Origin of the sequence: Pseudomonas sp. ABFPK (genome assembly GCF_001586765.1) — a bacterium.
GTDB lineage: Bacteria > Pseudomonadota > Gammaproteobacteria > Pseudomonadales > Pseudomonadaceae > Aquipseudomonas > Aquipseudomonas asiatica.
In genome coordinates, this window is the sequence record NZ_LQXW01000018.1 from 1 (window position 1) to 55,551 (window position 55,551).

Consider the following 55,551-nt stretch of genomic DNA (forward strand, 5'->3'; position numbering starts at 1 on the left):
TGTCCCTGTGCATTTATTGTGACATCAAATCGAAGCGGCAGCTCCGTAAATCGGCACGGAGCACATTTGTACTCCTAAGCTGCAACACCTCCCCCTCTATTCACTGCCGCGATATGGCGGCCAAGGACGAAGTCATGCCTGCAGAAAAGCAACCGGCTTGGCCGGACCATTTCCGATACGCCGACGATATCAGCCCTGACGGGGTGACGATCGTGTGTCATCGCTTCGTAGTGCTGCGCGAGTCTGAGCATTGCTACTGGATTGTCCACGAGCGAGAAGAACACTGGGCCCGGCGCTCTCTCGAAAGAGGCGAGAAGACCAGTCGAATCAAGCGCGTACTCAAGGCATCACATGGTCGGCGCTACGCATACCCCGACAAGGCGAAGGCCCTGCACTCCTACAAGATTCGCAAGCGGCGCCAGATGGGGCATGCAGAGCTTGCCATGGAACGTGCAAAGGCCGCGCTAGAGGATCTGAAAAGCGTCGAAGCCATCGAGGACAAGCACCTTTGCTCTGGTGGGGACTTCATCAAAGAGCTCAACTGGGAGGACTATTGATGACCCGCCTCGCCCTCTGCCTCCTGCTGCTGGCCACCGGCGCCAGCGCAGCACCACAGCCCCAAGAGAACGTCATCGACGTACAGCACGACAGCCAGCGCGGCGTCACCTGCTATCTGCTGAATGGAGTCGGCATCAGCTGTATCCCCGACAGCCAGCTGCAGGCCGGCAACCAGCGCCAGCTCTCCCCGCACGAAACCCAACCCGAACCTACACCCGCTCTGGCGCCTGGGCGCTGGATTGATGAGAGGTATCAGCTGTGACCGAACTTGAAGAACTGCTGCTGGCTGCCAAAGCCGCCGGGCTTGAAGTTGAACCCTGCACCTGCAGCGATCCGAAATGGCCGCTGCGCATCAAGGGCCAGTCGGGCACGCGGGCGCACTGGAATCCCAACATCAACGACGGAGACGCATTCAAGCTGGCCATTGACCTGGGAATTCAGATCCATATTGAAGGGTCTGGCGAGTCTGAGGCCGTCTGGGCTGATGACACCATGGTCTGGGTGGACAGCGAATATGCCCGAGGCGATCGCCGGAAGGCGGCACGCACTGCCATCGTCAGCGTTGCTGCCCAGCGCGGGGAGAAGATGCCATGACCGACCTGATCGAAGTGAGGGTATCCAACCTGGTCGGCGCCCCGCTGGACTGGGCTGTGGCCATGGCCGAAGGATTCAAGTCTGATCCCGAGCGCCTGACAAATGTTTGGCTCAACGAAGAAGACCCTACCAGCATCAGCATCCGCGGCGTCGAGATGGGCTACGGATTCAGGCCCTCATCAAACTGGGAGCACGGTGGGCCGCTGATCGAAAAGCATCAGGCAGGCTTGAGCCATGACCGGTATTTGTCAGGCGGTCCATGCGGCTGCAGCGCAGGCCCGCTCAACTCGACATGGCTTTCCGGACCTACGCCCCTTATCGCATTCTGCCGCGCCTTGGTTCACGCAAAGCTCGGCCCAGTCGTGCGGGTGCCGAAGGAGCTGATCCCATGCCCAGCCTGATCAAGGTGCAAACCTGCGACCTAGCCGGCAAGGCGCTGCTCTGGGCCGTCGAGATGGTAGACGGACCGATCCCGGCGGCGGCCGGCCAGCTGCAACTGCCACTGGGCAGCCAGGACATCGACGACGCAACCGGCGAGCACCTGATCCAGAAGCACGGCATCTGGATCGATCGCGGCTACAGCTGGCCCTGGCTGGCTTGCGTATCAGGGAATCCCCTAGATCGACAGCCCGGCGACAACCGAGCACAAGCTGCAGCCCGCGCTGTGGTGCACCACGCCCGTGGCGATACCATCCAGGTGCCGAAGGAGCTCATCTCATGACCGTGTTCATTATGGAGTACCGGGTGGTCGGCTTTACGCCGGCCATGGCCATGCACCCTAACCCGAGGACAGGCAGGCGCACGTTCTTCGTCAATTCGGACGACCTCGGCACCGACGACATCAATGCGGTTCTCGAGGCTGCGCGATCGCCAGAAAACACGCCGAAGGGCTACCAGCTGTTCTGCGTGAAGGACCGAGACGCCGGCACGGAGGTGCGCCCATGATCCTGCCCTTGATGTTCGTGGCCTTCCACCTCTACAGGTGGCCGCGATGACCTGCATCCGCATCGAGCACGGCTTTGTCTGCCTGTCGCCGTTCTTCCGCCTGCCGCTGGCGGACGGCACCCGGGTGTTCATGGCCTGGCACAACTATCTCGGCCCCACCTTCTTCCGCGACCGCAATGAGCAACGCGAGATCGAGGACTGGTACGAAAACCCGCTGATCTGCGACGCGCTCGACTGGTTCTGCAAGCGCGGCCGCCGCGCCTAACCCATCCCCCCTACTACTCAAGCCCGCCGACATGCGCGGGCGAGGATTCATCATGCCCAAAGCACTGCTCCGCGACGTCGCCATGGACTGCATTTCCGACATGGCCCAACACCTTCCAGAAGGCTGCGAACTCTTTGTCATCGCCTGCCGCCCCGGAAAGGACGATTTTGATCTGGTTCTACCTTCGCCCGAGGCGAACCTGAACAACGCCCTCGATGCGCTCCGCCGCCATGGTCTGAGCATCGACGGCAGCAACATCTACAAGCAGGCCGTGTGCGACCTGGCTGTCGGCGCAATGGCCATGGGCAAGCAGAACAACAACCCACCACCAAAAGGTCATTGGGGTCAGCAGTTCTGGGATATCGGCCGAGCCGAGGGCCAGCAGCGGGATGAACTGGTGGCGGCTCTCGAGCACCTGGTTGCCGTGTCCACGCCTGATGCCAATGGCCAAATCGGCGCCCAGGAAGAACACCTGGCATCCCTCAAGCATGCCCGCGAAATGATCCGGCTGAACCGTGGCTGACCACCAACCAACCGCCACCGGCGGCGTGGAGACCATCCATGAACCTGATCGACTGCTACGTCACGAAGATCCTCGGGGAGCCGTACCGCAAGTTCGGCGCCTGGTGGGTCGACGCCGAATACGAGGCCTATGGCCGCATCAGCAAAACCCAGCTCATGTTCCGCACCGAGGAAGCCGCCCGGGCGGCGAAGGTCGGATACCACTTCACGGCCTGACCCTTCTATATAAAGGAGACACCCATGCGACCCGCAGAAAACATCGACCGCTTCCTGCGCCTCGACGAGGTGCTGCACGTGACCGGCATTGGCCGTAACACCGTCTATCGCAGAATCCGTGAAGGCACCTTCCCAAAACAGGTTAAGATAGGCCCCAATTCGGTTGCCTGGCGCCAGTCGGACATAACCCAGTGGATGACCTCTTTCGGCCCCAGCGACGACCAATCAGTACATTGAGCAGTACATTGAAACACCAATTTCCGCTCAAGCCCTTATCCCACCAGCTATACAGGTTCACCAGTGGAAATCTTCAAGGAATTCACATTCGAATCGGCCCACCGCCTGCCGCACGTCCCTGCCGGGCACAAATGCGGTCGCCTGCATGGCCACTCATTCAAGGTCGGCCTGCACCTGACCGGCCCGCTCGACCCGCACACCGGCTGGATCCGCGACTTCGCCGAGATCAAGGCGATCTTCAAGCCGATCTACGAGCAACTGGACCACAACTACCTGAACGACATCCCGGGCCTGGAAAACCCCACCAGTGAAGTGATCGCCAAGTGGATCTGGGACCAGGTCAAGCCGCTGCTGCCGGAACTGTCGAAGGTGCGCATCCACGAAACCTGCACCAGCGGTTGCGAATATACCGGCGACTGATTTGGTAAACGCACCAGCCCATTCGCGGGCGTGCCCGCGAAGAGGCCGGCAGCTTCACCAATAAAGCTTCAGCCCTGCCCCGCCTCCAAGGCATCGCGCAGGAAACCGGGGGCGATGTAGCGCTGGTAATGCGCCTCGGACAGCAGGAAGAACTCGCGGTCGATGGCGTCGCGCAACTGCGGCAGCTCCCAGTCGCGAAATTCCGGCAACAGCACCATGCCGTAGGCTTCCAGGTCGCGGATCATCCGCGCCCCGCGGGCAATCAGCTGGTACGCCCAGCAATATTCCGACTGCTGCTCGACAAAGCGGATGGAACGCTGCTCCAGTTGCTGGCGCAGCAAGCCTTTGTCGAACACCTCCAGCTTGGCCATCATCACCTGCACCAGCAGTTGCTCCAGGCGCAGCCACACGGCGCGCTTTTGCGCATCGTCGTAGCCGTTCCAGTTGATCACTTCGTGGTGAAACCGCTTGCAGCCACGGCAAACCGTGTCTCCGTAAACCGTGGAGCACAGGCCGACGCAAGGGGTCTTGATGGACTTGTTGGACATGAAAAACAACAGCTTGGCGATGGAACACGAACCCATGTTAGCCCTTTGTCTAACCAGGGTCACTCGTTAAAGTCATCTTCGCCGCCTTACCTTCGGGCTTTTTTTGCCGTAGAATCATCCCGCCTTTTCAAAGGCAACAATGTCCGTTGGAAGCTGTTTTCAAAGCGTCACGAGCACAGTTCATCCGGTAGAACGGCGTTGGCCCGGGCCATGCATCCCTCGCATGCCCGTGCCAGCCCTCATCAGCTCCCCGTTCTGCAGGCGTAAAACTTTGAAAGCAGCTTCTGTAAGGATTCTTTGCGACTCTGGCTGGGCGGCCCACAAAGCCGTGGCAGCGCATGGGTGCATTGAATGCTGGATGAGCGTCCCGGACCCCCTTTAGGGACCACTGATGAGGGAAATAACTGTGCTTGAAGCCTACCGCAAACACATCGAAGAGCGTGCCGCCCTGGGTATCGTGCCCCAGCCGCTGAACGCCGAACAAACTGCAGGCCTGGTCGAGCTGCTGAAAAACCCGCCGGCCGGCGAAGAAGCCTTCCTCGTAGACCTGATCACCCACCGCGTACCGCCAGGGGTCGACGAAGCTGCCTATGTCAAGGCCGCTTTCCTCTCCGCCGTCGCCAAAGGCGAAGCCAAGTCGCCTCTGATCGACCGCAAGCACGCCACCGAACTGCTGGGCACCATGCAGGGCGGCTACAACATCGAAACGCTGGTCGCACTGCTGGATGACGCCGAACTGGGCGCCGTCGCGGCCGAACAGCTCAAGCACACCCTGCTGATGTTCGATGCCTTCCACGACGTGGCCGAAAAAGCCAAGGCCGGCAACGTTCACGCCAAGGCCGTGCTGGAATCCTGGGCTGCCGGCGAGTGGTTCACCTCGCGTCCGGCCATCGCCGACAAGTACACCCTGACCGTGTTCAAGGTGCCTGGCGAAACCAACACCGACGACCTGTCCCCTGCCCCGGACGCCTGGTCGCGCCCTGACATCCCGCTGCACGCACTGGCCATGCTGAAGATGGCCCGCGACGGCATCGAGCCGCAGCAGCCTGGTTCGGTCGGCCCGCTGGCCCAGATCGAAGCGGTCAAGGCCAAGGGTTACCCGGTTGCCTACGTCGGTGACGTGGTCGGTACCGGTTCGTCGCGCAAATCCGCCACCAACTCGGTGCTGTGGTTCTTCGGCGACGATATTCCGTACGTACCGAACAAGCGCGCCGGTGGTTTCTGCTTCGGTACCAAGATCGCCCCGATCTTCTACAACACCATGGAAGACGCCGGCGCCCTGCCGATCGAATTCGACTGCACCAACCTGGCCATGGGCGACGTCATCGACGTTTACCCGTTCAAGGGCGAAGTGCGCCGTAACGGCAGCGACGAACTGGTCACCACCTTCGAGCTGAAAACCGAAGTGCTGCTGGATGAAGTCCGCGCTGGCGGCCGTATCCCGCTGATCGTCGGCCGTGGCCTGACCGAGAAGGCCCGTGCCGAACTGGGCCTGGGCGCCTCCGACCTGTTCAAGAAGCCGGAGCAGCCTGCCGATTCGGGCAAGGGCTTCACCCTGGCACAGAAAATGGTCGGCCGTGCCTGCGGCCTGCCAGAAGGCCAGGGCGTGCGCCCAGGTGCCTACTGCGAGCCGAAGATGACCACCGTCGGTTCCCAGGACACCACTGGCCCGATGACCCGCGACGAGCTGAAAGACCTGGCGTGCCTGGGCTTCTCCGCTGACCTGGTGATGCAGTCGTTCTGCCACACCGCGGCCTATCCGAAGCCGATCGACGTCACCACCCACCACACCCTGCCAGACTTCATCCGCACCCGTGGCGGCGTGTCGCTGCGCCCGGGCGACGGCATCATCCACAGCTGGCTGAACCGCATGCTGATGCCTGACACCGTGGGTACCGGTGGCGACTCGCACACCCGCTTCCCGATCGGCATCTCGTTCCCGGCCGGTTCCGGCCTGGTGGCCTTCGCCGCCGCCACCGGCGTCATGCCGCTGGACATGCCGGAATCCGTGCTGGTGCGCTTCAAGGGCAAACTGCAGCCAGGCATCACCCTGCGTGACCTGGTCCACGCCATCCCTTACTACGCCATCCAGAAGGGCCTGCTGACCGTCGAGAAGAAGGGCAAGAAGAACATCTTCTCCGGCCGCATCCTCGAGATCGAAGGCCTGAACGAGCTGACCGTCGAGCAAGCCTTCGAGCTGTCCGACGCCTCGGCCGAGCGTTCCGCTGCCGGTTGCACCATCAAGCTGCCAGAGAAGGCCATCGCCGAGTACCTGCAGTCCAACATCACCCTGCTGCGCTGGATGATCGGCGAAGGCTACGGCGATGCCCGCACCCTGGAGCGCCGCGCCCAGGCCATGGAAGCGTGGCTGGCCAAGCCTGAGCTGCTGTCGGCCGACGCCGATGCCGAATACGCCGAGATCATCGAAATCGACCTGGCCGAAGTGAAAGAGCCTGTGCTCTGTGCACCGAACGACCCGGACGATGCCCGCCTGCTGTCTTCGGTACAGGGCGAGAAGATCGACGAAGTGTTCATCGGTTCGTGCATGACCAACATCGGCCACTTCCGCGCTGCCGGCAAGCTGCTGGACAAGGTCAAGGGCGGTATCCCGACCCGTCTGTGGCTGGCTCCGCCAACCAAGATGGACGCTCACCAGCTGACCGAAGAAGGCTACTACGGCATCTACGGCAAGGCTGGCGCGCGCATGGAAATGCCAGGCTGCTCGCTGTGCATGGGTAACCAGGCACGTGTGCAGACCGGTTCGACCGTGGTCTCCACCTCGACCCGTAACTTCCCGAACCGTCTGGGCGACGCCACCAACGTGTACCTGGCATCGGCCGAGCTGGCCGCTGTCGCTTCGATCATCGGCAAGCTGCCGACCGTCGAAGAGTACATGCAGTACGCGAAGGACATCGACAGCATGGCTGCCGACGTTTACCGCTACCTGAGCTTCGACCAGATCGCCGAGTTCCGCGAAGCGGCAGCCAACGCCAAGATCCCGGTGGTTCAGGCGTAAGCTGAGTTGTAAGATGTAAAAGAAAGCCCCGGCAGAAATGTCGGGGCTTTCTTGTTTTGCCCGCACCAGTCGAGATCCCTGTAGGAGCAGCCTTGCGCTGCGAAGAGGCCAGCAAGGCGACAGACTCTCCTGAGCTTTAATGGCCTCTTCGCAGCGCAAGGCTGCTCCTACAGGGGTTGCACAGGCCTTGAGCGCTGTGCAGGCCGACTCAGATCACGAACAGGTCGACAAACCTGTGCACCGCCATCTGCTCCAGCTTCTGCTGGTCCTTGCACACATCCACGATCTCCCCACACCGCTGCCGCGCAAAGCGCGTCGCCAGGTTGTCCCTGAACTTGGCCTCCAGCAACGGTATGCCCTCCCCTCGCCGCCGGCGATGCCCGATCGGGTACTCCACCACCACCTGCTCGGTACTGCTGCCATCCTTGAAGAACACTTGCAGCGCATTGGCGATCGAGCGCTTGTCCGGCTCCAGGTACTCACGGCTGAAGCGCGGGTCTTCAACCACCTCCATCTTCTCGCGCAGGCGGTCGATGCTTGGGTGGTTGGCATGGAAGGCATCTTCATAATGCTCGGCCACCAGATGACCGAAAATCAGCGGCACTGCCACCATGTACTGCAGGCAGTGGTCGCGGTCAGCGGCATTGGCCAGCGGACCGCTCTTGGAAATGATGCGGATCGCCGACTCCTGGGTGGTGATGACGATACGGTCGATTTCGTGCAGGCGGTTACGCACCAGTGGGTGGAGGGCTACCGCCGCCTCGCAGGCAGTCTGAGCGTGGAACTCGGCAGGGAAACTGACCTTGAACAGCACGTTTTCCATCACATAGCTACCCAGGGCCTGCGGCACGCGCAGCTCTTGCTGCCCGGCAGGCTTGAGCGCCAGGTCCTTGTTGGTGTGGCTGAACAGCACATCGTAGAAGCCCCACTGCGGCGCGGTGAGCACGCCAGGCACGCCCATCTCGCCACGCAGGGCGATATCGGCCAGGCGCACGCCACGGCTGGAAGCGTCACCAGCGGCCCACGATTTGCGCGAGCCAGCGTTGGGTGCATGGCGGTAGGTACGCAGCGCCTGGCCGTCGACGAAGGCATGGGAAAGAGCGCTCAGCATCTGCTCACGGTTGGCCCCCATCAGCCTGGCACACACCGCGGTTGAGGCCACCTTGACCAGTATCACGTGGTCGAGGCCAACGCGGTTGAAGGCGTTTTCCAGCGCCATCACGCCCTGAATCTCGTGAGCCATGACCATGGCTTCGAGCACATCACGCATCAGCAGCGGTGCCTCACCTGCGGCCACGTGCTTCTGCGACAGGTGATCGGCAACGGCCAGGATTCCGCCAAGGTTATCCGAGGGATGGGCCCATTCGGCGGCCAGCCAGGTATCGTTGTAGTCCAGCCAGCGCACCGTGCAGCCGATGTCCCAGGCAGCCTTGACCGGATCGAGGCGGTAGGCGGTGCCGGGCACGCGGGCGCCATTGGGCACCACGGTGCCTTCCACCTGGGGGCCTAGCAACTTGGTGCATTCGGGGAAGCGCAGGGCCAGCAGGCCGCAGCCGAGGGTATCCATCAGGCAGTTGCGCGCGGTATCCAGGGCTTCGGCGGATTCGACCCGATACGTGAGGGCGTAATCGGCGAGGGTTTGCAGCACCCGGTCGTAGTCCGGGCGGGCGTTGAGGTCTACGTTGGCGCTCATATCCAGCTCCCTTCAGAATTGCCGGGGCTGCGTTGCAGCCCTTCGCGGGCTTGCCCGCTCCCACAAGTACACCACAGCCTTCGAAACCTGTGATTACCTGTGGGAGCGGGCAAGCCCGCGAAGGGGCGCAAAGCGGCCCCAACTCACTAAAGCCGAGCGCCAGTGGTGCGTTAGAAGCTATCGCCAGGCACGCGAACCCAGCCCTCCATCAGCACGCGAGCACTGCGGCTCATGATTGCCTTGGTCACTGTCCATTCACCATTCACCTGGCGCGCCTCGGCCCCCACCCGCAGGGTGCCCGAGGGGTGGCCGAAACGCACGGCGCTGCGCTCGCCCCCGCCTGCGGCGAGGTTGACCAGCGTGCCCGGAATGGCCGCCGCGGTACCGATGGCCACCGCGGCCGTCCCCATCATTGCATGGTGCAGCTTGCCCATCGACAAGGCCCGTACCAGCAGGTCGATATCACCTGACTGCACCGCTTTGCCACTGGACGCAGTGTAGGTGCTCGGCGGCGCGACGAAAGCCACTTTCGGCGTGTGCTGACGCCCGGCAGCCTGGTCGACGTTGTCGATCAGGCCCATTCGCACGGCACCATGGGCGCGAATCGTCTCGAAGCGCAGCAGCGCCTGTGGGTCGCCGTTGATGGCGTCCTGCAGTTCGGTGCCGGTGTAGCCGATATCCGCCGCATTGACGAAGATGGTCGGGATGCCGGCATTGATCAGGGTCGCCTTGAACGTACCGACACCCGGCACCTCGAGGTCATCGACCAGGTTGCCGGTGGGGAACATCGCCCCGCCGTCGCCATCTTCGTCGGCCGCCGGATCGAGGAATTCCAGCTGCACCTCGGCGGCCGGGAAGGTCACCCCGTCCAGCTCGAAGTCGCCGGTTTCCTGTACTTCACCTTCGGTGATCGGCACATGGGCGATGATGGTCTTGCCGATGTTGGCCTGCCAGATGCGCACGGTGGCGATGCCATTGCGCGGAATGCGTGCCGGGTCGACCAGGCCGCTGCTGATGGCGAACGAACCGACCGCGGCGGAGAGGTTGCCGCAGTTACCGCTCCAGTCGACGAAGGCCTTGTCGATGCTGACCTGGCCGAACAGATAGTCGACGTCGTGCTCAGGCTTGATGCTCTGCGACAGAATCACGGTCTTGCTGGTGCTCGAAGTGGCACCGCCCATGCCGTCGATCTGCTTGCCGTAAGGGTCGGGGCTGCCGATCACCCGCAGCAGCAGTGCGTCGCGGGCCGGGCCGGGGATCTGCGCCTGCTCGGGCAGGTCTTGCAGGCGGAAGAACACGCCTTTGCTGGTGCCGCCACGGATGTAGGTGGCGGGGATTTTTACTTGCGGTACATGAGCCATGTTCAATTCCTGTCTTGCGCACCCCCTGTGGGAGCGGGTTCACCCGCGAAAGCGTCCGATCAGAAAACAATGTTGTATCTGCTGACGCATTCGCGGGTAAACCCGCTCCCACAGAGGACCGCGCTGCTCTTGATTAGGCGGTCGCTTCGAGGAAGTCCTGGGCGAAGCGTTGCAGCACCCCGCCGGCCTCGTAGATCGACACTTCCTCGGCGGTGTCCAGGCGGCAGGTCACCGGTACCTCCAGGCGCTCGCCGTTGGCGCGGGTAACCACCAGGGTCAGCGTCGCCCGCGGCGTACGCGCGCCCAGCACGTCATAGGTCTCGCTGCCATCCAGGCCGAGGGTCTTGCGGTCGGTGCCCGGCTTGAACTCCAGCGGCAGTACGCCCATGCCCACCAGGTTGGTACGGTGAATACGCTCGAAGCCTTCGGCGACGATCGCCTCGACACCGGCCAGGCGCACACCCTTGGCCGCCCAGTCACGGGACGAACCCTGGCCGTAGTCGGCACCGGCGACGATGATCAGCGGCTGCTTGCGCTCCATGTAGGTCTCGATCGCCTCCCACATGCGGGTGACCTTGCCTTCCGGCTCGATACGCGCCAGCGAGCCCTGCTTCACGCTGCCGTCTTCCTTGCGCACCATTTCGTTGAACAGCTTGGGGTTGGCAAAGGTAGCGCGTTGGGCGGTCAGGTGGTCGCCACGGTGGGTAGCGTAGGAGTTGAAGTCCTCCTCCGGCAGGCCCATCTTCGCCAGGTACTCGCCGGCAGCGCTGTCGAGCATGATGGCGTTGGACGGCGACAGGTGGTCGGTGGTGATGTTGTCCGGCAGCACTGCCAGCGGGCGCATGCCGCGCAGGGTCCGTTCACCGGCCAAGGCACCCTCCCAGTATGGTGGGCGGCGGATGTAGGTGCTCATCGGGCGCCAGTCATACAACGGCGCCACCTTCGGCCCACGGTCTTCCTCGATGGCGAACATCGGGATGTACACCTTGCGGAACTGCTCCGGCTTGACCGCGGCACGTACCACGGCGTCGATTTCTTCGTCGCTGGGCCAGATATCCTTGAGGCGGATTTCCTTGCCATCGACCACGCCCAGCACATCCTTCTCGATGTCGAAGCGGATGGTACCGGCGATGGCGTAGGCCACCACCAGTGGCGGCGAAGCGAGGAACGCCTGCTTGGCGTACGGGTGGATGCGCCCGTCGAAGTTGCGGTTGCCCGACAGCACGGCGGTGGCGTACAGGTCACGGTCGATGATTTCTTGCTGGATCACCGGGTCCAGGGCACCGGACATGCCGTTGCAGGTGGTACAGGCGAAGGCGACGATGCCAAAGCCGAGCTGTTCCAGCTCCTTCTCCAGCCCGGCCTCTTCCAGGTACAGCTGCACGGCCTTGGAGCCAGGCGCCAGAGACGACTTGACCCACGGCTTGCGGGCCAGGCCCAGCTTGTTGGCATTGCGCGCCAGCAGGCCTGCGGCAATCACGTTGCGCGGGTTGCTGGTGTTGGTGCAGCTGGTGATGGCAGCAATGATCACCGCGCCATCTGGCATCTGCCCTGGCACTTCTTCCCAGCTGCCGGCGATGCCTTTGGCCGCCAGGTCGCTGGTGGCGACGCGGGCATGCGGGTTGGACGGGCCGGCCATGTTGCGCACCACGCTCGACAGGTCGAAGCTCAGGGTGCGCTCGTAGACTGCGCCGCCCAGGCTGTCGGCCCACAGGCCGGTGGCCTTGGCATAGGTTTCCACCAGTTTGACCTGTTGCTCTTCGCGGCCGGTCAGGCGCAGGTAGTCGATGGTCTGCTGGTCGATGGCGAACATCGCCGCAGTGGCGCCATATTCCGGGGCCATGTTGGAAATGGTGGCGCGGTCGCCCAGGGTCAGGGCACGTGCACCCTCGCCGTGGAACTCCAGGTAGGCGCCGACGACTTTCTGCTTGCGCAGGAATTCGGTCAGGGCCAGCACCAGGTCGGTGGCGGTGATGTTCGGCGCCAGCTTGCCGGTCAGCTCGACGCCGACGATTTCCGGCAGGCGCATCCACGAGGCACGGCCGAGCATCACGTTCTCGGCTTCCAGGCCACCCACGCCGATGGCGATCACGCCCAGGGCGTCGACATGCGGGGTGTGGCTGTCGGTGCCGACGCAGGTATCCGGGTAGGCCACGCCACGGTCGTTGTGGATCACCGGCGACATCTTCTCCAGGTTGATCTGGTGCATGATGCCGTTGCCCGGCTGGATCACGTCGACGTTCTTGAACGCCTTCTTGGTCCAGTTGATGAAGTGGAAGCGGTCTTCGTTGCGGCGGTCTTCGATGGCGCGGTTCTTTTCGAAGGCCTGCGGGTCGAAACCACCGCACTCGACGGCCAGCGAGTGGTCGACGATCAGTTGCACCGGCACCACAGGGTTGACCTGGGCCGGGTCGCCGCCTTTGTCGGCAATGGCGTCACGCAGGCCGGCGAGGTCGACCAGTGCAGTCTGGCCGAGAATGTCGTGGCACACCACGCGGGCCGGGAACCACGGGAAGTCGAGGTCGCGCTTGCGCTCGATCAGCTGGCCCAGCGAGGCGTCGAGGGTAGCCGGGTCGCAGCGGCGCACCAGGTTCTCGGCGAGTACGCGAGAGGTGTAAGGCAGGCCATCGTAGGCGCCGGGCTTGATGGCCTCGACCGCCGCGCGGGCATCGAAGTAGTCCAGGTCGGTGCCTGGCAGGTGCTTGCGGAATGCAGTGTTCATATCGTTATCAGGCTCGGTCACGGTACGGTCGTGGATAGCTTTCTAGTTGCAGCCCTGTGTCAGCTGTTCCGGCCTCATCGCCGGCAAGCCGGCTCCCACAGGTATTGCACTGCTCCTGAGGCTGGTGCAGTCCCTGTGGGAGCCGGCTTGCCGGCGATGAGGCCGGAACAGACCCCCACAGGTACGGCCTGTCAGCGCTGTTCGATCGGCACGAACTGGCGCTGCTCGACGCCGACATACTCGGCGCTCGGGCGGATGATGCGGTTGTTGGCACGCTGTTCGAAGACATGCGCCGCCCAGCCGGTCAGGCGCGAGCAGACGAAGATCGGGGTGAACAGCTTGGTCGGGATGCCCATGAAGTGGTACGCCGAGGCGTGGTAGAAGTCGGCGTTGGGGAACAGGCGCTTCTGCTCCCACATAGTCTTGTCGATGGCTTCGGAGACCGGGTACAGCACCTTGTCACCGACTTCGTCGGCGAGCTGTTTCGACCAGCCCTTGATCACCTCGTTGCGCGGGTCGGACTCTTTGTAGATGGCATGGCCAAAGCCCATGATCTTGTCCTTGCGCTCGAGCATGCGCAGCAGCTCGGCAGTGGCTTCCTGCGGGCTCTGGAAGCGCTCGATCAATTCCATCGCCGCCTCGTTGGCACCGCCGTGCAGCGGGCCGCGCAGCGAGCCGATGGCAGCGGTGACGCAGGAGTACAGGTCGGACAGGGTCGAGGCACAGACGCGAGCGGTGAAGGTCGAGGCGTTGAACTCGTGCTCGGCGTAGAGGATCAGCGACACGTTCATGACCTTGACGTGCAGCTCGCTCGGCTTCTTGCCGTGCAGCAGGTGCAGGAAGTGGCCACCGAGGGTGTCTTCGTCGCTGGTGCAGTCGATACGCACGCCATCGTGGGTGAAGCGGTACCAGTAACACATCACCGCCGGGAACAGTGCCAGCAGGCGGTCGGTCTTGTCACGCTGGGCCTCGAAGGTCAGTTCGGGCTCCAGGGTACCCAGCACCGAGCAACCTGTGCGCATCACGTCCATCGGGTGGGCGTCACGCGGGATGCGCTCGAGCACTTCCTTCAGGGCTTGCGGCAGGTCGCGCAGGCCCTTGAGCTTGCGCTTGTAGTCGGCCAGTTCGGCTTTGCTCGGCAGCTCGCCGTACAGCAGCAGGTAGGCGACTTCCTCGAATTCGGCACCGGCTGCCAGGTCACGCACATCGTAACCGCGGTAGGTCAGCCCGGCACCAGCCTGGCCCACGGTCGACAGCGCGGTCTGGCCGGCCACCTGGCCGCGCAGGCCTGCGCCACTGAGTACTTTTGCTTCGGCCATGGTGTTTCTCCTTTCTTGAACTTGTTATGGAAATCTAGCTGGCTAATCAGTTTTGCCTGTGCCGGCCCCTTCGCGGGCAAGCCCGCTCCTACAGGGACGGTGTGGCACTCTATGCCTGTGGGGTCCCTGTGGGAGCGGGCTCACCCGCGAAGAGGCCAGCCGCTCCAGCGCAAATCTTTGACCTTCAGCCCTTCTTCTGGGCAAACAGCGCATCGAGGCTCTGCTCGAAGGCGTGGTAACCAATGGCATCGTAGAGCTCCATGCGGGTCTGCATGGTGTCGATCACGTTCTTCTGCGTGCCGTCGCGGCGCAGCGCGGTGTACACGTTCTCGGCTGCCTTGTTCATGGCGCGGAACGCCGACAGCGGATACAGCACCAGCGACACGTCGACCGAGGCCAGCTCCTCGGTGGTGTACAGCGGCGTGGCGCCGAACTCGGTGATGTTGGCCAGGATCGGTGCCTTCACCCGGTCGGCGAAGGTCTTGTACATCTGCAGCTCGGTGATGGCTTCCGGGAAGATCATGTCGGCACCGGCCTCGACGCAGGCGGCGGCGCGGTCCAGGGCGGCGTTCAGGCCCTCGACGGCCAGGGCGTCGGTACGCGCCATGATCACGAAGCTGTCATCGGTACGGGCATCGACTGCGGCCTTGATGCGGTCGACCATTTCCTGCTGGCTGACGATTTCCTTGTTCGGGCGGTGGCCGCAGCGCTTGGCGCCAACCTGGTCCTCGATATGGATGGCGGCAGCGCCGAACTTGCTCATCGAGCGCACGGTGCGGGCGACGTTGAAGGCAGAGGCACCGAAACCGGTGTCGACATCCACCAGCAGCGGCAGGTCGCACACGTCGGTGATGCGGCGCACATCGGTGAGTACATCGTCCAGGCCGCTGATGCCCAGGTCCGGCAGGCCCAGCGAACCGGCGGCGACGCCGCCACCGGACAGGTAGATGGCCTTGAAGCCGGCGCGCTTGGCCAGCAGGGCATGGTTGGCATTGATGGCGCCAACCACCTGCAGCGGATGTTCAGCGGCAACGGCGTCGCGGAAACGCTGACCGGGGGTGCTCTTCACAGTCATTTCTCACCTCGTGGGCTGTTGTTGTGGGCGTCCAGATAGTGACGCTCGATATTGCGCTTGGACGCGCCGATGTGGCGGCGCATCAGGAGTTCGGCCAGCTCGCCGTCACGGTCGGCGATGGCATCGAGAATGCGGTGGTGTTCGGCAAAGGCCTGGCGCGGCCGGTTGGGCGTGGCGGAAAACTGGATGCGGTACATGCGCACCAGCTGGTACAGCTCGCCGCAGAGCATCTTGACCAGGGTCTGGTTACCGCTGCCCTGGATGATCCGGTAATGAAAGTCGTAGTCGCCTTCCTGCTGGTAATAGCCCAGGCCGGCCTGGAACGCGGCATCGCGCTCGTGGGTGTCGAGCACCCGGCGCAGTTCGTCGATGTCGGCCTGGCTCATGCGTTCGGCGGCCAGGCGGCAAGCCATGCCTTCCAGCGATTCGCGAATTTCGTACAGCTCGATCAGTTCGGCATGATTGAGCGACACCACCCGCGCCCCCACATGCGGCACGCGCACCAGCAGGCGCTGGCCTTCGAGGCGGTGGATGGCCTCGCGCAGCGGCCCGCGGCTGATGCCATAGGTACGCGCCAGCTCCGGCTCGGAAATCTTGCTGCCGGGGGCGATATCGCCCTGGACGATGGCCGCCTGGATGCGCCGGAAGACGTTTTCGGACAAGGTTTCCGTTTCGTCTGTCAGCACCGGGCTGGGGGTGGATAGGTCCTGCATATTGTCGACACCTTGAAAATCTCTTTGCCAGAAATTAGCGAATTAGACCGAAGCAGTCAAAGACAAAATCAATATTGTCGACAATCGTCTGAGAACGAACTAATGCCAGCCCGGTGCTGTCAGATCGCGCACCGCTGGCGTCAAGGCGCCGGCGTGATAGAATGCCGCGCCTCCGATGGAGTATGGATAGCCTGTCTGTCATCCATTCATGCTGTTGACAGATTAACGAGGAAGCTTGCGCAGTCGCTGCCAGTCGCCTTGCCCTGAACACGGCTCTGAACATGGCTTTGAAAACAGCCCCGAACCTTGCACTGCACCGCGCCAGGAATATGAGACTTACACCCGCATCATTGCTGCTCTGCCTCACCCTGCTGCCGGCCCTTGGCCAGGCCGCAGGCAAGACCGTGTACGGTCTCAACGAATATGCACGCCTGGGCGACCTGGACCTGGAAGTGGCCGCCAAGCTCGACACCGGCGCCAAGACCGCGTCGCTCAGCGCCCGCGACATCAAGCGCTTCAAGCGCAACGGCGAAAGCTGGGTGCGCTTCTACCTGGCCATCGACGCCGCCCATTCGCACCCCATCGAACGCCCGCTGGCACGCGTAAGCAAGATCAAGCGCCGGGCCGGCGACTATGATGCCGAATCGGGCAAGGCCTACACCGCACGCCCGGTCATCGAACTTGAAATCTGCATGGGCCAGGCCATGCGCACCATCGAAGTCAACCTCACCGACCGCAGCGCCTTCCAGTTCCCGCTGCTGATCGGCTCCGAGGCGCTCAAGCACTTCGACGCGCTGGTCGACCCAAGCCTTAAATACGCGGCCGGCAAACCTGCCTGTGCCACCGACGCTCCCAAAGCAGAGTAATCCCGATGCGCTCTCTTACCCTCCATCTGAAAGTCCTGATCACCGTGCTGGTGCTGTTGGGCGTGGCGGTCACGGCTTATCAGATCTTCGTACTCGGCATCCCGGTAACCGAGGATGAAACCGACGACCTGTGGAATATCGACGCCAAGGTCGAGTTCGTGGCCAGCACCAAGGACCCGGTCAAGGTGCAGATGTTCGTGCCACCGCTGAACCGCGACTACGTCAGCCTCAACGAGAGCTTCATCTCCAACAACTATGGGGTGAGCGTCAACCGTGCCGACGGCAACCGCAAGGTTACCTGGTCGGCCCGCCGCGCCAGCGGCAATCAGACCCTCTACTACCGCCTGGTGCTGACCAAGCGCTACAGCAACGAAAAGACCACGGTCAAAGGCCCGACCTTCCGTGACAGCCTGGCAGTGGAAGGCCCCGAGAAGATCGCCGCCGAGGCCCTGATGGCGCCGATTCGCCAGCACTCGGCCGACGTAGAGACCTTCGTCAGCGAGACCATCAAGCGGGTCAACAACCTCAACGACGACAACGTCAAGCTGCTGCTGGCCGGCGACACCTCGGCCATGAAGAAGGCCCAGGTCATCGACCTGCTGCTGTCGATCGCCCACGTACCGATGGAGAAGGTGCACACCATTCGCCTGGTGGCCGACACCCCGCAAACCCCGGAACTGTGGCTGCGCAGCTTCAATGGCACCGACTGGCTGTACTTCAACCCCGACACCGGCGAGCAGGGCCTGCCCAGCGATCGCCTGCTGTGGTGGACCGGTGACGACAACCTGATCACCGTCGATGGCGGCAAGAAGGCCAACGTTACCTTCAGCATGAACAACAGCGAGATGAACGCCATCCGCCTGGCCAAGCTGACCGACGAGAATACCGACGCCGATTTCCTCGAATATTCGCTGTACGGCCTGCCGCTGCAGACCCAGCAAACCTTCATGATCATGGTGATGATCCCGATCGGTGTGCTGGTGATCCTGGTGCTGCGCAACCTGGTCGGCCTGCAGACCCTGGGTACCTTCACCCCGGTACTGATCGCCCTGGCCTTCCGCGAGACCCAGCTGGGCTTCGGTATCGTGCTGTTCACGGTAATCACCGCCCTGGGCCTGTCGCTGCGCTCGTACCTGGAACACCTGAAGCTGCAGATGCTGCCACGCCTGTCGGTGGTACTGACCTTCGTCGTGGTGCTGATTGCCGCCATCAGCCTGTTCAGCCACAAGCTGGGCCTGGAGCGCGGGCTGTCGGTTGCGCTGTTCCCGATGGTGATCCTGACCATGACCATCGAGCGCCTGTCGATCACCTGGGAAGAGCGTGGCGGCGGCCATGCCATGAAGGTTGCCATCGGCACCCTGTTCGCCGCTTCCCTGGCGCACCTGTTGATGATGGTGCCGGAGCTGGTGTACTTCGTGTTCACCTTCCCGGCCGTGCTGCTGATCCTGGTGGGCTTCATGCTGGCAATGGGTCGCTACCGCGGCTACCGCCTGACCGAGCTCGTGCGCTTCAAGGCATTCCTGAAGAAGGCTGACGCCTGATGTTTGGCCTGATCAAGACGTGGAAAGCCCTGGAGGCCCGGGGCATCATGGGTATCAACCGGCGCAACGCGGACTACGTGCTGAAGTACAACAAGCGCCACCTGTACCCGATCGTCGACGACAAGATCATCACCAAGGAGCGCGCGCTGGCGGCCGGCATCCATGTGCCGGAAATGTACGGCATCATCGAGACCGAGAAAGAGATCGAGAAGCTCGACCAGATCATCGGCGGGCGCAACGATTTCGTCATCAAGCCGGCGCAGGGCGCTGGCGGTGACGGCATCCTGGTGATCGCCGACCGCTTCGAGGACCGCTACCGCACGGTGTCCGGCAAGATCATCAGCCACGAGGAGATCGAGCACCAGATCTCGAGCATCCTCACCGGCCTGTACTCGCTGGGCGGCCACCGCGACCGCGCACTGATCGAGTACCGGGTCACCCCCGACCAGATCTTCAAGAGCATCAGCTACGAAGGCGTGCCGGACATCCGCATCATCGTGCTGATGGGCTACCCGGTGATGGCCATGCTGCGCCTGCCGACCCGCCAGTCCGGCGGCAAGGCCAACCTGCACCAGGGCGCCATCGGCGTGGGTGTCGACCTGGCCACCGGCGTGACCCTGCGCGGCACCTGGTTGAACAACATCATCAGCAAGCACCCGGACACCACCAACGCGGTGGATGGCGTGCAACTGCCGAACTGGGACGGCTTCATGAAGCTGGCCGCCGGCTGCTACGAGCTGTGCGGCCTGGGCTACATCGGTGTCGACATGGTGCTGGACCAGGACAAGGGGCCGCTGATTCTCGAGCTCAACGCCCGCCCCGGCCTGAACATCCAGATCGCCAACGACTGCGGCCTGACCCAGCGCACCCACGCCATCGAGGCGCACCTGGAAGCGCTGGCCAAGGATGGCATCAGCGAAGATGCCGAACAGCGCGTGCGGGTATCGCAAGGCTTGTTCGGGCACGTGCACCCGCGCTAGCAACCCGGGGGCCGCTTTGCGGCCCATTCGCAGCACAAGGCTGCTCCTACAGGTTTACGCTATCTCCTGTAGGAGCAGCCTTGTGCTGCGAATGGGCTGCAAAGCAGCCCCCGGCGCCAAACACAATGTTGAATGTCGCGCCCAGCGCTAGGCGCATTTCCTGCACAGGTCTACAATCGCCCTCCTCGCTTTTACATCGCCGTCCACACTGATGCCGACCTGTACGCTCCACCCCTTGCCCTACCAGCCCGTCCCTGCCGCCTATTTCGCCCGCCTGCGCCAGGCCCCCGGTGCGATCCTGCTGGACAGCGCCCGCCCCGGCGCCGAACGCGGGCGCTTCGACCTGCTCAGCGCCTGGCCGCTGCAACACCTGCAAGCGCAGCCCGACGAAGATGGCCGCACCTTCCTCCAGCGCCTGCGCGCCGGCCTGGCACGACTGGGCCATGCACAGTTGCCCGCAGGCAGCGAGCTGCCGTTTGCTGGCGGCCTGATCGGCTACCTGAGCTATGACTTCGGCCGCCGCCTGGAACACCTGCCCAGCCTGGCCGTGGACGACCTTGGCCTGCCAGACGCGCAACTGGGCCTGTATGCCTGGGCGCTGGTGACCGACCACCAGTGCGCGACCAGCCAACTGGTGTTCCACCCGAGCCTGCCGGGCAGCGAACGGGAACGCCTGATCGCCCTGTTCGAAGGTGTCGACAACGCGGAAAGCGGCAGCTTCCAGCTACTCGCGCCGATGACCGGCGACCTGCAGCCCGAGCAGTACAAGGCCGCCTTTGACCAGGTGCAGCGCTACATCCAGGCCGGCGACTGCTACCAGATCAACCTTACCCAGCGCTTCCGCGCGCCCTGCCAAGGCGACCCGTGGCACGCTTATCAGGCCCTGCGCAAAGCCTGCCCCACCCCCTTCTCCGGCTACCAGCAGCTGGCCGACGGCAGCGCCCTGCTGAGCTTCTCGCCCGAACGCTTCATCCGCGTCAGCCAGCGCCAGGTGGAAACCCGGCCGATCAAGGGCACCCGCCCGCGCGCCAGCAACCCGGCAGAAGACATGCGCAATGCCGAGGAGCTGCTGCACAGCCCCAAGGATCGCTCGGAAAATTTGATGATCGTCGACCTGCTGCGCAACGACCTGGGGCGTACCTGCGAGATCGGCTCGGTGAAGGTGCCGGAGCTGTTCAGCCTGGAGAGCTACCCCAACGTGCACCACCTGGTCAGCAGCATCACCGGCCAGTTGGCCAGCGACAAGGACGCCCTTGACCTGATCGGCGACAGCTTCCCCGGCGGTTCGATCACCGGCGCCCCGAAGATCCGCGCCATGCAGATCATCGACGAACTGGAGCCGGCGCGGCGGGCGCTGTACTGCGGCTCACTGGTCTATGTGGATGTGCGCGGTGAAATGGACAGTTCGATTGCCATTCGCAGCTTGCTGGTCAAGGGCGGACAAGTCAGTTGCTGGGGCGGCGGCGCGGTGGTGGCCGACTCCGAGTGGCAGGCCGAATATGAAGAGTCGATTGCCAAGGTGCGGGTGTTGATGGAGACCTTGCAGGGCTTGTGATCGGCGGCGCCTGCTTCGCGGGCTCGCCCGCTCCCACAACTGGCAGATGTGCGCTGTACCTGTGGGCGCAGGCGTCACCGACTCCAGGCCCGCCTAACCCGGCATTTTTTGTTACCATCACCTCACTACGAGCGCACAGCGCCACAGCCAAGATGGAAACCGCCTGATGAGCCAACCCTTCGACGTCGCCGCCCTGGCCGCGACCTATGCCAACAAGTCCCCGCAGGACATCCTCAAGCTTGCCTTCGAGCACTTCGGTGATGACCTGTGGATCTCCTTCAGCGGCGCCGAGGACGTGGTGCTGGTGGACATGGCCTGGAAGCTGAACAAGCAGGTCAAGGTGTTCAGCCTCGACACCGGCCGCCTGCACCCGGAGACTTACCGGTTCATCGACCAGGTCCGCGAGCAGTACAACCTGCCGATCGAAATCCTCAGCCCCGACCGCGCCAAGCTCGACCCGTTCGTCAAGGAAAAGGGCCTGTTCAGCTTCTACAAGGACGGCCACGGCGAGTGCTGCGGCATCCGCAAGATCGAGCCGCTGCGCCGCAAGCTGGCCACGGTTAGCGCCTGGGCCACCGGCCAGCGCCGCGACCAGAGCCCGGGCACCCGCAGCCAGGTGGCTGCAGTGGAAATCGACAGCGCGTTCTCCACGCCCGAACGCACCCTGTACAAGTTCAACCCACTGGCGCAGATGACCAGCGAGGAGGTGTGGGGTTATATCCGCATGCTGGAGCTGCCGTACAACAGCCTGCACGAGCGCGGCTTCATCAGCATCGGCTGCGAGCCCTGCACCCGCCCGGTGCTGCCAAACCAGCATGAGCGCGAAGGGCGTTGGTGGTGGGAAGAGTCGACGCAGAAGGAATGCGGGTTGCACGCGGGCAACCTGATCAGCAAGGCATAAACAGCTGGGCCGTTGTGGGAGCGGGTTCATCGAGGCGTCGAACCGCCGCGAACACCGGCGAAGCCGGTGCCATACACCGCGTCGCCTTCTTCGCGGGTAAACCCGCTCCCACAGGGGCCGTCAGGCCCCTGCAATTCCGGATCAGTGCACCGGCAGCTCGACGCCTTCGAACAGGTCTTCCAGCTCCTGCTTGTTGTGGCACTGGATGGCCTTGGCCATCACTTCACGGGTCAGGTGCGGGGCGAACTTTTCAATGAAGTCGCACATGAAACCACGCAGGAAAGTGCCGCGACGGAAGCCGATCTTGGTAATGCTGGCTTCGAACAGCTCGCTGGCATCCAGGGCCACCAGGTCGCTGTCGAGTTTGGTGTCCACCGCCATCTTGGCGACGATCCCCACGCCCAGCCCCAGGCGCACATAAGTTTTGATCACGTCGGCGTCAGCCGCGGTAAACACCACTTTCGGCGTGAGGCCGCGGTGGTTGAACGCTTCGTCCAGCTTCGAACGCCCGGTGAAACCGAACACGTAGGTAACGATCGGGTATTCGGCGACCGCTTCCAGGGTAAGCTTTGGCAGCTTGGTCAACGGATGGCCCTGCGGCACCACCACGCAGCGGTTCCACTTGTAGCACGGCATCATGATCAGGTCGCCGAACAGCTCCAGCGCCTCGGTGGCGATGGCAAAGTCGACCGTACCGTCCGCGGCCATTTCGGCAATCTGCATGGGCGAACCCTGGTGCATGTGCAAGGACACTTCCGGGTACTGCTTGATGAAGTTGCTGATCACCGGCGGCAAGGCATAACGCGCCTGGGTGTGGGTGGTGGCGATGGACAGCGTGCCTTTCTTCTCGTTGGAGAACTCCTGGGCAATCTGCTTGATGCTTTCGACCTTGCGCAGGATTTCGCCGGCGGTATTGATGATGCGCTCACCCGCCGGGGTAACGCGGGTCAGGTGCTTGCCGCTGCGGGCAAAGACTTCAACACCAAGCTCATCCTCAAGCAGGCGGATCTGCTTGCTGATACCTGGCTGGGAGGTATACAGGCTCTGCGCCGTCGCGGAGACGTTGAGGTCATGGTGCGCCACTTCCCAGATGTAGCGCAGTTGTTGAAGCTTCATAGGTTTCCCTCGGTTCAGCGATGAGTCCGCGGCAGCAGGCGGCGACGATATATAACTATATTAGTGGTTCTGGAAATAAATCTAGAACTATTTTGTTACATACCACCCCGAAATGGCCTACGGCCATCTTCATGCTTTCCTACGCCCCAAATGCTGCGCCAGCGGCACCATGTATACCGGTACCGGCGACAGCTGCAGCAGCCGTACCGCCGTGCGCCCCAATGGAACATCCACGCCGGCGCCGGTACTGTGGCTACCGAAAATCAGCAGATCGACGCTCAGCCGCTGTGCCTGGTCCAGGATCACCTGCGCTGGGTCGCCCTGGCGTACCCGCACTGCCTTGATCACTGCCAGGTCAGCCTCCTCGCCAAGTTCGTCGCGAAAGTTTTCCAGCACACGCTGCTCGATATTGGCCATCACCGTATTCACCCCCTGGCTGTGCAACTGGTCGAGCGTCTGTTCATCGAGGTAGCTCTGCAGGAGAGATTCAGCGAACTGGCCCATGGGCTCCACCGCATGGATCACATACAACTCGGCGCCAAATGTGCGCGCCAGCGCCAGCGCGTGTTGCATGACAAAAGGGGCGTAGACACCGAGGTCGGTGGCATACAGCATGGAGTGGATCATTCGACCTCCTCGACTGCCGCTGCGGCAGAGCAAGCTTCAGCTTAGCAGCGCGCCGGACGCACGCTTTGCCGTCCGGCGCGCTGCCGATGCGGGCTGGAGCGCCCCGACGGGGCCAGAGCCACCCTCAGCGGGGCTGTTCGCCCCGGTCGATGAAAGCCAACGCCTGGTACAGCATCTCCATGCGCGGCAAGCGGCAGCCTGCCGCACGCGCCCGTGCCAACGGCTCGCCATAGATGGCCTGCAGCTCCAGCGGGCGCTTGTGGACATGGTCGTGGTACATGCTGGGCCAGTAGTCGGGCATGCGCTCGGTCACCTGGAACAGGTGCTCGGCATACCCCTCGGGCAACACATGGCCACATGCCGCCGCGCCTTGTACTACCTCCGCCATCAAGGCCTGGATCAGGGCACGGCCATTACTGTCGGCCATCAACGGCGTGGTGCTGGCTCCGAGCAGCACCGACAGGCCGTTATAGGGTACATTCCATACCAGCTTCTGCCAGCGTGCCTGGGCCAGGTCGGGCATGGCCTGCGAGTCGATGCCCGCAGCCCGGAACAGCTCAGCACCTTCATTGACCAGCGCGGCACCGCCATCGTTTGCCGGCCCGCTGTGGTAGCCAAGGTTGACCGCGCCCAGGGCCTGGTGGCGGATCACGCCGGGCGCCTGGCGGTTGACGCAGATGAAACACAGGCCGCCGAGCAGGTGCATGTCGCTGCGCAAGGCCGGGCGCAACTGCTCCTCCACGCCCAGGCCGTTCTGCAGCAGCACCACCTTGGCGCCCGGTGCGGCCGCCTGCACGATCAGCGGCGCCAACTGGTCATTGCTGGTGGCCTTGGCACCCACCAGCAGCCAGTCGCAGGGCGGCATGCCGGCGGCACTGGAATAGGCCTGCACCTTTATCTGCAGTTTGCCATGCTCGGCACTTTCCAGGGTCAACCCCTGCTCGCGGACAACCTCGTACTCGCTGCGCAAAAGAAAATGCACATCGAAGCCGGCCCGGGCCAGCATCAACCCATAGAAGCCGCCGATGGCGCCACTGCCGATGATGCCGATACGTGGTGTGTGCGGGTGCATGCCGATCTCCTGGTAAAAGTCAGCCTTCTTTTTACACAGGTTGCGCGGCGCTGGGCAGCCCATGCACGGCAAACACCTGCCATCTCGGAAAAACCCCACACGGACTGGGCCCAGCCCATTGTCGCGCCACCTGTAACGCGCTAAGGTTCGGCTCCCCGCTGCGATTATTCTTGCTGCTGGGCCGCACGGGGATAGTTGGCGGCCGGCACCCGTGACCTGACGAGTAACACGATGGCTGATTTACCGATCGATGACTTGAACGTTGCCTCCAACGAGACCCTGATCACACCCGATCAGCTCAAGAAGGAAATCCCCCTCAGCGCCAAGGCCCTGCAGACCGTGACTGCCGGCCGTGAAGTGGTGCGCAATATTCTCGACGGCAAGGACCATCGCCTGTTCGTCGTGGTCGGCCCTTGCTCGATCCACGACATCAAGGCCGCCCACGAGTACGCCGAGCGCCTGAAAGTGCTGGCCGAGGAAGTGTCCGACACGCTGTACCTGGTCATGCGCGTGTATTTCGAAAAACCGCGCACCACCGTCGGCTGGAAAGGCCTGATCAACGACCCGTACCTGGATGACTCGTTCAAGATCCAGGATGGCCTGCACATCGGCCGCAAGCTGCTGCTGGACCTGGCCGAAATGGGCCTGCCGACCGCCACCGAAGCGCTCGACCCGATTTCCCCGCAGTACCTGCAGGACCTGATCAGCTGGTCGGCCATCGGCGCCCGTACCACCGAATCGCAGACCCACCGCGAGATGGCTTCGGGTCTGTCCTCGGCAGTCGGTTTCAAGAACGGCACAGACGGCGGCCTGACCGTTGCCATCAACGCCCTGCAGTCGGTATCCAAGCCGCACCGCTTCCTCGGCATCAACCAGGAAGGCGGCGTGTCGATCGTCACCACCAAGGGCAACCCGTACGGCCACGTGGTACTGCGCGGCGGCAACGGCAAGCCGAACTACGACTCGGTCAGCGTCGCCCTCTGCGAACAGGACCTGGCCAAGGCCAAGATCAAGGCCAATATCATGGTCGACTGCAGCCACGCCAACTCCAACAAGGACCCGGCCCTGCAACCACTGGTGATGGAGAACGTTGCCAACCAGATCCTCGAAGGCAACCAGTCGATCATCGGCCTGATGGTCGAGAGCCACCTGAACTGGGGCTGCCAGTCGATTCCGAAGAACCTGGACGAGCTGCAGTATGGCGTGTCGATTACCGATGCCTGCATCGACTGGTCGGCTACCGAGAAGACCCTGCGCAGCATGCGTGCCAAGCTTAAGGATGTGCTGCCGCAGCGTAAGCGCGGCTGATGCAATAAAAGAGCGGGGCCGCTTCGCGCCCCATTCGCGGCACAAGGCCGCTCCTACAGGGTTATGCGATTTCCTGTAGGAGCGGCCTTGTGCCGCGAATGGGGCGCGAAGCGGCCCCGCTCTTTTTTACAGAATCAGACCTTGCTCGAATGCCGCTGCTGGCGCTCCATGTAGCGTTCCACGTACGAGCAGGACGGAATCACCGTGTAGCCCATCTGCTCAGCATACTCCAGGGCCCGCTCGGTCAGGGCGGCAGCAATCCCGCGGCCGCGCAGGGCGTTGGGTACGAAGGTGCGATAGATGTCCAGCGTCTGTTTGCCCAGGTCCATGTACGTCAGATAGGCACGATGACCGTCCACGCTGGTCTCGAACTGATGACCGGCCTGGTCATGATGGATGGTCAGCGCTTCGCTCATCACTACTCCTCGCAGGTCTTCTCGGCAGACCCATACCTTAACCGATGGTGGTTTATCCGGCACAGAATCCTCTACGCCACCTGTTGCCCACTTCGACCACTGGACGATTGCAATCGTTCGGATCTTCCGGCACTCACAAGATAGTAGGCGCCGCAGGCAGGATTGCTCAAGGTGGTGGCGGTTAAAAATGGCGAAAATGCAGCCAAATGCCATTCTTGACCGCACGCCCTGCAGCAACCGGATGTACTAGGGCTTAAGACGCTGGCAGACAGTTAGAGTCACCCTTAGTTCAACAAAAAAGTTCCTGTACTACAGTCGCTTGCGAGCCCTGCACGTTTTTTTCACGGAGCGTGCCGCAAATCTTGTCGAAAAGGCGTCAAGCAACATTTTTTTTGCAGTTCTTGCGCTTAGTCAGTTTACTTACTACAAGTAATGGGTACTATGTACGCCGGCCAGTTTCTCTTTTCCGAGAGATGGCTATTTAATAGAAAGTCCTTGAAGGGGAACACGATGAACAACGTTCTGAAATTCTCTGCTCTGGCTCTGGCCGCAGTTCTGGCTACCGGTTGCAGCAGCGTATCCAAAGAAACCGAAGCTCGTCTGACTGCGACTGAAGACGCAGCAGCTCGCGCTCAAGCTCGTGCTGACGAAGCCTACCGTAAGGCTGACGACGCACTGGCAGCCGCTCAGAAGGCTCAGCAGACCGCTGACGAAGCCAACGAGCGCGCTCTGCGTATGCTGGACAAAGCCAGCCGCAAGTAATAATCCTCACGGATTGTTATGAAGCCGACCCACTTGTGGGTCGGCTTTTTTATTGCCTGCGCACAAGGCAAACGCGCCAGGCAGAAACGAAAAGGCCTGCACTAAGGCAGGCCCGGGTGTGTCGCAATTACCTTACTGCAGTTCGGGTGGAATGCTCGAAACCATCGGCGCACCACCCTGGTTTTCGGTCGGTACGGCAATTTCCACCGGCATGCCATCTTCCGCGGCCACCACATCACGCACCATGTCCCAGTTCATGCGTAGGTTATTGGCCAGGTCTTCTCGCTTGAGCAAGGCATTGATAACAGCAGTGTGTTTATCGACCACCGACGGATTACCCTGGTCGTCCAGCGGCGTGTGCGCCTCCAGATAGACCTTGCCACCACTGATACCGAACTTGTAGGGCTCGTTGATGATGCGCACCGGCGTACCCACCGGCACCATCTTCGACAGTTCCAGCACGTTGTTGTTGAGCATGCGGAAGCAACCGTGGCTGGTACGCATGCCAATGCCGAACTTCTTGTTCGAACCGTGGATCAGGTAGCCCGGCACGCCGAGGGTGAACTTGAACGGCCCCAGCGGGTTGTCCGGGCCGGCCGGCACCACGCTCGGCAGGATGTCGCCGTCTGCCGCGTGCTCGGCACGGATGGACGCTGGCGGGGTCCAGGTCGGGTTTGGCGTCTTGGCGGTGATCTTGGTATTGGCGATCGGCGAACCCCAGCCTTCACGACCGATGCCCAGCGGGAATGTATGCACCACGTTCTGCCCTTTCGGGAAGTAGTACATACGGTATTCGGCCAGGTTGATGACGATACCCTCACGCGGGCCAGGCGGCAGGATGTAGCGGGTCGGCAGGATGATCTCGGTGCCGGCACCTGGCAACCACGGGTCCACGCCCGGGTTGGCGGCGATCATTTCCAGGTAGCCGAGGTCGTTGGCAGTGCCGATATCGGCAAACGTGTCCTCGTACTTTGCCTTGATCACATGCACCTGGCCGATGATGTCTTCACCGGGTGGTGGCAGTGGCAGCTCCAGCGCAGCAGCGGGGCCTGCTACCAGCAGGGCGGCCAGGGACAGGCTACGGGTGACGGCAGGAAAGCGCGGCAACATCCGGTAAATCCTTCGAAAGGTGGGTCAAGAGAATCGATTGTACACCCGCGCCGATGCAAGCGGGAGGCATTGGCGCCATGCAAGCGTTTCAGATGATGAAAGGTGCGGCGTTCAGCCGCCCTGCAGCTCCGGCCACACCGGGCGCATGCCGCGCCGCTGGGCATCGAGGATGGCGCGGCACAGGTCGCACAGACGACCGTCGCGGTAGATCGAGCGCGGCACCCCCGACCAGCGCGGTTGCGCCGGCAGCAGGCCACCGCACAAAGTGCGGTCGGCCGGTACGCCCAGCTCCAGCTGGCGGGCCACGAGGTGGACGCGGATTTCCTGGCAGGCGAACAGGTCGAGCTGCTCATCAGGCTCGATCAGTTGGTAGGCATACAGGGACCAGGCAGGGCGCGGCATCGGTGGCACTCGAAACGGGGGGCGCAACATTAGCCGAAAGCCGGCGCCGTTTAAAGCGTCACAGCAAGGGTTTTATCGCCGGCCAGGCATTTTCCAGCAGGCGCTGCTGGGCGGCCTGGGCCGGGTGAATGCCATCCGCCTGCATCAACTCAGGCACGCCCCCTACCCCGTCGAGGAAAAACGGCACCAGCGGCACCTGTTTTTCCGTCGCCAGCTGCTCATACACCTGGGCGAAGGCGGTTGTGTAGCGCACGCCATAATTGGGTGGCAGGCGCATGCCCAGCAGCACCACCTTGGCACCGGCCTTGCGCGAGCTCTCGATCATCGAGGCAAGATTTTGTTGCAATTGCGCTGGCGGCTGCCCACGCAGGCCATCGTTGCCGCCCAGTTCCAGTACCACCAGGCTCGGTTTGTGCGCTGCAAGCAGCGCCGGCAGCCGCGCCTGGCCACCTGCACTGGTGTCGCCGCTGATCGATGCATTGACCACCTTGTCGTCGAAACCTTCGTCCCGCAGGCGGGTCTGCAACAGGGAAACCCAGCCCTGGCGGGTATCCAGGCCAAAACCGGCGCTGATACTATCGCCGACAACCAGCAGTGTTCCCGCCGCCGCGCTCTGGGCCAGGCAATACAGGGCCAGACCGGCACTCAACCACCACACTCGCATCGGATTCTCCATGGGCCCCAGCATTCTCGTTGCGCAGAACCTTAGCAAAGTGGTCCCCAGCGCGGAAGGTGACCTGACCATCCTGCACGCCCTGTCCCTCGACCTGGCCCAAGGCGACAGCCTGGCCATCGTCGGCGCCTCGGGTTCGGGCAAGTCGACCCTGCTTGGCCTGCTCGCCGGCCTCGACCAGCCCAGTGCCGGCAAGGTCATCCTTGCTGGCCACGACCTGGGGCCGCTGGATGAAGACCAGCGCGCGCGGGTGCGCGCCGAACATGTGGGTTTCGTGTTCCAGTCGTTCCAGTTGCTCGACAGCCTCAATGCCCTGGAGAACGTCATGCTGCCGCTGGAGCTGGATGGCCGCCGCGATGCCCGCGAACACGCGCGCACCCTGCTCGAACGGGTCGGTCTGGGCAAGCGCCTGAGCCACACTCCGCGCCAGCTTTCGGGCGGCGAACAACAACGGGTGGCCATCGCCCGCGCCTTCGCCGCGCAACCGGCAGTGCTGTTCGCCGACGAACCCACCGGCAATCTCGACAGCCACACCGGCGAGCGCATCAGCGATCTGCTGTTCGAACTGAACAAGGAGCGCGGCACCACCCTGGTGCTGGTTACCCATGACGAACGCCTGGCCCGGCGCTGCCGCCGCCAGATTCGCCTGGATGCGGGCCGCCTGGTGGCCCCGGCGGAGGCCTGATGACCCACATGCCGCTGTCCCGCCTGTGCGGCCTGGCCCTGCGCCAGTTGCTGCGCGACATTCGCGCAAGCGAAGTGCGCGTGCTGTTCTTCGCCCTGCTTGTGGCGGTCGCGGCCAGCACTGCCATCGGCTATTTCGGTGCCCGCCTCAACGGCGCCATGCAACTGCGCGCCAGCGAGTTCCTTGGTGCCGACCTGGTGCTGCAGGGCAGCGCCCCGGCCCGCGACCAGCAGATCGAGGCCGGCAAGGCGCTGGGTCTGCGCCACGCCCAGGTCGTCGAGTTCACCAGCGTGGTCGGCGGCGACAACGGCATCCAGCTGTCCAGCGTCAAGGCTGCCGACGGTGCCTACCCATTGCGCGGGCAAGTGCGCAGTGCTGCGCAGCCCTATGCCACAGAAACCCCGGGCGGCGGCCCGGCACCTGGCGAAGCATGGGTCGAACCACGCCTGTTGGCGGCATTGGGGCTGAAGGTTGGCGACAGCATCGACGTGGGCATGAAGACGCTGCGCATGAGCCGCGTACTGACCTACGAACCGGACCGCGCCAACAACTTCTACAGCCTTACCCCACGGGTAATGATGAACCTGGCCGACCTGCAAGCCACCGGCGTGATCCAGCCGGGCAGCCGGGTCACCTACCGCGACCTGTGGCGCGGTGATGCCGAAGCGCTGGCCCAGTACCGCGGGGCACTGAAAAAGGACCTGGCCGCCAACCAGCGCCTGCGCGACACCCGCGACGGCAACCAGCAGGTCGGCGGCGCGCTGGGCAAGGCCGAGCGCTACCTGAACATGGCCAGCCTGGTGGCGGTGCTGCTGGCAGGCGTTGCCGTGGCCCTGTCGGCTAGCCGCTATGCCGCACGCCGCCTGGACGCCAGCGCCCTGCTGCGCTGCCTGGGCCTTTCGCGCCGCCAGGCACTGGGCCTGTACTGCCTGCAGCTGGCCATGCTCGGCCTGGTCGCCGCGCTGGCCGGCGCCCTGCTCGGCTGGTTGGCGCAACTGGGCCTGTTCCGCCTGCTGCATGGCCTGTTGCCAAGCGTGGTGCCTGCAGGCGGCATCGTCCCAGCCCTGGCCGGCATCGCTACCGGGCTGGTAGCCCTGGCCGGTTTCGCCCTGCCGCCAATTGCCGCGCTGGGCCAGGTACCGCCGCTTCGCGTGCTGCGCCGCGACCTGCTGCCGATACCGCCCAGCAGCTGGCTGGTGTACGGCGCGGCCCTGTTTGCACTAGGCCTGATCATGTGGCGCCTGAGCCTCGACCTGCTGCTCACCTTCGCCCTGCTCGGTGGCGGCCTGGTCGCCGCGCTGCTGCTCGGCGGCCTGCTACTGCTCGGTTTGCGCAGCCTGCGCCAATTGCTGGCCGGGGCACCACTGACCTGGCGACTGGGGCTGGGCCAACTGCTGCGCCACCCCATGGCCGCTGCCGGCCAGGCCCTGGCCTTCGGCCTGATCCTGCTGGCCATGGCTCTGGTCGCGCTGCTGCGCGCGGAACTGCTCGACACCTGGCAAGCGCAGTTGCCCAAGGATGCACCCAACCATTTCGCCCTGAACATCCTGCCGGATGATCGTGAGCCCTTCGCCCAACACCTGCAGCAGGTCAATGCCACCTCGGCGCCGCTGTACCCGGTGACACCCGGCCGCCTGGTAAAAATCAACGAGCAACCGGTGCAGCAGGTGGTCAGCAAGGACTCGGCAGGTGAGCGCGCCGTGCAGCGCGACCTCAGCCTGACGTGGGCGGCCGAGCTGCCCGAAGGCAACGCACTGACAGGCGGCAACTGGTGGCAGGCGTTGCCCGCCGAAGATGAAATCCCCGGTGTGTCGGTGGAGGCGGAACTGGCCAACAGCCTGAAGCTGCAACTGGGCGACCTGCTTACCTTCGACATCGGCGGCCAGCAACGCCAGGCACGGGTCAGCAGCCTGCGCAGCGTGCACTGGGACAGCTTCCAGCCGAACTTCTACATGATCTTCCAACCCGGCACGCTGCAGGGGCTCCCGACCACCTACCTGACCAGCTTCTATCTGGCACCGGGCCATGACCTTGATGTGGTGGCGCTGTCACGGGCATTCCCGGCAGTGACCATCCTGCAGGTGGACGCCCTGCTCGATCAGCTGCGCAGCATCCTCGCCCAGGTGACCCTGGCGGTCGAGTATGTGTTGCTGTTCGTGCTGGCAGCCGGGCTGGCGGTGCTGTTCGCTGGCTTGCAGGCGACGCTGGACGAGCGCATCCGCCAAGGCGCCTTGCTGCGTGCGCTGGGCGCGGCGCGGCCATTGCTGGTCAAAGCGCGGCGGATCGAGTTCGGCTTGCAGGGTGCGGCCAGCGGCTTGCTGGCGGCGGTAGGGTGTGAGCTGATTACCTTGGTGCTGTACCGCTATGCCTTCGACCTGCAATGGAGCCCGCATGTGTGGTTGCTGCTGTTGCCCCTGGCAGGGGCGCTGCTGGTGGGTGGTGCGGGGGTGCTGGGGACGCGACGGGCGTTGAATGCGAGCCCGTTGGCGGTTTTACGCGAGAGTTGATGACAGCCTGTGCCGGCCTTTTCGCGGGTAAACCCGCTCCCACAGGTCCGACACAGGTTTCAAGGACTGTGGTGAACCTGTGGGAGCGGGTTTACCCGCGAAAGGCCGGCACAGGCAACATCACATCACTGCCCGTAGCTGATGCTGTTCACATACCAGGTCGCTTCCCCGGTAGGCGTGTGCACCACCACCTCATCACCCTCCTCCTTCTTCAGCAGGGCACGAGCCATGGGCGAGTCGATCGAGATGTAGTCATTGCGCCCATAGATCTCGTCATACCCGACAATGCGAAACTTCATGGTCTCGCCATCGTCGTTCTCGATCTCCACCCAGGCACCGAAAAACACCTTGCCCTCCTGCTGCGGCGAGTAGGCCACCACCTTCACATCTTCAAGACGCTTGCGCAGATAACGCACCCGACGGTCGATCTCGCGCAGCAGCTTCTTGTTGTACTGGTAGTCGGCATTCTCGCTGCGGTCGCCCAGCGAGGCCGCCCAGGTAACCTTCTGGGTAATCTCCGGGCGGTACACCCGCCACAGGTGGTCCAGTTCTTTCTTCAGCGCCTCATGGCCTTCCGTGGTGATGATATTGGTACTCAACAGCGCGCTCCTCAGCGGCGGGTAATCAGGCCTTGGCGCGCGATACGGGTGAGGTGGCCGATGATATCGGCGGCCTCGTCCGGCGCCGGGGCCTGGATCACGGCCAGGTCGAAACGGTCATTGCCATACTGCGCGAGGTGGCAGCCGGTATCGGCGAACTGGATCAGAAAGGCACGCGCCTGGCCCTTGCGCCTGGACAGGCCTTCAAGGTGACGCAAAAGAGTGGGTTGATGCTGGCCGCCGAGCAGGATGCGCGGTGTGCGGGACGCCTGGCTGGCAGGCAAGGGGCTCAAACAGACACTGGTACGTGGGCAACTCATGGAGCTTCTCTCCGCCTCGCGAATCCCGCTGGGCAGCGGTGGGAGGCGTCACCGAACCAGCGCTTTAGCGGTATTTCGGATGACCCGGAGAGGGGCTTTCCTGCGCCCCGCAAGTAGCTGTTTAAATCGGCGCAGACGGTATGCTAGAGCTACAAGCGGCAAGATACAAGCCTCAAGCCGAAAGTGATCGGCCTAAGGCTCGTATCTTGGCATTTGCGGTGTATCAGCGGGCGATCAGGCGGTCCAGCGAGAAGCGGCCAGCGCCTTCGATCAGCACCGCGACGGTGCCAGCCAGCAGGGCCAGGCCAAACTCATAGCCGTTGTTGGACATGAACAGGCCGTTGCCGATGTGCACCGAGAGGATCGCCACCACCAGGGTTACCGCCAGCACCAGGGCCGCCGGGCGGGCCAGCAGGCCGATCACCAGGGCCAGGCCGCCGAAGAACTCGGCACTACCAGACAACAGGGCCATCAGGTAACCCGGGGCCAGGCCGATGCTCTCCATCCACTGGCCGGTGCCTTCCAGGCCATAGCCACCGAACATGCCGAACAGTTTCTGCGCACCATGGGCAATGAAGATGATGCCGACCAGAATACGGATGACGCTCAGGCCAGCGCCGGCGCGGGTGGAGAACAGAGCGTTGAGGGTAGCGTTGTTCATGTCGAAGACTCCTTGAAGCGAGGAAAGTTGTGTTGGGATGGGCGCCATCATAATCGATCTAATAGATATGAAAATCGCAAAAAACCCAACATAACAATCGACAAAATCGATTTGTTAGCGCTTAGCTACGCGCTCCAGCGCAGCACGTTCCCGATTGAACGCTACAAAGTACTTGTTGACGCTGTTGACGAAGTTGACTGGCCCCATGCCCACCTGCTCCATGGCAATGCGTTCGGTCTGGAAGAACCACTGGTCGCCATTCAGCCCGCGACGCCGCGCCTCCGCACGCATGGCCTGGACCCGCTCGGGCCCCAGGTTGTAGGCCGCCAGGACGAAGGCCATGCGCTCGCGCTCGTTAATCTTGGGGCTGGCAAAGAACTTGCGCCGGATCAGCGCCAGGTAACGGGCGCTGGCCTGGACATTGCCATCCACCGAGGCGGTGTTGCTCACCCCCACGCGCTGCGCCGCCGAAGGGGTGATCTGCATCAGGCCATGGGCCCCTCCGGTGCCGCGCGCTGCCGGGTTGAGCGTCGACTCCTTGAAGGCCAGCGCGGCCAGGTTGAGCCAGTCGATCTGCTGCGCCTCGCCGTGTTTCTGCAGCACCCCCCGCAGCGCGGTGAGGCGCTGGCGATTCTTGCGGACCAAGGGGTCGTGCACCCGGTACTGGCGACGGTAGATGCGCTCGAACGCGGCGTCCTGGTTGTCCGGCGCCCGGTAGCCCTGCAGAAAGCGATCGACCGTGGCCAGCAACTGCGGCGCATCGCGCCCCACATACCAACGCATGGCTTGCGGCGCCCCCAGTTTTACGCGGCTGTCCAGCCTCAGGCGCGGCATCACCCGGGCCCAGCGCCGGGCGATCGGCTGCTCGACCACGGTCAGGTGATAGATGCCGGCCTGGACCATTTCCAGCACATCTTCCACCGCCAAGGTCGAGTCGACCCACTCCACCTTGATCGGCGCGCGCTTGCGCAGCGCCAGCTGCTGGTTGACCTGCTGGATTAACGGGCCGGCCGCGCTGGCGCTGGTCAGGGCCACGGTACGCCCGGACAACTGCTCGACATGGCTGAAACTGCGCTCGCCCTTGCGCCCCACCAGCAGCAGCGGCACCTGGTCGAGCACTGGTGCGCTACTGCTGACCCCGCGCACCACGGCGGGGTCGAGCAGCTCGCCCGGCGCGGCCAGGTCGCCCTCGCCACGGGCCAGGGCGCCCAGCAACTGCTCCTTGGCCCGCGGGATCAGCTTTAGCTGGATCTCCTGGCCATCGTCGGCGCGGGCATTGAGGTAATGCTCCAGGGCACGCAGGCGGTAGTATTCAATACCGACCGGCTCGCCCTTGACCTCACCGGAGCTGTTGCGGCTCTGGTTGACCAGCACCCGCAGCACCTGGCTGGTGCGAATCTGTTGCAGGTCACGGACCTTGGCAGGCGCGATGTTCTGCTGCGGCCCCGGCGCGCGCGCATGGGCAGGCCCGGTCAGGGTCAGCCCAAGCGTCAGCAGGAAAATGAGCCAGCATCGCTGCATGCGAAAACGTGTCCGTTGTCGGTGGGCGGCATCCGTGGGTTGTGCCGCCAAGAGAAATGACGGCAAAAGACCACGGCAACAGCATGAAGTTCTTGGCTTTTTCAGAAAAACAAGGTTTTTGCTATGCTGGCCGTCCCGCGGCACGAGGTAGCACCATGCAACTGATCGATATCGGCGTCAACCTGACCAACAGCAGTTTCCACGACCAGCAGGCGGCAATCGTCGAGCGCGCCCTTGAGGCCGGGGTCACGCAAATGGTGCTGACGGGCACCAGCCTGGCGGTCAGCGAACAGGCGCTGGAGCTGTGCCAGCAACTGGATGCGAGCGGCGCGCACCTGTTCGCCACGGCAGGCGTACACCCTCATGATGCCAAAACCTGGGATGCCGGCAGCGAGCGCCAGTTGCGCCAGCTGTTGAGTGAACCACGTGTACGCGCCGTGGGTGAATGCGGCCTGGACTTCAACCGGGACTTCTCCCCTCGCCCGCTGCAGGAAAAAGCTCTGGAGGCACAACTGGCACTGGCTGCCGAGCTGCGTCTGCCGGTGTTCCTGCACGAACGCGACGCCAGCGAACGCCTGCTGGCGATCCTCAAGGATTACCGCGACCATCTGACCGGCGCAGTGGTGCACTGCTTTACCGGCGAGCGCGACGCGCTGTTCGCCTACCTGGACATGGACCTGCACATCGGTATTACCGGCTGGATCTGCGACGAACGCCGTGGCACCCACCTGCATCCGCTGGTGGGCAACATTGCCGAGGGGCGGCTGATGCTGGAGAGCGATGCGCCTTACCTGCTACCACGCAGCCTGCGGCCCAAGCCGAAGAACGGGCGCAACGAACCAGCGTTCCTGCCAGAGGTGTTGCGTGAAGTGGCCTTGCACCGGGGTGAGTCGACCGAACACACGGCGGCACATACCACGGCAACGGCGCGGGCGTTTTTCCAACTCCCCTGAACCCGACGCGACCCTTTGTAGGAGCAGCCTTGTGCTGCGAAGAGGCCATAACAGCTACTACATTCGGTTGGCCTTACCTGGCCCTTCGCAGCACAAGGCTGCTCCTACACGGGCTTGTGCTTGGTGTTGATATGCATCAACAAACTCCATGGCGCACGCAGGCACAATGATGGCACCTTGCCAATATTGTTCCCGCTCAACTCAGAGAAGACCTGCCCATGGGTGCCTGGCTTAGCAATGTTTCCCTGAAGTACAAGTTCTGGGCCGTCAACGCGGTGGCCTTTGTCACGACCTTGCTGCTGGTGCTCTATGCCGTGCACCTGGAGCAGCGCGCCCGCGCCGAGGCCGCGCAGGCCCAGGCGGCCGCGCAGGCGCAACTGCTTGCTGCCTGGCCGGCCGGCCAGCCGCTGCCCCGCCCGGCCAACGTCATCAGCTGGTCAGCCGGGCAAACGCCCACCTTCGCGGGCGAACCCCTGGAGGCCCTGCGCAATGCCCAAGGCTGGGTCGAACTGCCTGCCGCCCGACTCTTGGGCAACAACCCGCTACAGGGCGCGCAGGTACTACGCAACGGTGATCAGCAAATGGCCGTGCTGGCCCAGTCGCCAAGCCTGCGCCAGGTGTTCTTCGACCGATTCAGCAACTACGCGGTATGCGTACTGATCCTGATGCTGGCCATGCTCGGCGCCTCGCAGTTGCTGATCCGCTTCCTGCTCAGCCAGCTCAACACCCTCAAGGATGTGATGCTGCACGTGGAAAAGACCGGCGACCTGTCGGCACGCGTGCCGTTGGCCTGTGGTGACGAGGTCGGCCAGATGGCCGGGGCCTTCAATGCCATGCAGGCGACCTACCACCGGGTGGTCAGTACTGTCGCCCACACCGCTGCGCAACTGGACTCCGGTGCCGCGCGCCTGGCCGCGAGCATGAGCGACGTGCGCCACGGCATGCTCGGCCAGCAGAGCGAGACCGACCAGGCCGCTACCGCCATCAACGAAATGTCAGCAACGGTGCACCACATCGCCCAGCATGCCGGCGCCACCCGTGACCTGTCACAAACAGCCGACGCCCTGGCCGGTAGCGGCCAGGAGGTGGTCAGCCGGGTACAGGACTCGATCTCCGGGCTGTCCAGCGGCGTGCAGCAAACTGCCGAGATGATTCGTCAACTGGCCGAAGACAGTCAGAAGATCAATGGCGTGGTCAGTGTGATCCACAGCATCGCCGAGCAGACCAACCTGCTGGCGCTCAATGCCGCCATCGAAGCTGCGCGCGCCGGCGACCTGGGCCGCGGCTTTGCCGTGGTGGCCGATGAAGTGCGCAACCTGGCCAAGCGCGTGCAAAACTCCACCGACGAGATCACTACCATGGTTTCGGCCCTGCAGTCGGGCACCCGGGATGCAGTGGAGTTCATGCAGGAAAGCTCGTACAAGGCCGACGACTGCGTCCGCCAAGCCCAGGAGGCCGGCGAAGCACTGGCCGAGATTACCGGTGCCGTGGCGCAGATGCGCGAAAGCAACACCCAGATTGCCGTGGCAGCCGAGCAGCAAAGCCAGGTGGCCGAGGAAATGAACCGCGCCGTGGTGAGTATCCGCGATGTCACCGAACAGACCGTGCAACAGACCGTGGGCTCGGCAACCACCAGCAGCGAACTGGCAACCCTGGCCGGTGAACTGAACAAGGCCATTGGCCAGCTCAAGCTATAGTCACCATAGCCAGCCTCGATTGGCCCCCGCCTGGGGGGCGCACTAAGCTTTGGGCATGACCGAGAGGAAATGCCCATGAGCAAACGCCTGCCCAACCTGCCCGCCTGGCAATGGCGCGGCTACCACCACAACCACCGCCACCCGGCCAACCTGGTGCTGCACCTGATCGCCGTGCCTTTGTTCATCCTTGGCACGTTGCTGATTCTGTCCGGCCTGTTCGGTCTGGACCTGGGCCAGATTGCCGTTGGCATCATTGCGCTGATCGCCGGCCTGGGCCTGCAACGCCAGGGCCATCGACTGGAAGCCGAGCAACCCGAACCCTTCGCCAACCGCAAGGATGCCGTGCAACGCCTGCTGACCGAGCAGTTCATCACGTTTCCGCGCTTCTTGCTGAGCGGGGCCTGGTGGAAGGCCTGGCGGGAACGACACAAGCATCGCCATTGATGCTCCAATCACGCGCAATCTTTTGTAGGAGCGGCCTTGTGTCGCGAAAGGGCTGCGCAGCAGCCCCGGATTTACAGCTTCGCCGCGAGGATTGCCGGGGCCGCTTTGCGGCCCTTTCGCGACACAAGGCCGCTCCTACAGGAAAGCGTGCAGGCCTGCAGGTATCTGCTAGGCAAACACGGTAACCGTCTGCCGGCTCAAGGCCAGCAACTCGCCCTGCGCCGTCCTCAACGCAGCGGCAGCGTGCCCGTAACCATCCCGCGCGTGCTCGGTTTCCACGCAATAACGGCACCAATCCAGGGTCGACAGCTGCGCCCTGGGCTGCATGAATTCGATGGTCCAGGTCAACGTGCTGCCGGCAGCCGGCTGCTTGAGAAACGGCATCAGGCTTGGCGGCCAGGCATCGACCAGCGCCAGCAGGTGCGCCTCGTTGACCGGTTCTTCGGCCACCCCGCGCAAACGTACCCAACCGCCCATTTGCCGCGACTGATTGCCACTGAACGGCAATCCACCCACCGCCCAGCGCAAGGCCACATGCTGCATGAACTCCGGAGTAACGCCTTTGATATGGGGTAGCTCGGGAGCTGCATCGTCGAGCGCTTTCATTTCCTCGGCCGGCAAGGCTGGCACATCGACCACCGACGGCCGCCCTGCACCGAAATTGCCCTGCACCAGCGTCACTACCTGGCCGTGTTGAACAGCACGGCCCAGCAAGGTGCTGACAGCCTTGCCTTCACGCAGCACCTCTACATCGAAGCGGATTGGCACATCTGCCGCGGCTGGCGCCACAAAGCTGATGGCCAAAGAACGCACGGGGCGGTCATCGGAGATTTTCTGGCGCATGGCTTCATACACCATGGCCGCCATCAGCCCGCCAAAGGCGGCGCGCCCCTGGGCCCAGTTTGGCGGGACACATACAGCTTCGGGGTTGGCCCGCACGGCGTCGAGCAGTTGGTTGAAATTCATTGGCCGGCTCCTGCCTGCTGCGAATAAGGTCTGCCCATCCTAGCCAGCAAACCCATGCCGATCAGCCCGCATTTCGGTCATTTTTCGGGCTTTCGCCGCGCCAACGCCTGCTGCAGTGCATCCAGCGTCGCATCCGAATGGCGCTCGGCCTCATGCAATTCCTGCTCCCAGGCGACCCTGCACGGCGCCAGGTCGGCATGCTCGCGCGCCTGCAGCAGCCATTGCAGGCGATCATGCCAGTCACCCAGGTCGCCCTGGGCCTGCTTCAGCAAGCGCCGCAACTGCTTGCCCGCATGGTCGAGCTGCGGATAGGCCTCATCGCCATAGCGCGCACGCTTGATCAGCAAACGCAGGCGGTGGCGGTCGTGGGCCGGGTCCTGCAGCGCCTGGTACAATTTGCGCCACTGCTTGCCCAGGCGTTTGTCGATGCGCTTTTCCAGCGCCTTGACCAGGCCCTCGCGACCGGCTGCACGCATGAACAGCGGAAACGCGTCGACAATCGCGAGCACCCGCGTCAGCTCGGGGCTGGCGGCAACACTGGCGAATGTCCTGGCACGCCCTTCCAGGCGCCGCTGCCCGGCCTCGGCAAAACCATGCCCGATCAATTCGGCCGCCAGCACCTCACGGTCGCGCAACGGCGTGGTGAGGGCACCCAACGACCTGGCGGCCTCCTCCAGCTGCTCCACCCCCGGCAGCCCTCGCAGCGGCCGCAGCAGGCTGCGCAGGCGCCGCAGGGTGGTGCGCAGGTCATGCAAGGCCTCGCTGTCGGTATCGGCAGCCAGGCGCTCGCGGCAGGCCAGCAGGCGCACCTGCAAGGCCACTATCTGGGCAACCACATGATCGAGCATGGCAGACATTGAAAGACGCTCCTTGGTCAGCGCCCGGCGCGAGACTCACGAATGTAGAAACGGGCCTTTTCGGCTTTTCTGGTACAGCTTTCATAACCTTCGAACTGCTGTTGGGTCTTGGCACCGGTCAGCAGCGACAAGGCCTTGGAGTAGCTCACGGCACCGGCAAAGCCTTCGGCCTTGGCCAGGTCCAGCTCCTTCCAGGCGGCATCCAGTTGGGTTGCGCAACTCTCGCGGTAGGCCGTCTTGCCCGCGCAGCCAGCAAGGGCCAAGGCGATCAGTGGAAGGCAGATCCAGGCTTTCATCGGTAATACCTCAATGGAAAAAACATTGGCTGTTCGACGCCCCGGCAGCTGAAAAGTGCCCTGCCCAGCCAGCTTGGCCCAGCCAGTTTTATTACAGTAGCTCAGCACGATGCACATTGAAGCACAGGTGGCGATGGGTGCATTGTAGGACCATGGTTGCACTGGCCGGGGAATGTTCATGAGCAAACGCGTGGCACTGGTACTGGGATCGGGCGGAGCCCGGGGGTATGCACACATCGGCGTGATCGAGGAAATCGAGCGCCGCGGCTACGACATTGCCTGTATCGCCGGCTGCTCGATGGGTGCGGTGATCGGCGGCATTTATGCCGCCGGCAAGCTGGAAGACTACCGCAACTGGATCGAGAGCCTCGACTACCTGGATGTGTTGCGCCTGGTCGATGTCAGCTTTCGCCTAGGCGCAATTCGCGGCGACAAGGTGTTCGGGCAAATCCGCAAGATCGTCGGCGAGATCAACATCGAGGAATTGCGCATCCCCTACACCGCGGTTGCAGCCGACCTCACCAACCAGCAGGAAATCTGGTTCCAGGAGGGCTGCCTGCACCAGGCCATGCGCGCCTCGGCAGCCATCCCCAGCCTGTTCACCCCGGTGATGCAAGGCAACCGCATGCTGGTCGACGGCGGCATCCTCAACCCGCTGCCGATCGTGCCGGTGGTGTCCAGCCACTGCGACCTGATCATCGCGGTCAACCTCAATGCCACCAACCAGAAGCAGTACCAGCTACCGGTGATCGAACGCCCAGCGGCGTTCAAGATGCGCTTCGATGCGCTACTCAGTTCGCTGGGTTCGCGCTTGCCGTTCCGGCGCAAGCCGGCGGAGGAGCTGATACGCATCGAGCAGGAAATCGTCGCCGAAGGGCTGGCGCCGCCTAATCCGTGGCTGGCCGATGCCGCCAACCCGGAAGGCCAGCAACCGGCGGCGGCACCGGAGCGCGAGGGTGCGCCAAAGTCTGCGACCGGCTCGTTCATCATCGACAACGTGGGGCCCGCTTCGCTGCTGGACTTGATCAACCAGAGCTTCGAGGTCATGCAGACCTCGTTGGCACAGTACAAGATCGCAGGCTATCCACCGGATGTGCTGATCAACGTGCCCAAACGAGTGTGCCGGTTTTTCGAGTTCTACAAGGCGCCGGAGCTGATTGCCCTGGGGCGGGAGATTGCGCGGGATACGCTGGATATCCATGAAGGGGTGAAACGCTAACACGGCCTGTACTGGCCTCATTGCCGGCATCGACGTCAAGACATGCGAAGCACATGTAGGAGCAGCCTTGCGCTGCGAAGAGGCCATCAGGGCCGAAGAGAATCTATTGTTCTGCTGGCCTCTTCGCAGCACAAGGCTGCTCCTACAGGGGTATCGAACAGGCCTAAAGCGCGGCGATGAGCAACAGAAACGAAACAGGCCGCTCAAGGCGGCCTGTTCGTTCATGCATCCATCATCTTAGTAACGGGTGATGTCCGCCTTGGCTTCAAGTTGCTTGCGGTATGCCGCGAAGTCCTGCTGGCCAGCACGCGACGCGAGGTAGCGGCGGATCTGCTGCTTCTCTTCGTCGGTGGCAGCAGCGCCTTCGTTGACACCCTTGAGCTGCAGAACCACCAGGCTACCGTCACGCAGCACGACGCTGCCATAAACCGGCTTGTCCTTGGCCTGTGGCTTGCCCAGGCGGAACAGCGCCTGCAGCTCGGCCGGGTCGATACCGTCCTCCCCGCGGGTAACTGCTTCATAGGCCTTCCAGCCCTGCCCTTCGTGCACACTGCCAGCTGCGATGGAACCGTCACGCAGGCCGGCAATCAGCTTGTCCGCCTTGGCCTTGAGCTCGGCAGTTGCCTTCTCCTTGGCCAGGTGCTCGCTGATGTTCTTGGCCACGGCTTCCAGCGGCAGCTGCTCAGGCTTGCGGTGCTCCTTGACGCGCAGCACCACGGTGGTTTCCGGGTCGAGCTCGATGGCGGTGCTGTTGGCACCCTCCTCCAGCACTTCTTCGGAGAATGCGGCCTGCACGACCGAACGGTTGGCAGTGATGCCTTCGCCACCCTCGCGGCCGAACGCTGCGGAGGTTTGCACCTTCAGGTTCAGGTCCTGGGCCGGCTGGGCCAGGTCGGAAGCCTCGTAGGCAGCATCCTGCAGCTGCTTGCTGGCATCTACGTAACGCTGCTCGACCAGCGGGATCTTCAGGTCACGGGTCAGCTTGTCCTTCAGGCTGGCGAAGCTCGGCACTTCCGGCGCCTGCACGCCCAGCAGCTTGATAAGGTGGTAGCCGAACTCGGTGCGAACCGGCGCCGAGACCTGGCCGTCCTGCAGCTTGTACAGCGCATCCTCGAACGCCGGGTCGTAAACGCCCGGGCCGGCGAAGCCAAGGTCACCGCCGCTATTGGCCGAACCCGGGTCCTGGGAGAACTCCTTGGCCAGCGCGGCAAAGTCTTCGCCCTTGGCCAGGCGCTGCTCGATCTCTTCGGCGCGGGCCTTGGCCTGGGCGTCGGTGACCTTGTCGTTGACCTCGATGAGGATGTGCGCGGCATGGCGCTGCTCGGCGAGGTTGGCGATTTCCTTCTCATACTGGGCCTTGAGCTCTTCGTCGGTCACCTTGACCTGATCGAAGAACGCCGACTTCTTCAGCTCGATGTAGTCGATCACCACCTGGTCTGGCGACATGAACTCCTTGGCGTGCTGGTCGTAGTGCGCCTTGACCTCTTCATCGCTGACCTTGACCGCGGCCGGGTCGGCCTTGAAGGTCAGGGAAGCGAAGTCACGGGTCTGCTTCTCGAGGCGGGCAAAGGCATCGACCTGCTGGTCGGTCACGAAGCTGCTGCCGGCCAGGCCGGTGCGCAGTTGGCCGATGAGCATTTCCTCGGCGAGCATGTCGCGGAACTGCATGCGGCCATAGCCCATCTGGCGAATGACCTGGTCGAAACGGTCGGCACTGAATTTGCCGTCCACCTGAAACTCCGGCGTCTGCAGGATCACCTGATCCAGTGCGGCCTCGGAGAAGGCGAATTTGGCATCTTCGGCGCCTTGCAGCAGCAGCTTGCGGCTGATCAGGCCCTTAAGTGCCTCTTCGCGCAGCATTTTGTCATCCAGCAGCGCCGGGTCGAAATCCTTGCCCAACTGTTGCATCAGCTGACGGCGCTGCATGTCGGCCGCCTGGCTCAGCTCGTTCTGGCTGATGGTCTGGCCGTTCACCTTGGCGGCGTCCTGGCTATGGGTGGCGGCCTGGAAAATGGCTTCGAAGCCGGTCAACGCCATCAACACGACGATAAGGCCGATGATGGTCTTGGCAATCCAACCTTGTGAATTGTCCCTGATATTTTGCAGCATGCGTCCCCCAGAAACGGCTGTACCACTGCGTCGACAACCGCGGAGCGTGGGTAGAAACCTGATAAAAGAAAGGCGCATCCGAGGATGCGCCTTTTCTTAGCAAACGTGTCAGGCGGGAACGTTTGCGCCCCGCCATCACCGTGCTCGGACCTGGCCAGGCCGGGTCCGGCTGAAAGAGACGACTTAGTTGACGGCGTCTTTCAGGCCTTTGCCAGCCTTGAAGCCTGGAACCTTGGCGGCAGCGATCTTGATCGCGTTACCGGTTTGCGGGTTGCGGCCGGTGCGCTCTGCACGCTCCTTGACCGAGAAGGTACCGAAGCCAACCAGTACCACATCGTCACCTTGCTTCAGGGCGCCGGTGACGGATTCGATGACTGCGTCCAGCGCACGGCCGGCTACAGCTTTCGGGATGTCAGCAGATGCGGCGATAGCGTCAATCAGTTCCGACTTGTTCACTCTAAGTCCCCTTATTTCTCTATTGAGTTTGTTTCTAAGTATGTAATGAAAAGCTTATGAAACGTGCGCTGGGTGGCCTGATGACAATAGCGTGCCGCTTTATAGCAAGGCCCCGAAAAAACTGTCAAGGAAAGCCCCCCAGCCAAAAACTACTAGTGCGTGCTAATTCTTTCCTTAGCATCGCCGTCGCGCTTTTCATCTTTCGCGACAATCTCCGGAGCCACATCTGGCAAGGGCTCCGGGGCGTATTGCAGCGCAACTTGCAGGACTTCGTCAATCCATTTGACCGGTTTGATCTGCAGATCCTGTTTGATATTTTCCGGAATCTCCTTCAGATCGCGAACATTCTCCTCGGGAATGATCACCGTCTTGATCCCGCCACGGTGTGCCGCCAGCAGTTTTTCCTTCAACCCGCCAATGGCCAGCACTTGGCCACGCAGGGTGATTTCGCCGGTCATGGCCACATCGGCACGTACCGGAATCTGCGTCAGCGCCGACACCAGCGCGGTGCACATGCCGATACCGGCACTTGGGCCATCCTTCGGCGTGGCGCCCTCAGGCATGTGGATATGCACGTCGTGCTTCTCGTGGAAGTCGGCGGCGATACCCAGGCTGCGGGCACGGCTGCGCACCACGGTCTGCGCGGCGGTGATCGACTCGACCATGACGTCGCCCAGCGAGCCGGTCTTGATCAGCTGGCCCTTGCCGGGGATGACCACGGCTTCGATGGTCAGCAGTTCGCCGCCCACCTGGGTCCAGGCCAGGCCGGTAACCTGGCCGATCTGGTCCTGCTGCTCGGCCAGGCCGTAGCGGAACTTGCGCACGCCCAGCAGGTGCTCCAGCTGCTCGCTGGCTACCTTGACCTTGACCTGCTTCTGCCCGGTATGTTCCTTGACCACCTTGCGGCAGACCTTGGCGATTTGCCGCTCCAGGCCGCGCACACCGGCTTCGCGGGTGTAGAAGCGGATGATGTCGCGGATCGCCGAGACATCGACTTCCAGCTCGTCCTTCTTCAAGCCGTTGGCCTTGACCTGCTTGGGCACCAGGTACTTGACCGCGATGTTGATCTTCTCGTCCTCGGTGTAGCCCGGCAGGCGGATGACTTCCATCCGGTCGAGCAGCGCCGGCGGGATGTTCATCGAGTTCGAGGTGCACAGGAACATCACGTCCGAGAGGTCGTAGTCGACCTCCAGGTAGTGGTCGTTGAAGTTGTGGTTCTGCTCCGGGTCGAGCACTTCGAGCAGTGCCGAGGCCGGGTCGCCACGCATGTCGCTGCCCATCTTGTCGATTTCGTCCAGCAGGAACAGCGGGTTGCGCACCCCCACCTTGGTCATCTTCTGGATCAGGCGGCCAGGCATGGAACCGATGTAGGTTCGGCGGTGACCACGGATCTCGGCCTCGTCACGCACACCACCCAGGGCCATGCGCACGAACTTGCGGTTGGTGGCAGCGGCGATCGACTCGGCCAGCGAGGTCTTGCCGACGCCGGGTGGGCCGACCAGGCACAGTACCGGCCCGCGGATCTTCTTGACGCGCTTTTGCACGGCAAGGTACTCGAGGATGCGTTCCTTGACCTCTTCCAGGCCGTAGTGGTCGGCATCGAGGATTTCCTCGGCCTTGGCCAGGTCCAGACGCACCTTGCTCTGGGCCTTCCACGGCACCTGCACCAACCAGTCGAGATAGGAACGGACCACAGTGGCCTCGGCCGACATCGGCGACATCTGCTTGAGCTTGTTCAGCTCGGCCTGGGCCTTGGCCAGTGCATCCTTGGGCAGGCCAGCGGCTTCGATGCGCTTTTTCAGCTCTTCGACTTCGTTGTGGCCTTCGTCGCCATCACCGAGTTCCTTCTGAATGGCCTTCATCTGCTCATTCAGGTAGTACTCGCGCTGGCTGCGCTCCATCTGCTTCTTGACCCGACCGCGAATGCGCTTTTCGACCTGCAGCAGGTCGATTTCGGCATCCAGCAGCGCCAGTACGTGCTCGACACGGGTCGGCAGGTCGACGATTTCGAGAATTTCCTGTTTCTGCTCGATCTTCAGGGCCATGTGTGCGGCCATGGTATCGACCAGGCGCCCTGGCTCTTCGATGCTGTTCAGCGACGATAGCACTTCGGCTGGGACTTTCTTGCCCAGTTGCACGTATTGCTCGAACTGCGACAGCAGCGTGCGCACGAACACTTCCGACTCGCGCTCGGCGGCGTCGACTTCGTCGATCAGGGAAACTTCGGCACGGATGTGCCCTTCTACTTCGCTGAAACGCTCCACGGCGCCGCGTTGCTCGCCCTCGACCAGCACCTTGACGGTACCATCGGGCAGTTTCAGCAATTGCAGCACGGTGGCAACGGTACCGACGCGGTACAGGGCGTCTTCGCCCGGATCATCGTCGGCCGGGTTTTTCTGGGCCAGCAGAAGAATCTGCTTTTCGCCCGTCATCGCCGCCTCAAGGGCTTCGATGGACTTTTCGCGCCCCACGAACAGCGGGATGACCATGTGCGGGTAAACAACGACATCGCGCAATGGCAAAAGAGGCAAGTCGAGGGTGGTCTTCATGATTTCGCCTCTACAGCGGCCTTATGGCCGGAAACCGGTGGAAATGATGCTTGGACCTAATGTGGGGGCAGGCTTGGGAAATTACAAGCGCTAGCGCAGGAAAAGCAGAAAGGGGCCCGTAGGCCCCTTCTTGCTTGCAACCATCAACCGGCCATTACCTGGATCAGGCGTCCGGCGCGGCCTTGGCTTGCGGCTCGCTGTTTTCGTAGATCATCAGCGGCTGCGAAGTGCCATCGATGACGCTCTCGTCGATCACCACCTTGCTGACATCCTTCTTCGAAGGAATCTCGTACATGGTGTCGAGCAAAACGCCTTCGAGGATCGAACGCAGGCCACGGGCGCCGGTCTTGCGCTCCAGGGCCTTGCGCGCCACGGCCTTGAGCGCATCGCTGCGGAACTCGAGGTCGACGTTTTCCATCTCGAACAGCTTGGCATACTGCTTGGTCAGGGCGTTCTTCGGCTCGGTGAGGATCTGCATCAGCGCGGCCTCGTCCAGCTCGTCGAGGGTTGCCAGCACCGGCAGGCGGCCGACGAATTCCGGGATCAGGCCAAACTTGACCAGATCGTCCGGCTCGACCTCACGCAGGGACTCGCCAACCTTCTTGCCCTCTTCCTTGCTGCGTACTTCGGCGCCAAAACCGATGCCACCCTTGGTGGAGCGGTTCTGGATGACCTTTTCCAGGCCCGAGAAGGCACCACCGCAGATGAACAGGATGTTGCGGGTATCGACCTGCAGGAATTCCTGTTGCGGGTGTTTGCGGCCGCCTTGCGGCGGAACCGAGGCCACGGTGCCTTCGATCAGCTTCAGCAGTGCCTGCTGCACGCCCTCGCCCGATACGTCACGGGTGATGGACGGGTTGTCCGACTTGCGCGAAATCTTGTCGATCTCGTCGATGTAGACGATGCCCATCTGGGCCTTTTCCACGTCGTAGTCGCACTTCTGCAACAGCTTCTGGATGATGTTCTCGACGTCCTCACCCACGTAACCGGCTTCGGTCAGGGTGGTGGCGTCAGCAATGGTGAACGGTACGTTCAACAGGCGTGCAAGGGTTTCGGCGAGCAGGGTCTTGCCCGAGCCGGTCGGCCCGATGAGCAGGATGTTGCTCTTGCCGAGTTCGACTTCGTCACCCTTCTTGTCACGCTGGTTCAGGCGCTTGTAGTGGTTGTACACCGCTACGGCAAGCACCTTCTTCGCGCGTTCCTGACCAATGACGTACTGGTCCAGGATACCGCTGATTTCTTTCGGCGAAGGCAATTTGTGCGCGCTGCTCTCGGCCTGGGCTTCCTGCACCTCCTCACGGATGATGTCGTTGCACAGGTCGACGCACTCGTCGCAGATAAATACCGAGGGCCCGGCAATCAGTTTGCGCACTTCGTGCTGGCTTTTGCCGCAGAAGGAGCAATAAAGCAATTTGCCGCTGTCCTCGCCGTTACGGGTGTCAGTCATTCGATCGATCCAATCCGGTAGGCTTGCAACACAAGATGAAGGCAATTGCGGGCTTTTTCAAGTCCGCAGGTAGGCGCTTTCCGCGCCTACCTGCTCTGGCACCCCGGTTCAGGAGGCCAGTTGCCGCTTGTCGTAGACCGAGTCGATCAGGCCGTACTCGGCCGCGCGCGAGGCGCTCATGAAGTTGTCACGTTCAGTGTCGCGCTTGATGGTCTCGAGATCCTGGCCGGTGTGGTAGGCCAGCAGCTCGTTCAGGCGGGCCTTGATATTGAGGATTTCCTGGGCGTGGATCTCGATATCGGTGGCCTGACCCTGGAAGCCGCCCAGCGGCTGGTGGATCATCACGCGCGAGTTGGGCAGGCAGTGACGCTTGCCCTTGGCACCAGCAGCCAGCAGGAAGGCGCCCATGCTGCAGGCCTGGCCGATGCAGATGGTCGAGACGTCCGGCTTGATGAACTGCATGGTGTCGTAGATCGACATGCCGGCGGTGACGGAACCGCCCGGCGAGTTGATGTACAGATGGATATCCTTGTCCGGGTTTTCCGCTTCAAGGAACAGCAGTTGCGCAACGACGAGGTTGGCCATGTAGTCCTCTACCGGGCCAACCAGGAAGATCACACGCTCCTTCAACAGGCGCGAGTAGATGTCGTAAGCGCGTTCGCCACGGGCGGACTGCTCGATAACCATCGGGACCAGACCGCCTGCGGCCTGGATGTCAGAGCTCTGCTGAATATAAGAATTGCGGGACATGTCCTGCGCTCACTCCCAAATAGTCATGGCTTGAATACGCACAAGCCAGCTCGAAGGCTGGCTTGTGGGGGTTTCCTACGAGAGAAGCCTGTTACTCAGCGGCGGCTGGAGCCTGTGCTGGTTTAACGGCATCTTCGTACGAGACCGACTTGTCGGTCACAGTCGCTTTCTGCAGAACAGTATCTACAACTTGTTCTTCCAGCACAACCGAACGGACTTCGTTCAGTTGCTGGTCGTTCTTGTAGTACCAGGCGATGACCTGCTCAGGCTCTTGGTAAGCCGAAGCCATTTCTTCGATCATTTCGCGAACCTTGCCTTCGTCCGGCTTCAGCTCGAACTGCTTGACCACTTCGGCCACGATCAGGCCCAGGACCACACGGCGCTTGGCTTGTTCTTCGAACAGCTCGGCCGGCAGTTGCTCAGGCTTGATGTTGCCACCGAACTGCTGAACAGCCTGCACGCGCAGACGGTTGACTTCGTTTTCCAGCAGGGCTTTCGGCACTTCGATCGGGTTGGCAGCCAGCAGACCGTCCATGACCTGGTTCTTCACCTTGGCCTTGATGGCCTGGCGCAGTTCACGCTCCATGTTCTTGCGAACTTCGGTGCGGAAGCCTTCCAGGGTCGATTCCTTGATGCCGAACTGGGCGAAGAACTCTTCGTTCAGCTCTGGCAGCACAGGAGCGGCAACGCTGTTGACGGTGATGGTGAACTCGGCGGCTTTGCCAGCCAGGTCCAGGTTCTGGTAGTCCTCTGGGAAGGTCACGTTCACAACGCGCTCTTCGCCAGCCTTGGCGCCAACCAGGCCGTCTTCGAAGCCTGGGATCATGCGGCCGGAGCCCAGTACCAGCTGGGTGCCCTTGGCCGAACCACCGGCGAACACTTCACCGTCGACCTTGCCGACGAAGTCGATGTTGACCTGGTCGTCGTTCTGCGCGGCGCGCTCGACGGCCTCGAAGCGGGTGTTCTGCTTGCGCAGCACTTCCAGCATGTTGTCCAGGTCGGCATCAGCCACTTCGGCGCTCAGGCGCTCGACGTTGATCGACTCGAGGCCGCCAACGGTGAACTCCGGGAACACTTCGAAGATGGCGACGAACTCCAGGTCCTTGCCCTTTTCGAAGGACTTCGGCTCTACCGCAGGGGCGCCAGCCGGGTTCAGCTTCTGCTCGACGATGGCTTCGTAGAAGGAAGCCTGGACGAGGTCACCGAACGCCTCTTGACGGGCATCGGCTTCGAAACGCTGACGAATCACGCTCATCGGCACTTTGCCTGGGCGGAAGCCGGCAACCTTGGCGCGCTTGGCAGTCTGTTGCAGACGCTTGTTGACTTCGTTCTCGACGCGCTCGGCCGGAACGGCGATGGTCATGCGACGCTCGAGAGCGGAAGTGTTTTCAACAGAAACTTGCATGGATATTCCTCGTTGCACAGACGTTAGCCGGCGTTAGCCCGACTCCAGAATCAAGGGCAAGCATTCTAGTGAGTCGCGCAGCAGAAGTCACCCCACTCGGGACGACGGGAAACCACGCCGGTCGATTAACTTTCACGGCCCGCACGACATAGCGCCGGGCCTGCTTCAATGGGGCCGCACGACGCCACCAGGCGACCTGCAGCCGAAATACCTTGTCAAACAACTGCCACCAACGAATTCGCTTCCTTTATTCAGGTTCGATTTCGTTGAACTGGCAGTACTCCTCCCACTTCATCCCCAGCGCCTCGGCTACCTCACGGTGCGTCTCCAGGCGCATGGCCTGCAGTTGCTCGGGGGTTTCGGCGATCAGTTGCAGGGCCAACTCCCAAGGCTGAATACCCTGCTCCTCGGCCGCATCCTCGAACGCCCACTCGATCTGCTGAGCCTGCTCGCGCGCATCCAGCTCACGGATCTCTTCGAGCAGCTGCGGGTTGGCCTCGGCAAAGCGCTGTAGCGCCAGTGCCTGACGGGCTTCTTTTGCAATCATCGGGTTGTTCCTCTGCCGGCCAAATGGGCCGGCGTTTCAACCGGCTGAAATCTAACAGCTTTTATTGGGGCGTCACCAGAGGATTGCAAGGCCCGGGATGCGATTTGACCGGGAGGTGGTTCGCCATGACATTTTCAGCGAGCTCGCCATGACGCTTTCAGCGCCTGCGAGATCGAGCGCCGCCCGCGCGGCGCTTCGCAGCACAAGGCTGCTCCTACATCTGTTTCGGAACAATCACGCCTGTGCCAACGCACGCGACCGCTTTGTTTGCCTGGCGCGATATCGCGGTGGACGCCAAAGGGCCGCGCGCCGTCACCTCAGGAATAACTGGCCCGAAACAGATGTAGGAGCAGCCTTGTGCTGCGAAGCGCCGCCCGCGCGGCGCTCGTTCTCACAGGCGCCAGAACACCCAAGACATGCACACCACAGCCACCCCGAAAAACAAAAAGGCGCCCGATCTCACGATCAAGGCGCCTTCGAAGAAATATGGGGTGGACGATGGGAATCGAACCCACGACAACTGGAATCACAATCCAGCGCTCTACCAACTGAGCTACGCCCACCATATTGCGGTGTTGCGATGTTGCGGTACAACCTTACAGAAGCATGGTGCGGACGAAGAGACTCGAACTCTTACAGCTTGCGCCGCTGGAACCTAAATCCAGTGTGTCTACCAATTTCACCACGTCCGCGTAACGCTTAAAACAAAGGCGCCAGATGCTATCGAGGCGCCTTTGAAGAATATGGGGTGGACGATGGGAATCGAACCCACGACAACTGGAATCACAATCCAGCGCTCTACCAACTGAGCTACGCCCACCATATTGCATTACAGCCTACTTGCTTGCCAAAGCTGCCTAAATGGCGCACCCGGCAGGACTCGAACCTGCGACCATCCGCTTAGAAGGCGGATGCTCTATCCAGCTGAGCTACGGGCGCTTAAGCTTGAAGCCTAACCGAACGAGACCTTTAACAGGTAACTGCTAAACCACTCATTCTGCCCGACTTCGCCAACCAGTGCTAGGCTGTGCCCGACAAGTGCGGCGAATCTTATAGGCGAGCCTGAAAGTCGTCAACACCTTTCTCAAAAAAATTTAAATTATTTAAGGGCTTAGGGGATTTGCCCGACCACCCGCCTTTGCCCTTGGCCCATGTCGTGCGAGAATGCGCCCTCTTTAATTGTTTCCTTCTCGATGGTTAATCACGCGTCTATGACTGCACACCTAATCGATGGCAAGGCGATCGCCGCCAGCCTGCGCCAGCAGATCGCTCAACGTGTCGTGGAGCGTCGCCAGCAAGGCCTGCGTACGCCGGGCCTGGCGGTGATCCTGGTCGGCACCGACCCCGCCTCCCAAGTCTATGTCTCGCACAAGCGCAAGGACTGCGAAGAGGTCGGCTTCATTTCGCAGGCGTTCGACCTGCCCAGCGAAACCACGCAGCAGGCCCTGACCGAGCTGATCGACCGCCTCAATGACGATCCGGCCGTCGACGGTATCCTGCTGCAGTTGCCGCTGCCGGCGCACCTGGACGCCTCGCTGCTGCTCGAGCGCATCCGCCCGGACAAGGACGTGGATGGCTTCCACCCCTACAACATCGGTCGTCTGGCCCAGCGCATCCCGCTGCTGCGCCCGTGCACACCGAAGGGCATCATGACCCTGCTGGAAAGCACCGGCCAGGACCTGTACGGCATGAACGCGGTCATCGTCGGCGCGTCCAACATCGTTGGTCGCCCGATGGCCATGGAGCTGCTGCTGGCCGGCTGCACCGTGACCGTCTGCCACCGCTTCACCAAGGACCTCGCCGGCCATGTAGGCCGCGCCGACCTGGTGGTAGTGGCCGCCGGCAAGCCTGGCCTGGTCAAGGGTGAATGGATCAAGGAAGGTGCCATCGTTATCGACGTGGGCATCAACCGCCAGGAAGACGGCAAGCTGGTCGGCGACGTGGTCTACGAGACCGCCCTGCCGCGCGCCGGCTGGATCACGCCGGTGCCGGGCGGCGTCGGGCCGATGACCCGCGCATGCCTGCTGGAGAACACGCTGTATGCGGCTGAAGAGCTGCACAAGTAATACCGCGTGATATGAAAACGGCACCTCTGGCAGGTGCCGTTTTTTTTGCCCATGATCAATGCATTGGCTTCACCGGCCTCTTCGCGGGTGAACCCGCTCCCACAGGTTGCGCGCCGTCCCAGAAGATGGCGATATCTCTGTGGGAGCGGGTTTACCCGCGAAGAAGCCGGCGCGGTGCTCAGCCGATCACTTCCTGGCCGCCTCCCACGACTTCAGCAGTTCGTTGTAGCTGACCGTCTCGCCCTTGGGCTTTTCGTTGGCGAGTTTCGGTTTTGGCGCCCCGGGCTGGTCGAACCAGTACTGGGCGTCCTTCTCCGGGTTCAGCTTCGGTGCGCAGGTGGCCTGGGCGTTGGACCGCTGCAAGCGCTCCATCATCCGGTCCTGGTCGCGGGCCAGGCCGTCCAGCGCTTCCTGCGGGGTCTTCTCGCCACTGGCCACTTCGGCGATGTGGCTCCACCACAACTGCGCCAACCGCGGGTAATCCGGCACGTTGGTGCCGGTCGGTGTCCACTGTACCCGCGCCGGGCTGCGGTAGAACTCCACCAGCCCGCCCAACTTGGGCGCCAGTTCGGTCATGGCCTGGGAATTGATGTCCGACTCGCGAATCGGCGTGAGGCCGACGATGGTCTTTTTCAGCGACACGGTCTTGGAGGTGACGAACTGGGCGTACAGCCAAGCAGCCAGGCGTTGCTTCTCGGGGGTGGACTTGAAGAAGGTCCACGAACCGGTGTCCTGGTAGCCCAGCTTCATCCCCTCCTCCCAGTACGGCCCCTTCGGCGAGGGCGCCATGCGCCACTTCGGCGTGCCGTCGGCGTTCACCACCGGCAAACCGGGCTTGGTCATGTCGGCGGTAAACGCGGTGTACCAGAAGATCTGCTGGGCGATATTGCCCTGGGCCGGCACCGGGCCGGCTTCGGAGAAGGTCATGCCCTGGGCTTCCTTGGGCGCATAGGCACGCATCCAGTCCACGTACTTCTGCGTGGCATACACAGCGGCCGGGCCGTTGGTGTCGCCGCCACGGGTCACGCTGGACCCCACCGGGTGGCAGTCCTCCACGCGAATGCCCCATTCGTCCACCGGCAAACCATTGGGCAGGCCTTTGTCGCCGCCACCCGCCATGGAGAACCAGGCATCGGTGAAGCGCCAGCCCAGCGACGGGTCTTTCTTGCCGTAGTCCATGTGGCCATAAACGCGTTTGCCGTCGATTTCCTTGACGTCTTCGGTGAAGAACCTGGCAATGTCCTCGTAGGCCGACCAGTTCACCGGTACGCCCAGCTCGTAGCCGTACTTTTCCTTGAACCTAGCCTTCAGCTCGGGCCGCTCGAACCAGTCGGCACGGAACCAGTAGAGGTTGGCGAACTGCTGGTCGGGCAGTTGGTAGACCTTGCCATCCGGCGCGGTGGTGAAGGAAATGCCGATGAAGTCCTTCAGGTCCAGGGTCGGCGAAGTGTAGTCCTTGCCTTCGTTGGCCATCAGGTCGGTGATCGATTCCACCTTGCCGTAGCGAAAGTGCGTACCGATCAGGTCGGAGTCGTTGACCCAGCCGTCATAGATGTTCTTGTCCGACTGCATCTGTGTCTGCAGCTTTTCCACCACGTCGCCTTCCTGCAACAGGTCGTGGGTCAGCTGTATACCGGTGATCTCGCTGAAGGCCTTGGCCAGCACCTTGGACTCGTATTCATGGGTGGTGATGGTTTCCGACACCACGTTGATCTTCATGCCGCGGAACGGCTCGGCAGCCTTGATGAACCACTTCAACTCGGCCAGCTGCTGTTCAGGGGTAAGGGTCGAAGGCTTGAACTCACTGCCGAGCCACTTCCTTGCCGCATCCTCGTACTGGTCGGCCCAGGCTGTGCCCTGCACGCTGGCCAGTACCAGCAACGCGGCCAGGGTCAAATGTCGCCTGTTGTACTTGTTGTCGAACATTGTGATCTCCCGTTTCAGTTATCCCACAGGGCCGCTCG

General features: G+C 62.8%; 55 protein-coding genes and 4 tRNA genes. 26 read left to right on the forward strand and 33 right to left on the reverse strand.

Features of this window, described 5'->3' with window-relative positions:
* The 11 genes from WM94_RS13505 to queD all read left to right on the forward strand — a co-directional run.
* Positions 1–557: hypothetical protein (locus WM94_RS13505; protein WP_256207020.1), on the forward strand; the 557-nt coding region annotated here is incomplete at its 5' end.
* Positions 557–820 (forward strand): hypothetical protein, encoded by a 264-nt coding sequence (locus tag WM94_RS13510; RefSeq protein ID WP_061551400.1) that lies wholly within the window; start codon positions 557–559, stop codon positions 818–820. The genes WM94_RS13505 and WM94_RS13510, both read left to right, overlap by 1 nt.
* Complete coding sequence (locus WM94_RS13515; protein ID WP_061551401.1) at positions 817–1,152, forward strand: hypothetical protein; 336 nt, start codon at positions 817–819, stop codon at positions 1,150–1,152. The genes WM94_RS13510 and WM94_RS13515 overlap by 4 nt, the downstream gene beginning before the upstream one ends.
* Positions 1,149–1,553, forward strand: coding sequence for a phage protein NinX family protein (locus WM94_RS13520; protein WP_061551402.1), 405 nt, complete (start codon positions 1,149–1,151; stop codon positions 1,551–1,553). The genes WM94_RS13515 and WM94_RS13520 overlap by 4 nt, the downstream gene beginning before the upstream one ends.
* Complete coding sequence (locus WM94_RS13525; RefSeq protein ID WP_061551403.1) at positions 1,541–1,873, forward strand: hypothetical protein; 333 nt, start codon at positions 1,541–1,543, stop codon at positions 1,871–1,873. The genes WM94_RS13520 and WM94_RS13525 overlap by 13 nt, the downstream gene beginning before the upstream one ends.
* On the forward strand, positions 1,870–2,097 hold the full coding sequence (locus WM94_RS13530; protein WP_061551404.1) for a hypothetical protein: 228 nt from the start codon (positions 1,870–1,872) through the stop codon (positions 2,095–2,097). The genes WM94_RS13525 and WM94_RS13530 overlap by 4 nt, the downstream gene beginning before the upstream one ends.
* A gap of 46 nt (positions 2,098–2,143) precedes the next feature.
* The gene (locus WM94_RS13535) at positions 2,144–2,362 is read left to right on the forward strand and encodes a hypothetical protein (protein ID WP_061551405.1); all 219 of its coding nucleotides are present in this window, start codon (positions 2,144–2,146) and stop codon (positions 2,360–2,362) included.
* 52 nt (positions 2,363–2,414) lie between these two features.
* Positions 2,415–2,885, forward strand: coding sequence for a hypothetical protein (locus WM94_RS13540; RefSeq protein WP_061551406.1), 471 nt, complete (start codon positions 2,415–2,417; stop codon positions 2,883–2,885).
* A gap of 38 nt (positions 2,886–2,923) precedes the next feature.
* On the forward strand, positions 2,924–3,100 hold the full coding sequence (locus WM94_RS30450; RefSeq protein WP_170976275.1) for a hypothetical protein: 177 nt from the start codon (positions 2,924–2,926) through the stop codon (positions 3,098–3,100).
* A 24-nt stretch (positions 3,101–3,124) separates the two neighbouring features.
* On the forward strand, positions 3,125–3,337 hold the full coding sequence (locus WM94_RS13545; protein WP_061551407.1) for an AlpA family transcriptional regulator: 213 nt from the start codon (positions 3,125–3,127) through the stop codon (positions 3,335–3,337).
* Positions 3,338–3,400: 63 nt separating this feature from the next.
* Positions 3,401–3,757 (forward strand): 6-carboxytetrahydropterin synthase QueD, encoded by a 357-nt coding sequence (queD, locus tag WM94_RS13550; protein WP_003256551.1) that lies wholly within the window; start codon positions 3,401–3,403, stop codon positions 3,755–3,757.
* Positions 3,758–3,825: 68 nt separating this feature from the next.
* Here queD and WM94_RS13555 read toward each other — a convergent pair whose 3' ends face one another.
* The gene (locus WM94_RS13555) at positions 3,826–4,305 is read right to left on the reverse strand and encodes a DUF1289 domain-containing protein (protein ID WP_177342386.1); all 480 of its coding nucleotides are present in this window, start codon (positions 4,303–4,305) and stop codon (positions 3,826–3,828) included.
* Between the two features lie 406 nt (positions 4,306–4,711).
* Here WM94_RS13555 and acnB point away from each other — a divergent pair, with 406 nt between their 5' ends.
* The gene (gene acnB / locus WM94_RS13560; RefSeq protein WP_023661205.1) at positions 4,712–7,321 is read left to right on the forward strand and encodes a bifunctional aconitate hydratase 2/2-methylisocitrate dehydratase; all 2,610 of its coding nucleotides are present in this window, start codon (positions 4,712–4,714) and stop codon (positions 7,319–7,321) included.
* A gap of 208 nt (positions 7,322–7,529) precedes the next feature.
* Here acnB and prpD read toward each other — a convergent pair whose 3' ends face one another.
* The 6 genes from prpD to WM94_RS13590 form a co-directional block, all read right to left on the reverse strand.
* Positions 7,530–9,014, reverse strand: a complete 1,485-nt coding sequence (gene prpD / locus WM94_RS13565; RefSeq protein WP_061551409.1) for a 2-methylcitrate dehydratase — start codon at positions 9,012–9,014, stop codon at positions 7,530–7,532.
* Between the two features lie 170 nt (positions 9,015–9,184).
* Positions 9,185–10,375: a 2-methylaconitate cis-trans isomerase PrpF gene (gene prpF / locus WM94_RS13570; protein WP_039614060.1), complete on the reverse strand. Its 1,191-nt coding sequence runs from the start codon at positions 10,373–10,375 to the stop codon at positions 9,185–9,187.
* 133 nt (positions 10,376–10,508) lie between these two features.
* Complete coding sequence (gene acnD / locus WM94_RS13575; RefSeq protein ID WP_015269715.1) at positions 10,509–13,097, reverse strand: Fe/S-dependent 2-methylisocitrate dehydratase AcnD; 2,589 nt, start codon at positions 13,095–13,097, stop codon at positions 10,509–10,511.
* 191 nt (positions 13,098–13,288) lie between these two features.
* Positions 13,289–14,416 (reverse strand): 2-methylcitrate synthase, encoded by a 1,128-nt coding sequence (gene prpC, locus WM94_RS13580; protein ID WP_013971911.1) that lies wholly within the window; start codon positions 14,414–14,416, stop codon positions 13,289–13,291.
* 184 nt (positions 14,417–14,600) lie between these two features.
* A complete protein-coding gene (prpB, locus tag WM94_RS13585) occupies positions 14,601–15,491 on the reverse strand; it encodes a methylisocitrate lyase (RefSeq protein ID WP_003259689.1) in 891 nt (296 codons plus the stop codon).
* Positions 15,488–16,204: a GntR family transcriptional regulator gene (locus WM94_RS13590; RefSeq protein ID WP_061551410.1), complete on the reverse strand. Its 717-nt coding sequence runs from the start codon at positions 16,202–16,204 to the stop codon at positions 15,488–15,490. The genes prpB and WM94_RS13590 overlap by 4 nt, the downstream gene beginning before the upstream one ends.
* A gap of 329 nt (positions 16,205–16,533) precedes the next feature.
* Here WM94_RS13590 and WM94_RS13595 point away from each other — a divergent pair, with 329 nt between their 5' ends.
* The 5 genes from WM94_RS13595 to WM94_RS13615 all read left to right on the forward strand — a co-directional run bounded on the left by WM94_RS13595 (position 16,534) and on the right by WM94_RS13615 (position 22,047).
* Positions 16,534–17,070, forward strand: a complete 537-nt coding sequence (locus WM94_RS13595) for an ATP-dependent zinc protease (RefSeq protein ID WP_023662146.1) — start codon at positions 16,534–16,536, stop codon at positions 17,068–17,070.
* 5 nt (positions 17,071–17,075) lie between these two features.
* Positions 17,076–18,611 carry an inactive transglutaminase family protein gene (locus WM94_RS13600; protein ID WP_013971908.1) on the forward strand — a complete coding sequence of 512 codons (1,536 nt, stop codon included), beginning with the start codon at positions 17,076–17,078 and terminating at the stop codon, positions 18,609–18,611.
* On the forward strand, positions 18,611–19,591 hold the full coding sequence (locus WM94_RS13605; RefSeq protein ID WP_013971907.1) for an alpha-L-glutamate ligase-like protein: 981 nt from the start codon (positions 18,611–18,613) through the stop codon (positions 19,589–19,591). Before WM94_RS13600 ends, WM94_RS13605 begins: the two co-directional genes overlap by 1 nt.
* Before the next feature lie 211 nt (positions 19,592–19,802).
* Positions 19,803–21,146, forward strand: a complete 1,344-nt coding sequence (gene pabB, locus WM94_RS13610; protein WP_061551411.1) for an aminodeoxychorismate synthase component I — start codon at positions 19,803–19,805, stop codon at positions 21,144–21,146.
* Between the two features lie 166 nt (positions 21,147–21,312).
* Positions 21,313–22,047 carry a phosphoadenylyl-sulfate reductase gene (locus tag WM94_RS13615; RefSeq protein WP_015269712.1) on the forward strand — a complete coding sequence of 245 codons (735 nt, stop codon included), beginning with the start codon at positions 21,313–21,315 and terminating at the stop codon, positions 22,045–22,047.
* A 141-nt stretch (positions 22,048–22,188) separates the two neighbouring features.
* On the opposite strand, the gene cysB is transcribed toward WM94_RS13615, so the two are convergent.
* The 3 genes from cysB to WM94_RS13630 form a co-directional block, all read right to left on the reverse strand.
* Positions 22,189–23,163 carry an HTH-type transcriptional regulator CysB gene (gene cysB / locus WM94_RS13620; RefSeq protein ID WP_013971904.1) on the reverse strand — a complete coding sequence of 325 codons (975 nt, stop codon included), beginning with the start codon at positions 23,161–23,163 and terminating at the stop codon, positions 22,189–22,191.
* A 129-nt stretch (positions 23,164–23,292) separates the two neighbouring features.
* Positions 23,293–23,790, reverse strand: a complete 498-nt coding sequence (locus WM94_RS13625) for a universal stress protein (RefSeq protein ID WP_013971903.1) — start codon at positions 23,788–23,790, stop codon at positions 23,293–23,295.
* Between the two features lie 124 nt (positions 23,791–23,914).
* A complete protein-coding gene (locus WM94_RS13630; protein ID WP_061551440.1) occupies positions 23,915–24,862 on the reverse strand; it encodes a putative 2-dehydropantoate 2-reductase in 948 nt (315 codons plus the stop codon).
* 231 nt (positions 24,863–25,093) lie between these two features.
* Between WM94_RS13630 and WM94_RS13635 the strand changes: the two genes are divergently transcribed.
* The gene (locus tag WM94_RS13635; RefSeq protein WP_013971901.1) at positions 25,094–26,170 is read left to right on the forward strand and encodes a 3-deoxy-7-phosphoheptulonate synthase; all 1,077 of its coding nucleotides are present in this window, start codon (positions 25,094–25,096) and stop codon (positions 26,168–26,170) included.
* Positions 26,171–26,304: 134 nt separating this feature from the next.
* Here WM94_RS13635 and WM94_RS13640 read toward each other — a convergent pair whose 3' ends face one another.
* Entirely contained in the window at positions 26,305–26,586 is a 282-nt protein-coding gene (locus WM94_RS13640; RefSeq protein WP_003259781.1) for a GNAT family N-acetyltransferase, read from the reverse strand.
* Positions 26,587–27,096: 510 nt separating this feature from the next.
* Here WM94_RS13640 and oprI point away from each other — a divergent pair.
* On the forward strand, positions 27,097–27,348 hold the full coding sequence (gene oprI / locus WM94_RS13645; RefSeq protein ID WP_003259780.1) for an outer membrane lipoprotei OprI: 252 nt from the start codon (positions 27,097–27,099) through the stop codon (positions 27,346–27,348).
* Between the two features lie 132 nt (positions 27,349–27,480).
* Here the strand turns inward: oprI and WM94_RS13650 are convergent, their stop codons facing one another.
* The 3 genes from WM94_RS13650 to WM94_RS13660 all read right to left on the reverse strand — a co-directional run bounded on the left by WM94_RS13650 (position 27,481) and on the right by WM94_RS13660 (position 29,524).
* On the reverse strand, positions 27,481–28,458 hold the full coding sequence (locus WM94_RS13650) for a L,D-transpeptidase family protein (protein ID WP_003259779.1): 978 nt from the start codon (positions 28,456–28,458) through the stop codon (positions 27,481–27,483).
* Positions 28,459–28,569: 111 nt separating this feature from the next.
* Entirely contained in the window at positions 28,570–28,860 is a 291-nt protein-coding gene (locus WM94_RS13655) for a hypothetical protein (protein ID WP_013971899.1), read from the reverse strand.
* Positions 28,861–28,918: 58 nt separating this feature from the next.
* Positions 28,919–29,524: an arylesterase gene (locus WM94_RS13660; RefSeq protein WP_061551412.1), complete on the reverse strand. Its 606-nt coding sequence runs from the start codon at positions 29,522–29,524 to the stop codon at positions 28,919–28,921.
* A 10-nt stretch (positions 29,525–29,534) separates the two neighbouring features.
* On the opposite strand from WM94_RS13660, the gene WM94_RS13665 reads away from it, so the two are divergent.
* Positions 29,535–30,218 carry an ABC transporter ATP-binding protein gene (locus WM94_RS13665; protein WP_003259775.1) on the forward strand — a complete coding sequence of 228 codons (684 nt, stop codon included), beginning with the start codon at positions 29,535–29,537 and terminating at the stop codon, positions 30,216–30,218.
* Positions 30,218–32,725, forward strand: a complete 2,508-nt coding sequence (locus tag WM94_RS13670) for an ABC transporter permease (RefSeq protein ID WP_061551413.1) — start codon at positions 30,218–30,220, stop codon at positions 32,723–32,725. Before WM94_RS13665 ends, WM94_RS13670 begins: the two co-directional genes overlap by 1 nt.
* A gap of 125 nt (positions 32,726–32,850) precedes the next feature.
* Here WM94_RS13670 and greB read toward each other — a convergent pair whose 3' ends face one another.
* The 4 genes from greB to WM94_RS13690 all read right to left on the reverse strand — a co-directional run bounded on the left by greB (position 32,851) and on the right by WM94_RS13690 (position 35,826).
* Entirely contained in the window at positions 32,851–33,324 is a 474-nt protein-coding gene (gene greB, locus WM94_RS13675) for a transcription elongation factor GreB (protein ID WP_061551414.1), read from the reverse strand.
* 11 nt (positions 33,325–33,335) lie between these two features.
* A complete protein-coding gene (locus tag WM94_RS13680) occupies positions 33,336–33,644 on the reverse strand; it encodes a hypothetical protein (protein ID WP_023661930.1) in 309 nt (102 codons plus the stop codon).
* Between the two features lie 223 nt (positions 33,645–33,867).
* Positions 33,868–34,305, reverse strand: a complete 438-nt coding sequence (locus WM94_RS13685) for a DoxX family protein (protein WP_015269705.1) — start codon at positions 34,303–34,305, stop codon at positions 33,868–33,870.
* Positions 34,306–34,419: 114 nt separating this feature from the next.
* Positions 34,420–35,826: a transglycosylase SLT domain-containing protein gene (locus WM94_RS13690; protein WP_061551415.1), complete on the reverse strand. Its 1,407-nt coding sequence runs from the start codon at positions 35,824–35,826 to the stop codon at positions 34,420–34,422.
* A 155-nt stretch (positions 35,827–35,981) separates the two neighbouring features.
* Here WM94_RS13690 and WM94_RS13695 point away from each other — a divergent pair, with 155 nt between their 5' ends.
* From WM94_RS13695 to WM94_RS13705, 3 genes are all read left to right on the forward strand, one after another.
* Positions 35,982–36,779 carry a TatD family hydrolase gene (locus tag WM94_RS13695; RefSeq protein ID WP_015269703.1) on the forward strand — a complete coding sequence of 266 codons (798 nt, stop codon included), beginning with the start codon at positions 35,982–35,984 and terminating at the stop codon, positions 36,777–36,779.
* Positions 36,780–36,997: 218 nt separating this feature from the next.
* Positions 36,998–38,476: a methyl-accepting chemotaxis protein gene (locus WM94_RS13700; protein WP_061551416.1), complete on the forward strand. Its 1,479-nt coding sequence runs from the start codon at positions 36,998–37,000 to the stop codon at positions 38,474–38,476.
* 75 nt (positions 38,477–38,551) lie between these two features.
* Entirely contained in the window at positions 38,552–38,920 is a 369-nt protein-coding gene (locus WM94_RS13705) for an Mpo1-like protein (RefSeq protein ID WP_015269702.1), read from the forward strand.
* A 168-nt stretch (positions 38,921–39,088) separates the two neighbouring features.
* On the opposite strand, the gene WM94_RS13710 is transcribed toward WM94_RS13705, so the two are convergent.
* From WM94_RS13710 to WM94_RS13720, 3 genes are all read right to left on the reverse strand, one after another.
* Positions 39,089–39,886 carry an acyl-CoA thioesterase II gene (locus tag WM94_RS13710; RefSeq protein ID WP_061551417.1) on the reverse strand — a complete coding sequence of 266 codons (798 nt, stop codon included), beginning with the start codon at positions 39,884–39,886 and terminating at the stop codon, positions 39,089–39,091.
* A gap of 77 nt (positions 39,887–39,963) precedes the next feature.
* Entirely contained in the window at positions 39,964–40,743 is a 780-nt protein-coding gene (locus WM94_RS13715; RefSeq protein WP_013971887.1) for a CHAD domain-containing protein, read from the reverse strand.
* 17 nt (positions 40,744–40,760) lie between these two features.
* On the reverse strand, positions 40,761–41,039 hold the full coding sequence (locus WM94_RS13720; RefSeq protein WP_003259403.1) for a hypothetical protein: 279 nt from the start codon (positions 41,037–41,039) through the stop codon (positions 40,761–40,763).
* A gap of 178 nt (positions 41,040–41,217) precedes the next feature.
* On the opposite strand from WM94_RS13720, the gene WM94_RS13725 reads away from it, so the two are divergent.
* Positions 41,218–42,258, forward strand: a complete 1,041-nt coding sequence (locus WM94_RS13725) for a patatin-like phospholipase family protein (protein WP_061551441.1) — start codon at positions 41,218–41,220, stop codon at positions 42,256–42,258.
* A 237-nt stretch (positions 42,259–42,495) separates the two neighbouring features.
* On the opposite strand, the gene WM94_RS13730 is transcribed toward WM94_RS13725, so the two are convergent.
* From WM94_RS13730 to WM94_RS13780, 11 genes are all read right to left on the reverse strand, one after another.
* Positions 42,496–44,367, reverse strand: coding sequence for a SurA N-terminal domain-containing protein (locus WM94_RS13730; protein WP_061551418.1), 1,872 nt, complete (start codon positions 44,365–44,367; stop codon positions 42,496–42,498).
* Between the two features lie 183 nt (positions 44,368–44,550).
* Positions 44,551–44,823: an HU family DNA-binding protein gene (locus WM94_RS13735; protein ID WP_003259401.1), complete on the reverse strand. Its 273-nt coding sequence runs from the start codon at positions 44,821–44,823 to the stop codon at positions 44,551–44,553.
* Positions 44,824–44,975: 152 nt separating this feature from the next.
* Complete coding sequence (lon, locus tag WM94_RS13740) at positions 44,976–47,372, reverse strand: endopeptidase La (RefSeq protein ID WP_061551419.1); 2,397 nt, start codon at positions 47,370–47,372, stop codon at positions 44,976–44,978.
* 163 nt (positions 47,373–47,535) lie between these two features.
* Positions 47,536–48,819: an ATP-dependent Clp protease ATP-binding subunit ClpX gene (gene clpX, locus WM94_RS13745; RefSeq protein WP_013971882.1), complete on the reverse strand. Its 1,284-nt coding sequence runs from the start codon at positions 48,817–48,819 to the stop codon at positions 47,536–47,538.
* Between the two features lie 108 nt (positions 48,820–48,927).
* Positions 48,928–49,569 carry an ATP-dependent Clp endopeptidase proteolytic subunit ClpP gene (clpP, locus tag WM94_RS13750; RefSeq protein WP_003259400.1) on the reverse strand — a complete coding sequence of 214 codons (642 nt, stop codon included), beginning with the start codon at positions 49,567–49,569 and terminating at the stop codon, positions 48,928–48,930.
* Between the two features lie 91 nt (positions 49,570–49,660).
* On the reverse strand, positions 49,661–50,974 hold the full coding sequence (tig, locus tag WM94_RS13755) for a trigger factor (RefSeq protein ID WP_024086620.1): 1,314 nt from the start codon (positions 50,972–50,974) through the stop codon (positions 49,661–49,663).
* A gap of 247 nt (positions 50,975–51,221) precedes the next feature.
* Positions 51,222–51,521 (reverse strand): DUF6388 family protein, encoded by a 300-nt coding sequence (locus WM94_RS13760; RefSeq protein WP_061551420.1) that lies wholly within the window; start codon positions 51,519–51,521, stop codon positions 51,222–51,224.
* Between the two features lie 487 nt (positions 51,522–52,008).
* Positions 52,009–52,084, reverse strand: a tRNA-His gene (locus WM94_RS13765).
* Between the two features lie 44 nt (positions 52,085–52,128).
* Positions 52,129–52,213, reverse strand: a tRNA-Leu gene (locus WM94_RS13770).
* A 52-nt stretch (positions 52,214–52,265) separates the two neighbouring features.
* Positions 52,266–52,341, reverse strand: a tRNA-His gene (locus WM94_RS13775).
* Between the two features lie 42 nt (positions 52,342–52,383).
* Positions 52,384–52,460: transfer RNA gene (locus tag WM94_RS13780), tRNA-Arg, on the reverse strand.
* A 272-nt stretch (positions 52,461–52,732) separates the two neighbouring features.
* Here WM94_RS13780 and folD point away from each other — a divergent pair.
* Positions 52,733–53,587, forward strand: coding sequence for a bifunctional methylenetetrahydrofolate dehydrogenase/methenyltetrahydrofolate cyclohydrolase FolD (gene folD, locus WM94_RS13785; protein ID WP_013971879.1), 855 nt, complete (start codon positions 52,733–52,735; stop codon positions 53,585–53,587).
* A gap of 186 nt (positions 53,588–53,773) precedes the next feature.
* On the opposite strand, the gene WM94_RS13790 is transcribed toward folD, so the two are convergent.
* Positions 53,774–55,513 carry an ABC transporter substrate-binding protein gene (locus tag WM94_RS13790; protein ID WP_013971878.1) on the reverse strand — a complete coding sequence of 580 codons (1,740 nt, stop codon included), beginning with the start codon at positions 55,511–55,513 and terminating at the stop codon, positions 53,774–53,776.
* Positions 55,514–55,551: the final 38 nt, after the last annotated feature.

Bases quoted from the DNA above. Each gene is read 5' to 3' on its own strand.
- WM94_RS13530 (WP_061551404.1), top strand. From the start codon at position 1,870: ATGACCGTGTTCATTATGGAGTACCGGGTGGTCGGCTTTACGCCGGCC.
- lon (WP_061551419.1), bottom strand. From the start codon at position 47,372: ATGAAGACCACCCTCGACTTGCCTCTTTTGCCATTGCGCGATGTCGTT.
- WM94_RS13625 (WP_013971903.1), bottom strand. From the start codon at position 23,790: ATGATCCACTCCATGCTGTATGCCACCGACCTCGGTGTCTACGCCCCT.
- WM94_RS13710 (WP_061551417.1), bottom strand. From the start codon at position 39,886: ATGAATTTCAACCAACTGCTCGACGCCGTGCGGGCCAACCCCGAAGCT.
- WM94_RS13510 (WP_061551400.1), top strand. From the start codon at position 557: ATGACCCGCCTCGCCCTCTGCCTCCTGCTGCTGGCCACCGGCGCCAGC.
- WM94_RS13715 (WP_013971887.1), bottom strand. From the start codon at position 40,743: ATGTCTGCCATGCTCGATCATGTGGTTGCCCAGATAGTGGCCTTGCAG.
- WM94_RS13520 (WP_061551402.1), top strand. From the start codon at position 1,149: ATGACCGACCTGATCGAAGTGAGGGTATCCAACCTGGTCGGCGCCCCG.
- prpD (WP_061551409.1), bottom strand. From the start codon at position 9,014: ATGAGCGCCAACGTAGACCTCAACGCCCGCCCGGACTACGACCGGGTG.
- WM94_RS13700 (WP_061551416.1), top strand. From the start codon at position 36,998: ATGGGTGCCTGGCTTAGCAATGTTTCCCTGAAGTACAAGTTCTGGGCC.
- WM94_RS13630 (WP_061551440.1), bottom strand. From the start codon at position 24,862: ATGCACCCGCACACACCACGTATCGGCATCATCGGCAGTGGCGCCATC.
- WM94_RS13640 (WP_003259781.1), bottom strand. From the start codon at position 26,586: ATGAGCGAAGCGCTGACCATCCATCATGACCAGGCCGGTCATCAGTTC.
- WM94_RS13595 (WP_023662146.1), top strand. From the start codon at position 16,534: ATGAGACTTACACCCGCATCATTGCTGCTCTGCCTCACCCTGCTGCCG.
- WM94_RS13730 (WP_061551418.1), bottom strand. From the start codon at position 44,367: ATGCTGCAAAATATCAGGGACAATTCACAAGGTTGGATTGCCAAGACC.
- WM94_RS13615 (WP_015269712.1), top strand. From the start codon at position 21,313: ATGAGCCAACCCTTCGACGTCGCCGCCCTGGCCGCGACCTATGCCAAC.
- WM94_RS13545 (WP_061551407.1), top strand. From the start codon at position 3,125: ATGCGACCCGCAGAAAACATCGACCGCTTCCTGCGCCTCGACGAGGTG.
- prpC (WP_013971911.1), bottom strand. From the start codon at position 14,416: ATGGCCGAAGCAAAAGTACTCAGTGGCGCAGGCCTGCGCGGCCAGGTG.
- WM94_RS30450 (WP_170976275.1), top strand. From the start codon at position 2,924: ATGAACCTGATCGACTGCTACGTCACGAAGATCCTCGGGGAGCCGTAC.
- WM94_RS13670 (WP_061551413.1), top strand. From the start codon at position 30,218: ATGACCCACATGCCGCTGTCCCGCCTGTGCGGCCTGGCCCTGCGCCAG.
- WM94_RS13695 (WP_015269703.1), top strand. From the start codon at position 35,982: ATGCAACTGATCGATATCGGCGTCAACCTGACCAACAGCAGTTTCCAC.
- WM94_RS13680 (WP_023661930.1), bottom strand. From the start codon at position 33,644: ATGAGTTGCCCACGTACCAGTGTCTGTTTGAGCCCCTTGCCTGCCAGC.
- clpP (WP_003259400.1), bottom strand. From the start codon at position 49,569: ATGTCCCGCAATTCTTATATTCAGCAGAGCTCTGACATCCAGGCCGCA.
- WM94_RS13665 (WP_003259775.1), top strand. From the start codon at position 29,535: ATGGGCCCCAGCATTCTCGTTGCGCAGAACCTTAGCAAAGTGGTCCCC.
- WM94_RS13600 (WP_013971908.1), top strand. From the start codon at position 17,076: ATGCGCTCTCTTACCCTCCATCTGAAAGTCCTGATCACCGTGCTGGTG.
- WM94_RS13790 (WP_013971878.1), bottom strand. From the start codon at position 55,513: ATGTTCGACAACAAGTACAACAGGCGACATTTGACCCTGGCCGCGTTG.
- WM94_RS13605 (WP_013971907.1), top strand. From the start codon at position 18,611: ATGTTTGGCCTGATCAAGACGTGGAAAGCCCTGGAGGCCCGGGGCATC.
- WM94_RS13525 (WP_061551403.1), top strand. From the start codon at position 1,541: ATGCCCAGCCTGATCAAGGTGCAAACCTGCGACCTAGCCGGCAAGGCG.
- WM94_RS13655 (WP_013971899.1), bottom strand. From the start codon at position 28,860: ATGCCGCGCCCTGCCTGGTCCCTGTATGCCTACCAACTGATCGAGCCT.
- folD (WP_013971879.1), top strand. From the start codon at position 52,733: ATGACTGCACACCTAATCGATGGCAAGGCGATCGCCGCCAGCCTGCGC.
- WM94_RS13590 (WP_061551410.1), bottom strand. From the start codon at position 16,204: ATGCAGGACCTATCCACCCCCAGCCCGGTGCTGACAGACGAAACGGAA.
- clpX (WP_013971882.1), bottom strand. From the start codon at position 48,819: ATGACTGACACCCGTAACGGCGAGGACAGCGGCAAATTGCTTTATTGC.
- pabB (WP_061551411.1), top strand. From the start codon at position 19,803: ATGCCGACCTGTACGCTCCACCCCTTGCCCTACCAGCCCGTCCCTGCC.
- prpB (WP_003259689.1), bottom strand. From the start codon at position 15,491: ATGACTGTGAAGAGCACCCCCGGTCAGCGTTTCCGCGACGCCGTTGCC.
- WM94_RS13720 (WP_003259403.1), bottom strand. From the start codon at position 41,039: ATGAAAGCCTGGATCTGCCTTCCACTGATCGCCTTGGCCCTTGCTGGC.
- tig (WP_024086620.1), bottom strand. From the start codon at position 50,974: ATGCAAGTTTCTGTTGAAAACACTTCCGCTCTCGAGCGTCGCATGACC.
- WM94_RS13685 (WP_015269705.1), bottom strand. From the start codon at position 34,305: ATGAACAACGCTACCCTCAACGCTCTGTTCTCCACCCGCGCCGGCGCT.
- WM94_RS13725 (WP_061551441.1), top strand. From the start codon at position 41,218: ATGAGCAAACGCGTGGCACTGGTACTGGGATCGGGCGGAGCCCGGGGG.
- WM94_RS13535 (WP_061551405.1), top strand. From the start codon at position 2,144: ATGACCTGCATCCGCATCGAGCACGGCTTTGTCTGCCTGTCGCCGTTC.
- acnD (WP_015269715.1), bottom strand. From the start codon at position 13,097: ATGAACACTGCATTCCGCAAGCACCTGCCAGGCACCGACCTGGACTAC.
- WM94_RS13540 (WP_061551406.1), top strand. From the start codon at position 2,415: ATGCCCAAAGCACTGCTCCGCGACGTCGCCATGGACTGCATTTCCGAC.
- WM94_RS13635 (WP_013971901.1), top strand. From the start codon at position 25,094: ATGGCTGATTTACCGATCGATGACTTGAACGTTGCCTCCAACGAGACC.
- WM94_RS13555 (WP_177342386.1), bottom strand. From the start codon at position 4,305: ATGTCCAACAAGTCCATCAAGACCCCTTGCGTCGGCCTGTGCTCCACG.
- WM94_RS13690 (WP_061551415.1), bottom strand. From the start codon at position 35,826: ATGCAGCGATGCTGGCTCATTTTCCTGCTGACGCTTGGGCTGACCCTG.
- oprI (WP_003259780.1), top strand. From the start codon at position 27,097: ATGAACAACGTTCTGAAATTCTCTGCTCTGGCTCTGGCCGCAGTTCTG.
- cysB (WP_013971904.1), bottom strand. From the start codon at position 23,163: ATGAAGCTTCAACAACTGCGCTACATCTGGGAAGTGGCGCACCATGAC.
- WM94_RS13760 (WP_061551420.1), bottom strand. From the start codon at position 51,521: ATGATTGCAAAAGAAGCCCGTCAGGCACTGGCGCTACAGCGCTTTGCC.
- WM94_RS13705 (WP_015269702.1), top strand. From the start codon at position 38,552: ATGAGCAAACGCCTGCCCAACCTGCCCGCCTGGCAATGGCGCGGCTAC.
- prpF (WP_039614060.1), bottom strand. From the start codon at position 10,375: ATGGCTCATGTACCGCAAGTAAAAATCCCCGCCACCTACATCCGTGGC.
- WM94_RS13650 (WP_003259779.1), bottom strand. From the start codon at position 28,458: ATGTTGCCGCGCTTTCCTGCCGTCACCCGTAGCCTGTCCCTGGCCGCC.
- WM94_RS13660 (WP_061551412.1), bottom strand. From the start codon at position 29,524: ATGCGAGTGTGGTGGTTGAGTGCCGGTCTGGCCCTGTATTGCCTGGCC.